Source organism: Marinococcus halophilus, from assembly GCF_002265875.1.
GTDB lineage: Bacteria > Bacillota > Bacilli > Bacillales > Marinococcaceae > Marinococcus > Marinococcus halophilus.
On sequence record NZ_NPFA01000012.1, the window covers coordinates 1 to 57,245 of the forward strand.

A 57,245-nucleotide genomic window follows, 5' to 3' on the forward strand; every position below is an offset into this window, starting at 1 on the left:
GGTACGCCGCTTTCGACGCCTCCACGGCCTCGTTCACTTCGTCCTTCGAGGAAAGCGGGACGCGGGCGATCACCTCACTGGTGGCCGGATTGTACACCTGGTCGGTGGCGGACCGGGAGGTCACCCATTCGCCGCCGATAAAATTTTTCAAGGTCGTTACTGCTTGTTCCTGCATAATAAAATTCCTCCTTTAATATAGTAAACTGTTTAAAAAATTGAATAAGCCATGACAGCCAGGAATAAAACAATACAAGGCACGACAACGCTTACAAAAAAGATTGGTTTATAAGATCTTTTGTGCGTTTCTCCACAAATAACTCTTACTGTCGTGACCACATAACCATTATGCGGAAGGGAGTCGATTCCCCCAGAAGCCAGCGCAGAAATTCTGTGCATGTCTCCCGGGTTCAGGCCCTGAGCCATGTAAATAGGCGCCAGGATAGGAAGTGCAATGCCCAGCCCACCGGATGCTGACCCTGTAATACCACATATTACTGTTACGCCTATAGCTAACCCTAATAATGGCGGCCCCGGCATATTTACCAAGCCATTAACCACGGTATCAAAAGCTGCCACCTGCGCTGCCACACTTCCAAAACCGACCACGGCACATGTATTTGCTAAAGCTACTAAAGCATTTTGCGTACCGGTAGCCAGGTAATCCCAAAAAGCCTGCAGGTGTTTACTCATACTAACACAAGCTAATGCGATTCCTGCGGTTAAAGCAATTAACAATGAAGACGTAGGATCAATAAACTGGGATAGAACATTCAAGATGATAATAACTAACACTAAAGGAGCGAATGCCAAGAAAATGTTCGGCAGTTTGGGTTGATGCTCCGGATCGTGCTCCGGCTCGAGTTCTTCTGCTTCAACTGCCGCAGCGGTTTCTTCTTTAGTTTTATGAGAAGGCCCATACGGAAGAGAAAATTCCTCTCCATTGTCGCTGGCCTTTTTAACCATTCTACCAAGCCACCAGCCGCCGGTTACCATCACCAGCAGGGCGCTTAAAATACCTATGACTCCGCCGGCTGTCGGTGCTGTATCAAAAAATTCTGTTGGTATAATATTTTGGATTTCCGGAGACCCCGGGGCTGTCATCGTAAATGAAATAGAGCCAAACACTAAAGCTGCCGGAATAAACCTATGGGGAAGATTTGCTGCCTGGAACAATGAAACAGCAATAGGATAAACTGCGAAGCCGACCACAAATAAACTTACTCCGCCGTACGTCATAATCGCAGCAGCAGCTACAACCGCAAAAACTGCCCGTTTCGCTCCAAGCTTTTCTTTCGTCCAATGGGCAATACTATCCGCCGCTTTGGTCTCCTGTATAATCTTTCCAAAAATAGCTCCGAGAAGAAATACTAAAAACCAGGAGGCAAAGTAATCAGTAAAACCAGTCATATAGTTATCCAACAGGGCATTCTGAAGGTTTAACCCTCCTGTAACCGCCACAACGATGGAACTAAGCAGCGCTGCTACGATGATATTAATACCTTTCATCGTAAGGTAAATTAACAGGGCAAGAGAAGCAATCAGCCCTAGCATCCCCACAATACTCATTTTTCGCCCTCCCTTTTACCTCACGGTTTCTTCATCGTAATTATAGCTGTAGCAAATCCGGTATAATTCTTTCATTTCTTCCCCGGATGGTACCCTGGGGTTTTTTTCTGGGCTGCCGCTTTCAAATGCATCTTTTACCATTTTATCAACAGCACTTTCAAATTGTGCTTGGTCAATACCCCACTCCTGCAGATTAGGTATCTGTAGATTCCGGCAAAGTTCTTTCACAGAACTGATGGCAATGTCTGCTGCTGCTTCGTTTGAATATTCTTTAGCTTCTGGCTTGAAAATTCTTCCTAAGTCAGCCAAACGATCAATGGCAGCTTCGCGGCTGAATTCCATAACAGCCGGCAGCAGCATTGCGTTTGAAAAACCATGAGGCACATGGAAAAGGGCTCCGATTGGACGAGACATCCCATGCACTAAGCATACGGAAGAATTCGAAAAAGCCCATCCTGCCTGCAGCGCACCTAAAGCCATTTTCGCCTGGGCCTCCACGTCTTCTGGATCGTCATACGTTTTTTGCAGGTTCGGCACAATTAATTCCATTGCCGACAGTGACATCATATCTGACAGAGCGTGTGCCTTCTGAGAAATGTATGCCTCGATGGCATGACTTAAGGCGTCTACCCCCGTAGCAGCCTTCACTTTTGCAGGAGCTGATTTAGAAAGTTCAGGGTCAACAATGGCTGCCTCAGGCAGAAACGCAGGCTGCTTCACCATCATTTTCACTTCATTAGCAGTATTAGTAATGATCGTAACGTCCGTTGCTTCCGAACCAGTCCCGGCAGTGGTCGGAATGGCAATATGAGGGGCGGGGGCGTACGCAGCCTGTTTTTTTCCTCCCATATAATCACCTATATATCCACCATTGGTGCTGAGCACCGCTACCGATTTAGCCGTATCGATGCAGCTCCCTCCGCCTATTGATAAAACTACATCACAATCCTTTTGATGGAATAGTTGCAATGCTTCTTCTACAAACTGGTCCGTGGGTTCTGAGCCTACTCCGGTATACGTAACGCTATCTACCATTTCTTCTTGCAAATGAGTCCGGCACTTTTCAATGTATCCTAATTGATCCATCATTTGATCACTAATAATAAGCGCTTTTTTTCCCTTTTGGGCAGTTTCTTTTCCTACTTCCTGGAATGACCCTTTGCCGTAGTGAATAACTGACGGCGATTGAAAAGCTGTAGGTATATTCATTAAATTTCTCCTCCTTTATATCATTCTTATTGCAAAAAGCATGCCAACATTTAAACCCCTTTATAATAACGCTTACAAAAATAAGACTGTAGATTGTTTGTACAATCTACAGTCGATATGTCATTATAGTATACATTTATTTTAAATTATATTTTTTTAACTTTTGATAGAGAGTAGTGCGATGAATCCCCAGTTCTTTTGCTGTTTTCAATTTATTTCCGCTATTTTTTTCAAGCGAGTTATGAATAATCTGTTTTTCTTTTTCTTCATCATTTGCTTTCAACGTGGGGATTTTTCCTTCCACACTCCTATTTTCTCTCTCCTTTAATAAATAAGCAGGTAAATGTTTCTTTTCAATCACTTCTTCTTCTAATAAGACCACAAGATTTTCTATTACATTTCTCAGCTCGCGGATGTTTCCTTCCCATTTGTACTGAATAAACATTTGCAACGCTTCGGACGTGATAGTTTTCACCGCTGCCTGATGCTTGCTGCATATTGAAGTTAAATAGAAAGAAACAAGGGAAGGGATGTCTTCTTTTCTTTCCCGAAGAGGAGCGACGGGGATTTCTACGATGTTAATTCTATAGTACAAATCCTCCCGGAAGCTTCCTTTTTTTACTTCCTCATATAAGTTTCGGTTCGATGCGGCTATAATACGGGCGTCAGTTTGAATCGACTCCAGGCCGCCCACCCGTTCGAATTCTCTCTCCTGCAGCACCCGGAGCAGTTTCGTCTGCATATATAAAGGCATTTCGCCAATTTCATCCAAAAATATTGTTCCTTTTTGAGCCAATTCAAATTTCCCCGGTTTTCCTCCCTTTTTTGCTCCTGTAAAAGCTCCTTCCTCATAGCCAAAAAGCTCGGATTCAATTAAATGCTCCGGCACTGCTCCGCAATTGACGGTGACAAACCGCCCAGTTGAAAAAGGGCTCAATTCATGAATGCTTTGAGCAAACATTTCTTTTCCCGTACCGCTCTCCCCAGTTATAAGCACAGTTATTTGCTTTTTAGCTACTTTCCGCGCCAAAGATTTTGAAAGCATTGTACTTTCACTTTGCCCAATAATTTCATCGAGCGTGAACCGGGCACTGCGTTCTGCACTTATATTCACAGCTTCGTTTGTTAACTGCTCATTTCTATAGCTTTTCTGCATATTCTCATAAATTTTATACAGCTCGTTTAACCCTTCAAAGATAAGCATGCCAACTGCTCCCACCACTTTGCCGTTTTTCCATAGCGGAAGCCGGTGAACGACCATAGCCTGGCCATTAATATACTGAATGGCACCTCGCTCCGGAAGGCCGGTCCGGATCGTTTGATGTAATTTTGTATTCTCTATGATTTCTTCCACTTGCCTGCCTATCGCATAATGTTTATCAATCCCAATAAAACGGCTGTACGCATCATTAAATTGGATAATAATTCCGTTATGATCTACTACCGCCACTCCTTCGTATGCTCTTTCGAGAACAATATCCAAAATTTCAGCTGTATGCTCGAGCCTGTCCGCCTTCTGTAATAAATCCGACAGGCCATCCGTTATATTATTCCGATTCAGCAAACCCAGTAATTTGTTATTTCCGTCCCTGACGATAAACCATGCCGAATTACTTCTATAAACATTCAGCAATGGCTCGTTTTGCTGAATGATAATAAAATCCTCCTTACCTAAAAAATCAGCAACCGGATTGCTTCCTGCGTCCGATAACAGATATGGAAGCAAAAGCCGCGGCGTAACGAGTCCAATTGGTTTATTATCACTGCTTACAATGACTGCGCTTTCTTTCTGTGAGGCTGCCATCAATTCTGCCAGCTCCTGCACACTACTATCTGCCCCGGCGGTCAAAGGGGCAGAGTCCATCCAGTCCTGTACTAAAAAGTTATCTTCCAATTCTCTTATTCTTCTCTGTGGTTCAAAGCTATTATTCAAAACAAGCCTCCTTGTTAAATTTTATTCTAATAATGAAGATCCCATGCCGTCATCGTAAATATAATCGTTTGCTTTTTTGTTATTTTACTTTAAATAACTATGGCAGTGATAACATTCGATACTTTTAATTATCTCCAATAACTACAAAGTGAAAACGCAGGCTTGCTTGAATCGCAGCTGGAATGCTTGGGGAAATGAACCCAGAAATGATACGTTATCTTCACAATTAGTTTTTTATTTCTACTGCAGCTTCATCTAGTCTATAAGCGTTTGCTCTCAACTACACAACCGCTTCGAAAGGAATGAGCACTTTTGCTCCCACTCCCGCGTTGGTTTAAGGTTATTTTTATTTTATTAGCATTCGGCGCCGCGTTCTACATTACTCACTTTTATTTCGAGGTCAGCCCCACCGACATCCGTAAGTTCGTATTATCATTTGGATGGTGGGCTCCAGTGATTTTCTTCGTTGTTTATATGATTGGCCCTTTCGTATTTTTCCCTACTTCTGTCCTTTCGCTCGGGGCAGGGCTTGCCTTTGGTGTCTGGCCCGGTGTTCTTTACATCATTTTCGGGGCTACTGGAGCAGCAGTTACAGGCTATGTCACGGCCAGGCTGCTCGGCCGTTCAGTTTTGAGGTTAGAAAATTTCTCCTGGTCGGAAAAACTGTTCAGCCAGATGGAAAAACGCGGGTTTATATATATTTTCGTATTACGGCTGATTCCAATTGTAAGCTTTGATTTACTCAGCTACGCAGGCGGGATTGCAAAAGTCCGTTTTAATTCCTTTATTCTTGCTACCGTACTGGGAATGATACCGGGCACGTTTGCCTATAGCTTTCTCGGGGCCAGCATTGCGTCAGGCAATATTTTTATATTTATTACCGCTGCCGCTTTATTTTTATTGTTAGTTGGCATTACTTATTACTTCCGGGAGCCTGTCAAAAGATGGCTCGGCCTTGCCTCCTGACAAATCTTGAAAAAGCTGTATTAATGGCCGGCCTATGCTTTCTTATCCGCATAATTTATAGCGGAAAACAAATAAATTCATTTTAAAGATTATAATGAGGAAAGAAGACAGCGTTGGCTGCAGATTTGTGGAAGTATTGTCCCGGGGCATATAAACTCATAGATTAAATGTAGAAAAGCAGGGGTATCCGTACAGGGGATCCCTGCTTGTTTGTTTTACTGTTTAATTAATTACAAATTTTAATATAAATACCGAAAGGACCGATAGAATGTCTATGAATTTATTTTCTCTTTCTAACCAAGTGGCTGTTGTCACCGGCGGCGGGAGCGGCATTGGAAAAGTGATGGCAGAAACACTAGCCGGCGCCGAAGCCCACGTGGTTATTCTCGGACGTACCCAAAGCAAAATTGAGGAAGCTGCTGGCGAAATCCGTGACGAGACAAAGGCAGAAGTGACCCCTCTCGTCTGCGATGTCACGGATAAAGACCAGATTTCACAAACAGTCTCCCTTATAATGGATGACTATGGGCGGATCGACGTGCTTGTTAATAATGCAGGTACTGCTGCTTATGGCAAAGTGGAAGACATAAGTGAAGAGGACTGGGAGCATGTGTTCAATACGAATTTAAAATCCGCGTTTCTGATGACGCAGGCCGTCGTTCCCCATATGAAAAAAGCTAATTACGGCCGCATTGTGAATACTGCTTCGGTTGCCGGTGGCGTAAGCCTTTTCTTCAGCTCTGTCTATGGCCCCAGCAAGGCTGGCCTTATCCACTTTACTAAACAATTGTCGGGTGAGCTTGCCCCTTACGGCATTACGGTGAACGCGATCAGCCCATGGTTCTTTAAAACAGATTTTAATGCCGGCTCACTCGAGGATAACGAGTTTCGTCACTCCGTCGAACAGCGCACCCCAGTCCAGCGCACAGGCCGCCTTGACGAGCTTAAAACTTCCGTATTGTACCTGGCAGCCCCCGGATCCAGCTACGTGAACGGCCAAAACATTTACATCGACGGCGGAATGACTTCGTTTGGTCTATAATACGGTATTCGTTTTTGGGGGGTATTTTTATTCCTGAAGCAGCAACAAAGAAAGGAGCTTTTTGATGTCTGCAAATTCTATCTTTGCCTTCGACGTATACGGCACTTTGTTTAATATCAAATCGGTTGATACCACCTGCGAGAAATATTTCCCCGGCCGCGGAGAAAGCATCGGCCAGCTTTGGAGACAAAAACAAATCCAGTACTCCTTCCTTCGCCAGGCGATGGGAAAATACGTCCCCTTTTCCTCTGTCACAAGAGATGCTCTGCGATTTTCGCTAGCCGCCTACCATCTGGAATGGACGGCAGATACGGAGCAAACACTAATGGAAGCTTATAACCACCTCTCTCTCTATGAGGAAAGCCTGTACGTTCTGCAGAAGCTTAAAGATCAATCTGCCACCCTGATCGTATTCAGCAACGGCTCGAGAGACATGCTCGAGCCCCTGCTTGAACAGGCGGGATTAAATGACTATCTGGACCATGTGATCAGCGTGGACGACATCAAGCAATTCAAGCCTTCCCCGGCATCGTACCAGCTCATTTTAGAAGCTGTCGGGGCCCCGCGGCATGAAGTTACTTTTCTATCAAGCAACGGTTGGGATATCAGCGGCGCTAAAGCATTCGGCTTTACCACAGCCTGGATTAACCGCAGCGAACAGCCCATCGAAGAATTGCAGCTTCCACCTGATTACCAATACACCACGCTCACCCCGTTAACTCAAGAATGATTAACATCATTAAAGACGCCCTGCCATAGCCGCAGGACGTCTTTGTTTTCCTCTATAGAACTCCGATTGTATTCAGCAGAATAACGATAATGACAGAAATGATCGGAATCAATACTGCGACAACGAAGATATCCTTGTAGCTGTCTTTATGGCTCATGCCTGTAATCGTCAGCAAGGTCAGCACTGCACCGTTATGCGGAAGGGCGTCCAGCCCTCCTGAGGAAAGGGACGCAATCCGGTGAAAGGCTTCGGGGTTAATCCCTGTATTCATCGCGATCTGGTAGTACTCTTCGCCTAGTGCCTCGAGCGCAATGCCCATCCCTCCGGAAGCTGAACCTGTCGATCCGGCCAGAATGTTAACGGCAACGGCTTCGGAAATTAATGGATTGCCGCGGACTCCCATTAATAATGAAGTCAGCTGGTCAAATCCCGGAACCTCCCTTACTACGCTCCCAAAACCAACCGCAGCGCTCGTATTAATGATGGCAAGCACGGAGCCGCTCGCTCCTCCATTAACGGCCGGCACAAACTTTTTAAATTTAGTCAGGTTCAGCAGCATAATAAGTACTATTCCTGTGAGGAGTGCTACGACGATATCCCAGCCGAAAAGGTTCAGCGTTAAAAGCACTGTAATCAATGGCAGAACCGACAGCATAAATGGCGGGGCCTGTTCTTCTTTTTCCATCATGCTCTTATCCTTCGGTTCCGTGAAATGCTCTCCCTTTGCTGTCATCTGCTTCTCGCGCCACCGCAAATAAAAGTATCCCCCTACGGCCATCACCAGGGCTGCAACAATACCCATTAACGGGGCGGCCGTAGCGCTTGTACGGAAATATTCGATCGGAATCAAGTTTTGAATCTGAGGTGTTCCGGGCAAAGCCGTCATTGTAAACGTAAATGCCCCTAAAGCTACCGTCGGGGGCAGCAGCCGGCGGCTGATATCCGCTTCTCTGAATAGCGAAATGGCAAGCGGGTAGACTGCAAAGATGACAACGAACAAGCTTACGCCCCCGTAAGTAAGCACCGCCGAAGCCGCCAACACCCCTAGAATTGCCCGTTTGGTACCAATCAGCTTCGTTAAAGCTACAGCCACGGATCTCGCCATACCCGTGTCCTCCATCAGTTTTCCAAAGATGGCCCCGAGCATAAATACTGGAAACCAGCTTTGCGCGAAATCAACGAAGCCGCTCATATAGGTGCCCGTATACGCATCAAGCAGATCCAGTCCGCCGGTCAGCGCTACAATACCGGCTGCGACCGGTGCCACCCAAATGATGGACCAGCCTAAGTAAGCGAGGACCATTAATGTGATTAAGCCCAGTAAAATTCCAAGCATGATTTTTCCTCCTTTTTTCTCTTAAGCAAGTCCCTGCTTATTGCGCGGTGTACCCGCCGTCAATTAATACACTTTGTCCGGTTACGCTTTTCGCCTGATCCCCGGCCAAAAAAAGTGCATAATCTGCTACCTCCTGCGGGGCAAGCAGCCGCTTCTGAGGTACAAGTGGATAGATAACCTCCTCCAGCGCTTTCTCTAAAGTCACGCCCCGGTCTGCCGCCAGGTCTTCCAGCTGATTACGGACAAGCGGCGTATCTACATATCCGGGACAGAGAGCGTTCACTGTAATACCGTGCTCCGCCCCCTCCAGAGCCGCTACTTTTGTGAGACCTATTAATCCATGCTTGGCGCTGTTATATCCTGCTTTTCCGGCAAAGCCTATCACCCCATTGATCGAAGACATATTAATGATGCGGCCATGCTTTTGTTTTTTCATAATTGGAATGGCTTTTTTCATCATGGAAAACGGCGCTGTCAGCATGATCCTGGTCATTTTTTCAAAGGTTTCTGTGGGAAAGTCTTCGAGCTTTGCCAAATACTGCATCCCGGCGTTATTAATGAGAATGTCCACCCGGCCGAACACTCGCAGCGTTTCCGCAAAAGCTTCGTCTACCGCCTCTTCATTGGTAACATCGCAGGCCAGGCCGATACAGGTGAAGCCTTCATCGGCGATTTCAGCAGCGGCCTTCTGTACTTTGTCTTTATCAATATCTGTCAGCACCACCTTTGCCCGCTGCCGGGCAAAGGCTTTTCCAATGGCAAGCCCTATACCGCTGGCTGCCCCCGTGATGAAGACGACTCTTCCTTCAACCATATACGTATCACTCCTAATAATTTTTAAGTAATCGCTTTCAAAAATGACCCTATGTTGAAAGCATTCTCTGTTTATATAATTGCAAGAACCATGCCAAAAGTTATTTTTTCCTATTTCAGCCTTGAACCCCGCCGTTACTGCTTCTTTTCGAAAAATTAAATTTTAAAAAAGGAAACCCGTTCCAAAACTTTGGAATGGTTTCCTTTAATGTGGAATATTCATCTGTTAGTCCAGGCCGTATTTCATGATTTTATTGTAGAGGCTGGATTTTCCTATCCCGAGCAGCGCGCAGGCTTCCCGTTTCTCCCCGTTCGCTTCTTTTAACGCCTGCACAATCGCTTGCTTCTCTGCTTCTGCCAGCACCTGCTTTAACGGTTTCGTTTCCCACTCCCCGCCTGCAGCTCTCTTATCCGCCATACGTTCAGGAAGATCACTCAGCTGGATTGTTTCACCTTCGGCGAGATGTACCGATGCTTCGATCGTGTTCTCAAGCTCCCGAACGTTGCCCGGCCAGGAGTAATTCAGAAAGCGGTCAAGCACCTGCTGATCGAACGCCGTAATCCGTTTGCCCAATCTTTTCGTAACTTTTTGAAGCATGAACTTGCTAAGCAGTGGGATATCCTCCGGGCGGTTCCGCAGCGCAGGAATCGTAAAGGAAATAACGTTAATCCGGTAGTATAAATCCTCCCGGAACTGCTGCGTTTCCATCAGCTGTTCGAGCGGCTGATTGGTGGCTGCCACCACCCGGACGTCCAACTGCCGGGGCCCTTGTGCACCAAGCGGCTCAATTTCGCCCTCCTGGAGCACACGCAGAATTTTCACCTGGGTATTCAGTGGCATGTCACCTATCTCATCCAGAAAAATGGTTCCCTGGTCAGCCAGCTGGAATTTCCCCGGCTTTCCTCCCTTTTTCGCACCGGTAAACGCTCCTTCCTCGTAGCCAAACAGCTCGGACTCAAGCAGATCACCCGGTATCGCAGCACAGTTCACTTTCACGAAAGGCTTCATGCTTCTCTCACTCAGCTTATGCAACCCCTGGGCAAATAATTCCTTCCCGGTGCCCGTTTCTCCGCGCAGAAGTACGGATACGTCACTTGAAGCTACTTTACGCACGTTTCGTTTTACTTCTTCCATTTCCGGAGACACACTGAGCGCATCATGGAGGGAATAAGACGTTCCGTTCAGCTGCTCCACCTTCTTTTGGTACGATTCAAGCTCGAGCATTAAAGTTTTAATGTGCTGGTTCATTTCCGCCCATTCTTTTCTGTCCCGGAACATGACCAGTCCAAGCGCCCCAATAATGTACCCATTATTGTACAAAGGAACGCGGTCGGCGATCATATAATTGCCTCTGATATACTGCATGTTTGCTTTTTCTGCTTCTCCTGAAGCTACTACAAGATGCATGCGCGTGTTTTCTATTACCTCTGTCACATGACGCCCGACCGCTCTGGAGGCGCTTGTGCCGAGAAATTCATAATAGCGTTCATTCATAAACGTGATGATTCCCTGTTCATCGACAATAACCACACAATGATGCAGACTGCCGAACAATATGTTGCAAATATGCTCCATGCCTTCTAAATGTTTCATGACTCCCACCCCATTATTGCGGCTGACGTTACTGATTAAATGTTAACGCTCCTAAAAATTTTTTCAATAGGACCGGAAATTTCATCTAACAAAAAACATCTCCGGCAGCCAATCAGCTTGCGACGGCCCGGAGATGTTTTTTAATTGCTTGTGCTCAACCTTGATTAGACTCTTTCCACGACGGTGGCGACGCCCTGGCCGCCTCCGATGCATAATGCCGCCAGTCCTTTATCTGCCTGCTGGCGTTTCATCTGGTGAAGCAGGGTCACGAAAATTCTAGTGCCGCTTGCTCCGATCGGATGCCCTAAAGCGATTGCTCCCCCGTTTACGTTCAGCTTTTTCGAGTCAATATTCAGGTCTCTCTGCACGGCGAGCGACTGGGCAGCAAATGCTTCGTTTGCTTCAATCAGATCAATTTCTTCCATCGAAATGGACGCTTTGTCTAAAGCCTTTCGGATGGCCGGCACCGGCCCCAGCCCCATCACACTCGGATCCACGGCGGCACTGGCATTGCCGGTGATGCGGGCCATGCCTGTAATGCCCAGTTCCTTCGCTTTCTTCTCACTCATAACAATAACGGCTGCGGCCCCGTCATTAATGCCGGAAGCGTTGCCTGCGGTCACGCTTCCGTCTTTTTGGAACGCCGGCTTTAATTTTTTGAGCTTTTCCACCGTGGTACCGCTTCGAATGTGTTCGTCCTGCGACACCTCGAGGGGATCTCCTTTTCGCTGAGGCACGTGCACAGCCACGATTTCTTCATTAAATATTCCCTTATCTCTTGCTGCGCTTGCCTTTTGCTGGCTGGCGGCGGCAAACTCATCCTGTTCTTCGCGTGTGAATCCATATTCATGGTTGATATTTTCAGCCGTTACACCCATATGATAGTTTTCCACGGCGCACATAAGCCCGTCACGGAGCATGCTGTCGACCAGCTTCTGGTCCCCCATCCCGAAGCCGCTTCGGGCGTTCATCTGCAGATAAGGGGCCTGGCTCATGTTTTCCATTCCTCCGGCAACGACGATGTCCGCATCGCCGGTCAGTACGGCCTGAGCCGCCAGGTGGACGGCCTTCAAGCCGGAGCCGCATACTTTATTGATAGTCATCGCAGGCACATTTTCAGAAAGACCGGCCTTTAAAGAAGCCAGACGGGCAGGGTTCTGTCCGAGTCCCGCCTGCAGCACATTTCCCATAATGACTTCATCTATTTCTTCCTTCGGGACACCGGCGCGTGCAAGCGCTTCTTCGATGACAAGCGCCCCCAGATCCACAGCTGGCACGTCCTTTAAGCTTCCCATAAATCCGCCGACCGGCGTACGCACCGCTCCGTCGAGCAGAACATGTTCTGTTTTCATTATTTTGCCTCCCGGTCTACCAGAGCTTCATCTATTGTAAAAGGAGCTTCTGTATACTGCTCCACTGTTTTTACATCTGCTCCGTTCAGTACTTCTCTCAGCACCATGCCCGACGGTGTAAAATCAAAGACGGCCATATCTGTAATCAACCGGTCCACTACTTTTTCACCTGTCAACGGCAAAGCGCACGCTTTACGGATTTTTGATTCTCCATTTTTATTCGTGTGCGTCATGATGATAACTACTTTTTGCGCTCCCTGCACGATATCCATGGCACCTCCCATGCCTTTAACCATTTTTCCGGGAATCATCCAGTTTGCCAGATCTCCCTGGCTGGACACTTCCATTCCTCCGAGAATCGCCAGGTCGATATGGCCGCCGCGGATCATAGCAAAGGATTCTGCGTTATCAAAAAAGGAGCCTCCCTGCTTCACGGTCACTGTCTCTTTACCGGCGTTGATCAGGTCTGCATCCACATCTTCTTCCCCAGGATAAGGGCCGATGCCGAGCAGGCCGTTTTCGGAATGCAGAAAAATATTTTTTTCTGCCGGAATGTAGTTGGCAATCATTGTCGGCATGCCAATACCCAGATTCACAATCGTCCCGTTTTCAACTTCCTGTACTGCGCGCTGGATAATATTTTCTCTTTGACTGCTCATAGTTCTCCTCCTTTTATGCCTGCTGGACTGTTTTGCGCTCGATTCGTTTTTCGTATGATGTGCCGACAAGAAGATGCTGAACATACAGGCTCGGTGTATGAATAAAGTCCGGATCCAGTTCTCCAACACCCACCAGCTCTTCTACCTCTGCGATCGTAAACTTCCCTGCCGCTGCTGCCAGCGGGTTAAAGTTACGGGCTGTTTTCTGGTAGATGAGATTCCCGTAGGCGTCGCCCTTCCACGCTTTTACAAGAGCTGCATCTCCCTGGATAGCCTCCTCAAGAATGCACTGTCTGCCGCCAATAACTTTGTGCTCTTTGCCTTCGGCAATCGGAGTACCTACGCCTGTCGGGGTGTAAAAGCCGGGGATGCCGGCCCCTCCTGCCCGTATGCGCTCCGCGAGTGTCCCTTGAGGCACGAGCTCCACTTCAAGTTCCCCGCTCAGGTACTGCTCTTCAAAAATTTTATTTTCCCCTACGTAAGAAGCCACCATTTTTTTGATCTGCTTGTTTTCAAGCAGCAGCCCAAGGCCCCAATCGTTGACGCCGCAGTTGTTACTGACCACTGTTAGGTTTTTCGTTCCTTTTTCAGCCAGCGCCTGAATAGCTTTTTCCGGAATGCCGCAAAGACCAAATCCTCCAACAATCAGGGTATCGCCGTCCTGGATGCGGGCTACGCTCTCTTCAAAAGACGTTTGTACCTTCGTCATGATATGAACTCCTTTCGGTTGTTTAATTAGTACTTCCACTTTACTAATAGCGCTTTCATAAGTAAAATAGATAAATAAAATAAATTTATTACTAAATGGAATAAGAGGTGCCGCATGGATATCAAACAGCTTCGTTTTTTCCTGGAGGTCTGCAAGGAACTAAGCTTTTCCCGGGCCAGCGAGAAGCTTCACATTTCACAGCCGGCTTTAAGCAAAACGATTCATCAGCTTGAGGATGAAATCGGCCTCCGTCTGCTCGACCGTTCTACCCGTCATCTTTTTGTGACCAGGGAAGGGGAAATCATCCGACAGCACGCCCAGAAAGTGCTTCGAAGCGCGGAGGATTTGTGGCAGGAAGCAGAGGAAATTAAACTGCATAAAAAAGGCAGCTTTACATTTGGCCTTCCACCCGTCATCGGCTCCAGCTTTTTCCCCCAAATTATTGCCGACTTCCGCAGAGTTTACCCCGAAGCGGGCATGCGTATCATCGAAGAAGGTGCCAAAATCATGGAGCAGTCCCTGCTTGAAGGAAATATTGATGTAGGTGTAGCTATACTCCCGGTCGATAACGAACAGTTTGAGATACGCCAGATTATTGACCGGAAAATTCTCGCTGTTACCGCGGTGGATCACCCGTTTGCCGGACGAGAGAAAATTCAAATGAAGAATTTGAAATACGAGTCCTTTTTAATGTTTCAACAGGGATTTTCTTTGTATGACCGGGTTTTCGAATCATGCATTCAGGCCGGCTTTGAACCTGACATTCTTTACGAAAGCTCCCAGTGGGATTTTTTATTTGAAAGCGCCATGGCCGGCCTCGGTGTTGCTCTGCTTCCTGAAACAGTTGTCCATAAAGCGGACACCAGAAATGTTTCTGTACTCGCGGTAGATGATGAGCTGCTGCACTGGCGGCTTGCGCTTATTTGGCGGAAGCACAGCTACCAGACTCAGGCCGCCCAGGCGTGGATTTCTTTTGTGGAAGAAGCTTTTGCTTAAGAATTTTTCCCTTCCGCTCGGAAGCATGCAGCTAGAGACTGAAAACATCAATAAAGTATTCGTCTTTTCTTTTTGATATAATTCTTAAGCAGTTTTTATCTGCCCACGTTATGTTTATTTCACGTTGAAAGGACGATTGCTCATGAAACATACAATTTCTTTCTGGCTGGAAGCCGCACGGGCAAGCTTTTTGTCTGTCATGCTGATGCCAGTGCTTCTGGGTGCACTCGGGGCTTTCGCCTGGAACGGAGTCTTCGAGCCGCTTTGGTTTATCATTACACTGATCGGTGCGTTCAGCGCCCATCTGTTTTCCAATATGGTGAACGACTTATGGGACTACCGCAACGGCGTTGATACTAAGGCTCAGGATACCGCAAACGACGTTTCCACTAACTCCGGCATGCTGACGGAGGGGCGGGTGTCTGAAAAAACATTCGCGCTTGTTACCTGGATGTTTTTAGCCCTGGCTTTATTATGCGGTATCATATTAAGTATCACTAAAGGATGGCCCCTTTTGATGCTTGCAGCTGCTGGCGGGATGCTTGCTTACTTTTATGTAGCCCCTCCGTTCAAGTTCGGCTACCGGGGCAAAGGTTACGGTGAGGTCGCCATTCTGCTTTCATTCGGGGTTCTTCCCGTGATGGGAAGCTACTACGTGCAGACAGGCTTTTTTGACCCCCGGGCATTTTTTCTCTCCCTTCCGATTGGGATCCTCACCACTATGGTGCTCTACAATCACCATTTCCTTCACTGGAGGGCCGATCGTGATTCCGGAAAAAATACGCTTGTAGTAGTCCTCGGGGAAAAGAAAGGACTGCTTCTCTCAAAAGCCTTCACTCTGCTCGCTATGCTCACGATCCCTTTAGGTATTCTTGTCGGGGCGCTCCCCTGGTATGCCCTTATTGCTGTTATTTCTGCCTGGCCGCTCATAAAAGCATATACCGCCCTGGGGGATACCAACCCCTCTGAATCCTACGGACCGCTCATGGGGGCGTCAATTAAAAGTACAGTACTGTGCGGGTTTTTCCTGGCACTGTCTTTACTGCTTCAGGGGATTTTTAAACTACTATTAAATTAGGAGGCTTTTTGATGAAAACTATCCAATGGGGAATCCTGGGCACCGCCGATATCGCCAAAAAACAAATGCTGCCTGCCCTGCAGCGTACAGAAAATGCACAAGCTCATGCTATTGCGAGTGGCAGCGGCAAAGCAGAGACACTCGCAGAAGCTTTCCATATTCCGAAGGTCTACCACAGCTACGACGAACTTCTTGACGATCCGGACATCGATGCGGTCTACATTCCCCTCCCTAATCATCTGCACAAAGAATGGAGCATCAAAGCTGCCAGAAAACAAAAGCACGTACTGTGTGAAAAGCCAGCTGCGCTGAAACAGGCGGAAGCTGTGGAAATCAAAAACGTCTGCGAAGAAAATAAGGTCCAGTTTATGGAAGCCTTCATGTACCGGTTTCACCCCCAGCATCAGCTTGTCCAAAAGATGCTTGCAGGCAATGCAATTGGAGACGTTGTGACGATGCGTTCTTCGTTTACATTTCCGCTGCAGCATACCGAAGGCAATATCCGCCTTCATTCTCAGGCTGACGGCGGCGGGAGCCTCTATGATGTCGGCTGCTACTGCATTCACGCCATCCGGCAGGTTATGGGGGAACCAGACCATGCAAGCGCCTTTTATTCTTTTCATGAAAACAAACGGAGCGACTGGGCAGCTGCGGGAGTCCTTACCTTTCCCGACGGCCGGCTTGCCCACTTTGACTCCGGCATGAATGCAGCCACCCGCAACGAGTATGAAGTAATCGGAACAAAGGGAGTCCTGCGCGCCCACCAGGCATTTATCCCGACAGAGCGGCCGTGCAGGGTCTCCATCGAACTGGAAAGCGGAGAATCCTACAGCGAAACTATTTCAGATAACTATTATGTCACCGGCATGCAGTCGCTTTCTCTTGGTTTGCTGGAGGGAAGAGACTGGCCCTCGGACGGATTTAAAGAAAATGCGTCCGTGCTTGAACAGCTTATTAAATCATGAAAAGCCCGCAGCCTTCTGTTTCAGAAGCTGCGGGCCCTGTTTTGTTATTCTATATATTTTCGTTCGATGGACTCCTGCGCATTCATGATCGAAACTCGTGCTGTTAAAGCGTCTCCCTCGCTGATGGCCTTCCCGGTTACATCAATCAGCGAAAACTGCGAGCTTGGCTTCCCGACCACGTCCACCGGCTCCTCTCCCCAGAATATTTTTGCCGGCGGCCGGACGTAGGAACGTACACTCCGAAGAATATTAACAGCCAGCTTTTTCGACGTGCTGGACTGGTTCTCCCGGGCAAAGTTAAAGCCGTGTGCTTCTCCAAGTGGAATAAGCCCTACAGTCATGTTTTCGTTCAATGGTTTTGTATCCCCATAGCCCACCGTGCTTCCTTTTTTGATTTCCCGGGTTTCCAGAAGCGGGGTTTTCAGCTCGAACGTTTCTTCAAATCGCAGGCCGTTTCTGCTCGCTGCCTGGCCGAACATGGCGTTGCCGATACGGATCATATTAAAGCCAAGCTCCGGATATTTGACAGCTATCGCGCTGTTGGCCATGTGTACATATGCAGGATGAATGCCATAAATTTTCGTTATGATTTCTACGCACTGCTTTAAGCGGTCACTCTGAAAAGTAATTTTTTCCGCGTGCCTATTGGCAGCAAAATGAGAATAAACGCCTTCCATCTTCACCGAATGCAGCGTTTGGTACGTTTCCAGAAATGGATTTAAATCTTTTTCATCCAGTCCAAAACGGTTCAACGCAATGTTGATTTTCAAATGAAATGGATACTGGCCTGCGTTTTTCTTTTCCGCTGCCTCATTTAATTTTTTTAGCTTTTCAATTGTGTCAACGGTAGGCGTCAAATGGTAATCGATTACATGTTCCTCATTAAAATACGGCCCTAAAACTAAAATCGGGGCCTTTACTCCGCTTTTCCGCAATTCAATGCCTTCCTCTTCGACCCCCACTGCTAAGTAATCCACTTCGTTTTCAATATACTTTGCCATCGGAACCAGCCCATGCCCATAGGCATTACTTTTTACAATACCGGCAAAAAACTTATCCGGCATCCGCTGCTTAATCTGGTTAATATTATTGCGTACAGCCTTTACGTTAATTTCGATCCATGAAGAGTTCATCCATTACACGCCCTTTTCTGCTGAATATCATTCTATGTTTGAGAACAATTTCATGCGCCTTCTGTTCTATACCTTTCCAAAAGCCGTGAAAAACCACCTTTCTATTTCTTTTTATACAAATAATTTTCCCTTTTGGCTTCTACGCCTCTAACCAACCGCACCGGATTAAAAAACCAGCAGTGCGGGTATGATTAACAAAGTGTATAAACTTTGTTTCTACTGAAGGAGGATCATATATGAGAAATTCAAACATTACCGCAGACCAGGCCGGCACATTCCGGATCGGCGGCGATATAGAAGTGAACCGTTTAGGCTACGGCGCAATGCAACTGACCGGCGAGGGCGTATGGAAAGAGCCTTCCAATCCTGAGGAAGCTGTCCGCGTGCTCCGCCGGGCATCAGAACTCGGGGTCAATTTTATTGATACAGCAGACGCCTATGGCCCGTTTACAGCCAACCGCCTTATTAAAGAAGCGCTCCATCCGTATAACGACGATATGACGATCGCGACAAAGGTCGGCCTTACCCGAGCAGGCCCTAATGACTGGCGCCCGGTGGGACGCCCCGAATATCTGCGCCAGCAGGTTGAGCTGAACCTGATGGATTTAGGTCTTGAACGCATTGATCTTATGCAGCTGCACCGGGTGGACCCTGAAGTTCCGGTTGCAGACCAGGTCGGTGAACTGAAAAAAATGCAGGAAGAAGGCAAAATCCGTCATATCGGGCTCAGTGAAGTGAATACCGAACAGTTTAAAGAAGCACAAAAGGTAACTTCTATTGCCTCTGTTCAAAACCGCTATAACTTGGCCAATCGTGAATCAGAAGAAATGCTTGATTATTGTAACGATAACAATATTGCTTTTATTCCATGGTTCCCTCTTGCCACCGGTGAACTCGCCCAGGAAGGCGGCCCGCTGGACCAGCTGGCCGAAGACCATAACGCAAAACCAGCTCAGCTCGCACTGGCATGGCTCCTGAAGCGTTCCGACGTTATTCTTCCAATTCCAGGCACTTCTACAGTAAGCCACCTGGAAGATAATATCGCTGCAGCCGGCATTAAACTGAGCGATGAGGAATTTAATACGCTTACTAATGCTGTGAAAAGCAGCAGTTAAATAATGTTTTATATAAAAGCTTTCAGCCAGCATCCGCTTCTGCACAGGCTGAAGGCTTTTTTCCCAGAGGAGAGAAAGTTCTCCCCTGATTCCCCTGAATGAAAGGAGCAGCAGCATGCTACAAACGTCCAGTCCTTATCTGCTGACGAAAGAAGATATGGAAACGTCCGACCGGCTCCCCTCCTGGCTGCAGGAGGAATACCAGACCTTCAAGCACGTAGTAACGAACCCCGAGTTCCCCTGCTTTTTCGGCATGAAAGCACAGCGAAAAGGAGAACTGCGCTATTCTTATATCACTCATGACCATTGGGATCACCTTGGTGGTGTGCTCGAAAGCTTTCTCCATTTAATGGCGGAACCGCCTTTTACCAGGCACGGCCTGTTTCTTTTCGTCGAACCCGAAGCACGTGAGCAGTCCGTCGACTATTACCGCTCCTATTTCTGGGAGGTACTGCAGCACCTGCATGAACAGGACAGGTACAGCTGGCCGGGAGACAAACCAAAAGATCCCGATCATTTTCTTTGGGACTACCATTTTGCCGGCGAACCCGTTTTTGTTTTCGGTAATGCCCCTGCCTATAAGCAACGGAAAACGAGAGACCTCGGGAACAGTTTGATTCTCGGCTTTCAGCCCCGTGCTATTTTCGAAGGGCTTGAAGGCACAGAAAAAGGAGGCATCATGTCGAGAGAAAAAGTCCGGGCCCGCGTAGAGAAATGGGATAACCTCCCTACTCACCCGGATATCAGCCACTTTGGTGATCCAACACACAACGAGTGGAAGCAGTTTTTCATTGGAGACGACATTAAGCCAATAGAAGGCAAATGCCCATTTCATCATAAAGACGTATAGGTATCTCATTTACGAGGAAATTAATGGCCGCAAGCGCTTTCTGTGTAACGCAGGAAGCGTTTTTAAATGCCTACACTCTGCATCTTTAAATTTGAAGAACTGGGAGGAAGGCTTGTATAATGAAAGATGTATCATAATATAAATAATGATTTTTCGATATACGCTGCTTAGCTTCAAAAATATATTTTAAAGGAGTATTTATGGCTGAAAAAAACACAGCAAAAAAAGCGGGCTGGCAGCTTGAACACAGCTATGCCGCCCTCCCGCAAACCTTTTTTTCCAAACTCACTCCAGCTCCTGTCCAGGAACCGGAGCTTGTTATATTGAACGAACAGCTTGCTTCTTCTCTCGGGCTTGATAGTGAAGCACTGCGGGAAGACGAAAACTTACAGGTACTCGCAGGCAGCCAGACGCCGGAGAACGGACTGCCGCTTGCCCAGGCTTACGCCGGGCACCAGTTTGGCCATTTTACGATGCTCGGGGACGGACGCGCCCTCCTTCACGGGGAACAAATAACCCCTGAAGGCCGCAGAGTTGATATTCAGCTGAAAGGGTCCGGCCGGACCCCGTATTCCCGGGGCGGTGACGGGCGTGCTGCGCTTGGGCCAATGCTACGGGAATATATTATCAGCGAGGCAATGCATGCGCTTGGCATACCAACCACCCGGAGTCTTGCTGTTGTTAAAACCGGTGAACCCGTTTTCCGGGAAAGCGTGCTGACCGGGGCAGTATTGACACGTACTTCTTCCAGCCACCTGCGTGTCGGCACATTCGAATATGCTTTAAACCACGGCTCAATGAACGATCTACAGGCTCTCGCTGACTATACAATTGATCGTCACTATCCAGAAGTCCGGGAAACGGAAAATCCTTACCTGGAGCTGCTCCGCAAAGTCGTTACACGCCAGGCTTCGTTAATTTCCAAGTGGCAGCTTGCCGGCTTTATCCATGGAGTAATGAACAGCGACAATATGGCTCTCAGCGGAGAAACTATTGATTACGGCCCATGCGCTTTTATGAACAGCTATGATCCAAAGACTGTATTTAGTTCGATTGATGCGCGCGGCCGCTACGCTTACGGCAGGCAGCCGATTATGGCAGAATGGAATCTTTCCCGGTTTGCTGAAGCCCTTGTGCCGCTTATTGATGAAAACCAGGAGAAATCCGTGGAGCTTGCTCAGGCAGAAATCTCTCAGTTCCCTGAGCGATTTAATGAATACTGGCTCCAGGGGATGCGTGCCAAACTCGGACTTTTCACGGAAGAACAGGAAGACGAAGCGCTTATCACCAGCCTGCTCAGCCTTATGCAGACGCATGAAGCCGATTACACGAATACCTTCCGTGCTCTGACCTTTAACCAGTTCGATGACTCCGGGCTCTTTACGGACAGTGACTTTGCTTCCTGGCAGGAACAGTGGCTTGAGCGCCTCGAAAGGCAGGAGGAATCCAAAGACCTCTCCGGACAGCTGATGCGTGACCATAACCCTGCGGTCATTCCACGGAACCATCATGTGGAAGAGGCGATTGAAGCCGCTGAAAAAAACAGGGATTACAGCGTGATGAACCAGCTCCTGAATGTACTTTCAGAGCCTTACGCCCATACTAAAGAGCAGGAAAAATATACAGCACCTCCCGCTCCTTCACTTGTGCCCTACCGTACGTACTGCGGCACGTAAAAAACGATGATTAATTACTGGAAGCCTCCGCTCACTGCTGAACGGAGGCTTCTTATTTTTATCACTGTTGCTTTTTTAATTCTCAGCGCTGCAGCTTTTTCTGCCTCACCCGAACCACACCCGGGATAAAAAGATAACTATGGAAACGGTAATGCCGCCAAATATTGTCGAAATAAGCACGCTCTGAGCAGCATATTCGGGATAATTATCATATTCGAGCGCGAACAGGGCGCTGTTTTTGGACATAGGAAATGAGCTGGCGATAAATAAAGCCTGCGCCACTGTGCCTTCGAGCTGAAGCAGAGCAATAATTCCTAAAGCAACTCTTCTTTGTCTCCTGTGGCAGAATCTTGTCTGAGTTATGTCAAAAATAAGACAATTTTCCCTTTCCTTTTACTGCACTGACCTCTCCTATTGCATGCTTTAATGAAAGCGCTTAAGGTGGAAATAAGACATATGATGACTGAACTTTTAAAAATGATTTTGTTTCCTACTCCCCCTGTAAAGGAGATGCCTCTATGCTGATGCTGGTCGCTCTAAGTGCTGTAATTTTTCCTTTTATTTTTCTTGTTCTGCTTCGCATGCCTGCTATTAAAGGAATGACACTAAGTTCTATTATAGTTATCCTGCTTGCTGTTACGGTCTGGGGAATGGGAGGACATATCATTCTTTCTTCTATTCTTCAGGGGGCTCATAAAACATTAACGATTCTGCTTATTTTATTTGGAGCACTTGTGCTGCTGAATACCCTGCGGAAAAATGGTGCTGTAGATCGAATTAATCAGGGGTTCAAAAGCATTTCAGAGGACATGCGGGTACAGCTGATCATCGTAGCTTTTCTGTTTGGCTCCCTGCTTGAAGGAGCTGCCGGCTTCGGGACACCGGCCATGATTACAGCTCCATTGATGCTTGCCTTAGGATTTAAGCCGCTCGCTGCCGTAGCCACCGCCCTTATAGCCGACAGCTCAGCTGTAGCTTTCGGAGCAGTTGGTACACCAGTGATTGTCGGCCTTAGTACATTAGAGCCGGCTGGGCCGGCTTTCTTCCAGGAAATTGGTGTTACGGTTACTTTAATTGATTTATTTGGCGGCACCTTTATCCCCTTTATACTGGTTGCCGTACTCACCCTCTTCTTCGGAAAAGGAAAAGGACTGCGGGATGCATGGCCAATGCTCCCGTGGACATTGATGATCGGGGCTGTGTATACGTCATCTGCTCTATTATACGCATTTCTATTCGGTCCGGAATTCGTCGCTATTTTGGGAGCTCTCACTGGTCTTGCTGTGGCTGCATTTACTGCGAAAAAAGGCCTTCTTCTTCCGAAATCATCCTGGACAGACGCTTTGCAGGATAATTTTAAGATTAACAATGAAAAATCCGATATGAGCCTTCTGACAGCGTGGTCACCGTACCTGATTGTAGTGGTTCTGCTGCTTTTCACAAGAATCGTTCCGTGGCTCCGGGAATTCACTACCAACGTGCTTGATCTTTCATGGACAAATATTCTTGGTATTGAAGGGGTGACTTCCAACTGGGAACTGCTGTATTCTCCAGGCACCATACTCACCGTTACTGCCCTGCTTGCAGTAATCATTCAACGACGTTCGTTTAAAAACTTTACTGCCTCTGCCATGGATGCTCTTTCCACCATTAAAATCACCGGCATTACTTTATTTGCCACCCTTGCGATGGTTCATGTTTTCAGCAATTCGGGTATCAATGCTAACGACATCACCAGTATGCCTGAGTATATCGCAGCCGGCATGGCAGCCGCCTTCGGTCCCATGTGGATCCTTGTCGCCCCCTTTCTTGGAGAGCTTGGCTCTTTTATTACCGGAAGTGCCACCGTTTCCACTCTCACATTTTCCCCGGTGCAGTACAGCATCGCTAACGCTACCAGCGTGGATCCCACAGTCGTACTCGGAGCCCAGCTCGTTGGGGCCGGAGCCGGAAATATGATCTGTATCCATAATGTAGTCGCTGCATGTGCGGTGGTTGGCATGGAAGGAAAAGAAGGAAGCGTAATACGTAAGACGCTCGGCCCGGCTATTCTTTACGGCGTTTTGGCAGGAGCAGGAGGCTTCATTATAATGAATCTATTTTAAGATAAAAAAACAGGAGCGGCCTCCTCAAAGAGTCCCTCCTGTTTTTAATATTCGTTTTAAAGCTGGCCGGCACCCATGTAACGTGGACCCCAGTAGGAGCTGTCAAGGCTCGAAGTAGTTACGCCTGTAGAAGAGCCGGAATGAACAAATTCATTGTTGCCTATATAAATACCCGCGTGAGAAGCTCCGCCTCTCGTGTTAAAGAATACAACATCTCCTGGAGAAGGATTCGAAACCTTCGAGCTCGCACTGTACATGCCGGAGACAGTCCGAGGGATGTTTTCACCGTGCTTCTCATAAACATAATTAATAAATCCACTGCAGTCAAAGCCGCTCGGGGACGTGCCGCCCCAAACATAAGGTGACCCGATGTATTGCTTAGCCGTGCTTGTAATCCCGGAGCTGCTGCTTGTGGAAACGCCCGCTACCTGTTCACCCGATCCCATTAAAGAATCCTGGGTCGCTGGACCGGCTACACCGTAATAATCTCCGGCTGGGGAAGAAATGCCGTGATCGGATTGATATTCTTTAACCGCACTTAACGTCCGTGGGCCAAAACGCGAGCCGGTGTAGCCGTGGAAATAACCTTCATCCTTTAATGTTTCCTGCAGGTCGTTTACCGAGGAATTCGTATCGCCGTAGGACAAAGAACCATGATCGTCGATAGACGCGTCTGCTGCCTGCGGAGCACCAAGTAGGACTCCTGCTGTAATTGCTGTTCCAAAAAGATATTTTTTCATTATAATGTTCACTAGTCGTAGCATCCATCACCGAAACTTGATTGAATAAGTATTGTTAAGTTTTCTTATATGTTTACTTGCCTTTTATGTCACACGACTGGAGTAACAACGGCTGGACACGACAGAGTGAAACTGCACCTCCATTAAGTAGTTTAAAAATTTTATATGTGTTAAATCAGCGACTCAACATGACCGAGTATATCCGACCCTGCTTTCTTAAACAACGGAATTAGGTCATTTGTAATCTCATTTTAATAAAAGTAATATTTTATACATTAATTAGGTAAATAAAATATAATATCTTTTTAAATACATAAATATTGACGACATGCTGGCAAAGCAATGATTAAAGTATTCTATCTCCATGAAATCCCGTTTGAATTCTTCTTTATTTTAATGCATAGACGTATCTCCAAGCTTACAAAAAACTGCTCCAGATTTATACCGGAAGCAGCCTGCTTTTTTCATTTTAAAATGCTTAAGCTGTATTCGAAGATGCAGCGGCATCTTTGCGTTCCATGCTGTGAAGGATGACCGTTAGCAAAATACCGATGAGAGAGAGCGCCGCTCCGCAGAGTGTGAGCACAAAAAACGTGGCTCCCGCATTCAGTACGATAGTTCCAAGAGTAGCTCCGAGCGCATTGGCCAGGTTAAAAGCAGCTGCTGCTATCGTTCCGGCAAGAGAAGGCGCATGCTGACCGCTGATCAGCAGCTTGGCATTCAACAGCGGCACCGTGCCAAATGCAAACATTCCAAGTAAAAAGCTTGCGACAAATAAAGTACCGATAACGCTGATCATTGGGATAAAGAAAACTAAAATAAGTGTCAAAAGCAGAAAAGCAATACGCAGCCTGCTCGTTAAATGGTGAAGCGGGATACGGCTGGAAAGGAAATTTCCGGCCACAGCCCCAGTACCGAAGGCAAATAACGCAAACGTTACCCCCACTACGTCCACTCCGCCTATTTCGCGTAAAATTGGTTCCTTAAAGACGTAGGTGGTAAAAACACCGGAATAACCGAGAATCACGATCATAAGCGTTATAAGAAATGTTTTCTCCTTGAAAACGCCCAGTTCATTTTTCACTTGCGGTATTTCAGAAGGTTTTTCGTTTGGCAGGGTCAGCACAAGTCCAATTAGCGTAACAAGCCCAAGCCCAGCAATCATCCAAAATACGACTCTCCATTCAAGCACACCGCCCAGATATGAACCAAACGGCACCCCAAGCATAATAGATATCGTTAAACCTCCCTGCACGGCAGCAATTGCCTGTCCTCTTTTCGACGGAGCCACAATATGGTGGGCCATGGCCAGGCTGAGGCCAAAAAAAGGAGCGTGGATCGCTGCTGAAATCAGGCGTGCGATCACAAGTACAGTAAAAGACGTAGCCATTGCTGCTAAAACGTTACTTAACACAAAAACCGCCATACAGGAAACCAGTACCGGCTTGACTGGAAATTTCATCGTCGTTATACGAAATATCGGTCCAATCACTGCCACACTGATAGCGTACACACTAAGCAAAAGTCCTGTTAGTGAAACGGGTACATCCAAATCATTTGATAATTGAGTGACAAGACCAGTAATTACGTATTCCGTCATCCCGATGGAAAAAGTTCCTATCATAAAAGCGATAATAATGGCCCGGTTCGTACGAAAAATACTCATCTCTGCCACCTCTTTTTAATAAACTATGAGAGACCATAGTAAAGCGTTTAACCTCGCTTGTCCAGTCCCCCTAAAAAATGCTGCCGTCGAAACGGCAGCACTTCTATTTATTATCAATTTTCTATTCCTTCCACGGAGAATGCAGAACGCATTCACAAAAGTCCGGGCTTTTATAATCCGGCATAAATCGCTCACAGACGTCTGCTTTAATATTTCCGAATGTGGTTTCGGGCTTGTGCTTGAACCCTTCATAAAAAGCGGGAAGGATTTTTTCTTTAAAATTATTCCGGGGGTATGCGCTCACCACCTCTTCCCGTAACTTTTCCGGGAACTGGTGATAGCCATCTCCCATGACGTCGAGCCCTACTCCTGAATAAAGAAGCGAAACCTCCGACTCTTTATATTCGGCAACGCCAATCGTGGTATGAAGGGCAATAGCATCCCACACAAGACGGATAGATTCATCCTCCATATTATGCTGCTGAAGGAAACTGCGGGCTGCATTCGCCCCGTCCACCTCAAAACGTTTATCCGGGCTGCTGTATTGACTGGTCAACCCGAGATCATGAAATAATGCACTCACATATAACAGCTCCGAATCATACTTCAACCCGGCTTCCCTTCCCTGAATTTCTCCAAAAAGGTACGCCCGGTTCGAGTGATTCCAAAGCAGTTCAGAGCCATACTCCCGCAATAGATCTGCTGCTTCTTTTGCTATTTTACTGTCAGGTATTTTTACACCTGCTACACTGTTTGCCATTTACAATTCTCCTCCTTTTTCTATATGTTTGCCTCCTGCTATTAGAAGATTTCCCCTCAACGCCTTTATGTATGCGTGTTTTTAACAAGCAGGCTCCTGCGCTTATTATTGTCGTTTGCCTACGGCTTCCGTGTTAAGCTTAAAATAGTTTAAATACACAGCCACGCCTTTTGTATACTGCCAGGTTTCTGCCGTCAAAGGAGGGAAAATATGCGCTCACGCTTGAATGTTGTCAAAGGCTGCCTGTTTGTAGCTGCTTTAATCGGATTGTATTATCTCTTCAACGTTAGACTAAGCATCCACCCAAAAGAAATTCAGGAATTTATCACTTCGTTTGGCTGGATTTCACCGGTCATTTTTCTGGTTGCTTACACACTCGCTCCCTTTATTTATTTTCCTTCCTCCCTGCTGTCTATTACTGCAAGTATTACTTATGGCATTTGGCCTGGAATTCTCTATATATGGACGGGTGCTCTTGGCGGCGCAACCAGCGGATATTTTATTGGGCGTTTTATGGGGAGAACCATATTCAGCAAGCGCCAAATTCCATGGAATGTCCGTATGAGGTACCTGATGGAAAACCGCGGGTTCCTGGTTGTACTGGTGCTGCGGCTTATCCCGCTGATGGGGTTCAGCATGCTCAGCTATTTGTCTGGTTTTTCGAAAATCAAATACTCACATTTCATCTCAGCGACCATGATTGGTATTATCCCCGGAATGCTGATGTACGGAACGTTCGGGCAAAGCATCGTCTCCGGCAGCCGCCTTCTGCTCTGGATCGCAATCGCATTTCTTTTTATTTTAAGCGCGGCCGGTTTTTTTCTTCGAAAGAAAATCAAAAAATGGCTCGGCCTGCAGCCATAAAAAAGCTGGAGGCCTCTTCGGCACTCCAGCACTTTCGATATTCATTTCTTGTTACCCGGCAAGTCCAATAGGAGAGAACAGCAGGTACGTCGCTACCACCGTAATAATAATGACTGCACTCACCCATTTTCTGTGCTTCCACGGAGTCATATCCACTTTGTTGATATTTTCCTGGAATTCAAACGGTTTATCGATCGGTTTCAATCGGCTTACCAGCCATAAAACGAGGATGTCGACAAAGAACAACACGCTGAAGGCATACAGATAATGATAATCCATAAACAGCCAGAAAATACCATAGAGTACCACGTGAGTGATAAATGTCACTTTTGCGGCAAAGGCAGTACCATATTTGAAATAAAACCCGAGGATGATAATGACAAGCAACGGCATACTGTATAATCCATTAAACGACTGGACAACGTTGTACAGTCCCGACGGCGCAAACGAAATCAGCGGGGCGATTAAAATAGCTATCAAAGCTACTATCACTGTTATCAACTTACCAGCACGTGCCACCTGTCTGTCGCTTGCATCCTTTTTAATTAATGGCTTGTAAAAATCCAGGGTAAATAACGTGGCTGTGGCATTCAGAGCGCCCACAAAGGAACTTAAAATAGCTCCAAAAATAATGGCTGCAAAAATCCCTTCCACCGACGGAGGAAGCACTTCTGTAACTAAGCGCGGATACGCGTTGTCTGCAGTTCTAAGCTCTCCGCCAAATAAATTGAACGCAATAATACCTGGAAATACGAGGAACAGCGCACCAAATATTTTAAAGAAACCTACATATAAAGCACCCTTCTGGCTTTCCTTCAAGTTTCTTCCTGCCAGTGCCTTCTGCACGATCATCTGATTTGTGCACCAGAAAAACAGGTTATTAAAAAACATTCCTAAAAAGAGCGTCGGCCACGGCACGTAAGCCGAATCAATAGCGCCGATCGAGTTTAATTTTTCAGGAGTATTGGCCTGAATCGTTTCCATCCCGCGGAAAAAGTTACCGTCGCCTAAAGCCATCAGTCCAAGCACAGGAATCGTTAACCCGCCGACCAAAAGAGCAATGCCATAAACGGTATCGCTGAAAGCGCTTAACCTTAAGCCGCCCATCAAAAGATATAAAAGACCGATAAGCCCGGTCAATCCAGCGATAAAGGCAACGGCAGTTAAAGGCTCTACGCCGAGTAATTGATCTACGGCAAAAATTTGATTAAATACGAGTGAGCCGGAGTACAACACGACGGGTAAGAAAGAAGTCATATAAGTAAAAATAAAAAGAAAAGAAGCAATTCGTTTCGTCGTTTTGTCGTAACGGCTCTCGATGAAATCGGTAACAGTATCTACGCCGTATTTTAAGTATTTCGGAAGAAACACAAGTGCCAGTAATACAATTGCTATAGCAGAGGTTACTTCCCACGCCATTACTTCCATCCCGGAAGCATAACTTTGGCCATTCTGTCCCACAATCTGCTCTGTGGACAAGTTCGTCATAATAATTGTTCCGGCAATTGTAATACCTGTTAAACTTCTGCCGGCAAGAAAATATCCTTCAGCGCTGTCCGTTTTAACTGACCGGCTGCGGGTATAAGCAAAAAGCCAGATTGCCCCGACGATCATGATAAATGTGATAAGAGATAAAATAACAAGCCCCCCTTTAGTTGTATGTCTATGACATATTTCAAAAATTGAAACAAAACAATTGTTATTATTTTGTTTCAACTTCTCCCCCTTCGGCGGGGTTGTTTTTATTCTAACCGAAATTATCAATAAGGTAAACGCTTTCCTAAAAATATTTTTAATTTTTGGTCAACTGTACATAAGTTACGAAACCTGTTTCGTAACAACTTAAGACTGCCCTGCAGCATATGCCGCAGGGCAGTCGAATCAGGCTGCTTATACTATTGATTTTTGTTCGCTTTTGCAAGCTCCTGTTCGCGGAGTTCAATACGGCGGATTTTCGCAGAGCTTGTTTTTGGCAATGATTCTACAAACTCAATCCGGCGTGGATACTTATATGGGGCGGTCATTTCTTTAACATGGTTTTGCAGTTCTTTCGTTAGAGCCTCTTCATTTTCCACCTGGCCGTTAGGTACAATAAATGCCTTCACGACGTTGCCGCGGATATCGTCGGGACTTGCAACTGCGGCGCATTCCTTGACGGAAGGATGTTTTGTAAGTGCATCCTCTACTTCAAAGGGCCCGATGGTATAGCCTGAACTGATAATGATATCATCACTGCGTCCCTGGAACCAGTAGTAATTATCCTCGTCCTTCATCGCCCTGTCACCGGTTAAAAAGTAATCGCCCTGGTAGGAATCATTCGTACGTTCGGGCTCTCTGTAATAGCCCTGAAACAGCGATGGAAGATCACGATGCACAGCGATATTGCCAATTTCATTGGCCTTCGCCGGCTTGCCGTCTTCATCCACTATTTCAATAAACTGTTCGATCATTGGTTTGCCCATGGAACCTATTTTTTCAGGCACGCCCTTCAGTGTTCCGATAAGCAGCGTACTTTCTGTCTGCCCGTATCCATCGCGAACCGGAAGGTTAAATTTATCGCGGAACACTTGAATGACCTCTTCATTTAAAGGCTCTCCTGCTGAAACAGCACTGTGCATCGCTGAAAGATCATATCTTTCGAGACCGTCAATTTTCGCCATTAGCCGGTACTCTGTCGGCGTGCAGCAAAGCACATTGACCTGTTCGTCCTGAAGCAGCTGCAGATAAGTTTCCGGATCAAAACGGCCGTTATAGGCGAACCCGGTGGCACCCTGGCCCAGAACAGATAAAAACGGGCTCCAGACCCATTTCTGCCAGCCTGGTCCGGCGGTAGCCCAGACAACATCGTTTTCATGAATGTCGAGCCACTCGTCTGCCGCTACCCTAAGATGGGCGTATGCCCAGCCATGGCTGTGCACGACAGCTTTTGGTTTCCCAGTCGTTCCCGAAGTATAAGGAAGAAAGGCAGTGTCATCACGGTGAGTCTGTACAATGTTAAAGCTTTGGGACTCTTCTGCTGCCATTGATTCAAGCTCTTTCCATCCCTCTTTACTGCCACCGATCATCAGCTTATGCTCGAGGGTTTCCGGCATAGGATCCATCCGGTCGATTTCCTCTGCGTACGGAGCATACGAAATGATCGCGTGGGAGCCGGAATGGTCCGCCCGGTACTTGATATCATCCGCCCGGAGCATTTCTGAAGAAGGAATAATCACAAGTCCTGCTTTCAGGCAAGCGTAATACGCAACATAGGCTTCCACAAGCCGGGGAACCATGACAAGCACCTTATCTCCTTTGGAAAGTCCAAGGCCGGTAAGGACGTTGGCATACTGATTGGCCTGCTGAATCAGTTCATGATATGTAACCTCGCGGCGGCTTCCTTTATCGTCCTGCCATTTCAATGCCAGGCGATCAGAATCATAGCGTTCCATTTCTTCGATTAAATTATAGGTTTCATTTGGTGTCAGCTGACTTGCATTAATCATAATTACATATCTCCCTTACCACTATTTTATCTTTTTCCATCATATGCGCCGCAGCAGTGTATGTCCACTTATACGCCTAAAGAATCTGATTATTCCCATTATGATTTTATCTTTTTTTCATGTTTGTGGGAAGAAGGAAACGGTTATAGCAGGAGAGGAACGTTTTTGTACGGTAACTACTATTGATTTGGAAGCAGAAAGGATGAATGTCACGATGAATATTATTATCAGTAAACCTAATGAGGAAATTGAAGTCCGCGAAGTAGAGGGACAAAATGATATCTACAGTATCATGGGCAATGACGCTATCATGCTCGAAATGATTCCGGAGCTTGATATTTACGCGCTTGCAAACGAAAATCAGTATGAAGAAGCGGATTATAAAGTAGAATCCAAGCAGTTCGGGGATCTTACGAATAAATACTCCCTGACCGGAACGTCCGTTATATTAACGTTAGACGCTGCCGGCAACTATGCTGAATTGAACGACGAGCAGATTGAAGCTGTCCGTCAGCTACAGGAAGTCCGCGGCGGCAATTTAAACAGCTAATCATTTCCCAGCTAAATATTAATAAAAAAAGAGAGGCTTACGAGCCTCTCTTTAATTCTACATATACATAGCTGTCTTTTACATAAGCGGAAAACTCTTTTAGTTTACCTTTTACCGGCGCAAGCGGTTTGCCGCTTTCCCGGAGATTATACTCTCTTCCATGCCACGGGCACCGGACGATATCTCCTTCATGTTCAAAGGAATACTCGCCGGGTGCGGTGCTCATAGGCGCCCCGTCAATTTTGCCCTTCGACATGCAGGCGCCCTGGTGGGGACACCGGTCGATAAATGCCCGGATTTCCCCCTCGGACGTCCGGCAGACAAAAACTGGGATATTATCGACGCTCCCCGGAATCATCTCCTGCTTTTCCAATTCCTCTTCCCTGCAGATAACGGCTGCCATCAGATATCCCTCCGTGCCGGAAGCTTCGGATAGAACCTTCTCGCATTCTCCCCGTATATCCGCTCAAGCACGTCGTCTCCCAGACCCTTTGGCATTGCTTCGTCCGGAGAATCATAATCCCAGTGCGGATAATCCGTACTAAAGCAGATAATTTCGTCGGTTCCCATCTGCTCTACTAAAAGATTCCATTCTTTTCTGCTCATTTCTTCAAGTGGCTGGGTCGTAAACGCCATCCGATTTTTGATGGTATCACTCGGCATCGTCGTTACCCACGGCACTTCGTGACGAAGATCCTTAAACTGCTGATCGAGTTTTTTCATTAAAAATGGCACATATGTGAACCCTCCCTCAATCATCATCAGCTTCAGATTTGGATATTTTTCAAATACCCCGTTGAAAATCATGCTCGTAATCTGTGCCATATGAGACGTGGCAATCAAGGCATGCCATTCAATAAAGTATCTCGGCCATTTCCCGAGCGGAGCCGGCGGTTCGTTATGGTGCATGCCGATCATCAGGTCATGGCGCTCAGCAGCTTCAAATATTGGGTGGTAGTATGGGTCGCCCCACGCGATATCATCAATGGGCAAAAGCACCTGAATCATTTTTGGGTGAGAGCCGACGCGTTCAATTTCTTTTACCGAGTTCGTTACTTCCTGGGCTGCAATATGAACGGATCCGTACAGTCGGCTGTCTTTATCCAACCATTCATTAATCTGCCAATCATTGTAGGCACTGGCAAGTGCTGTGGCCATCTCGTACCATCCGTGCATAGAAGACGGAGATGGATCAAGCGCTCCAGTTAAAATACCGAATTCATGATTGTTAGCGTCAAGCAGCTGCTCCTGCATAAATGGAAGGCTTGTGCCTGCCGGCTTTCCGTCCGGCGTTTGTGCGTCAGCCCGGTCCACTCCGGCCACCGCGGGCTGGGTGAATGGCATATGTTTTTCCTGCTGCCAGTGGCAGTCTTCAATATATCTTCTCCACGGCTGCTCTAAGTATGGAAATAAGTCCTCATACATTACCCGTTCATGAATGTCAGTATCGATCAGGCTGTATTTCTTCATCTGGTTAGTTTTAGCTTCATTGTTTAAAGTCTGCATAAATCAGCATCCTTCCTTTCGTCTACTTCCTAACCGTACCAGACCGTTCCTGAACTTAACAAAGCACACAAGCAGGCGTCCAGCTCTGTAAGCTGTGCCAGTGAATGCCAGTGAGCGTCAGTGAGTACCAGTAGCAGTTTTTCAGTATCTAACCATTTACTTACTAACCTATTACCTATCACTGACAGGGAGGCTGCTGATATTTATTGCAGACATTATTTTATTTAGCAGATGCTAATTTTCTTCGATATACACCAGTGTCACATACACACTCAAATTAGAGGAACTATTATTTTCAAAGCCTATTTTTTCTGCAGGGCCGCATTGAATAAGGTCTCCTTCTTTGATGGGAAAGTTTTCATCCTCTGTATAGCAGAGTCCTTCGCCGCTTGCGACTAATGCAAACGTTTGAGTGAATGGATGGTCATGCAGAGGGAGGCTCTGGCCGGGCGAGAAATTAAACACCACAGCTTTGCAGTTATTCTTTTTAAACACAATTTCTTTTGCCATTCGATCCCCGCTGAAAGGAGCTAATTGTGTAAGACTCTGGATTTTCATTTTTTTCATCCTTTCATTAATTGAACTTAAAACAGCTGCGGCAGAATCCAAATAGATATGCCGCAGCTGAATCAGTTTTATCTCTGAGGTATTAATTATTCAATCGTGCTTTCCGGACCGAAAACTTCATAATGACGGCGCTCAGCCGGCACTCCTCTGTCCTTTAAAATTTCATTAACTACCTTCATAAAAGGTATTGGGCCGCAGAAATAAAAATCTGCCTGTTCTTCAGGAAGGACAGTTTCCAGCCAATCTGCGTCTATAAATCCTTCTTTATCAAACATTCTATGCGTGCGGTCGTTCTCCGTTGGTGCGGAGTAACAGGTGTAGGCTTCAATATTTGAATACGTATCTGCGAGCTGCTCCACACGTGCTTTCATGGCATGCACCTTGCTGCTGTCAGCAGCGTGAATAAACGTCACGTTTCGTTTCGTATCTTCCTGTACAAGTGTATTCAGCATACTCATCATCGGAGTAATACCAACGCCCCCGCTGATTAACACAATTGGCATTTCCTCTGTTTCTATCACGAATTCTCCTGCCGGCGCTGCGAACAGCAGTACATCTCCCTCGTTTACATCCCGGTGCAGATAATTCGACACAATGCCGGCCGGATTTCCATTCTCAGGATCCTCCCGCTTCACGCTGATCCGGTAATAGTTTTCATTTGGAGCATCCGACAGACTGTAGTGGCGCATATGTGTATAGGGCTCACCCTCAATATCTGCCTGCAGCGTTAAATACTGTCCTGGCTGCTGCGGTATAATAGCCTCCCCGTCCTGCGGCTTTAAGTAAAACGAAGTAATGACATCGCTCTCCGGCACTTTTTCCGCTACATAAAACGGACGGTAGCCCGTCCACCCGCCCCGGGCGGCTTCCACTTCTTCGTACTTTACTGCTTCTTTTTGAATAAAAATATCAGCAAGCGCATGATACGCTTCTCCCCACGCGTCCAGAATTTCCGGGGTGGCTGCGTCTCCAAGCACTTCCTCCACCGCTTCGAGCAGTGTTTCCCCTACTAATCCATAATGTTCCGGCCTGACATCCAGGGCCCGGTGTTTTTCCGCTATGCGTTCAATAGTAGGACGAAGCTCTTTCAGACGGTCAATATTCGCTCCGGCCTGGTAGACAGAATAAGCAAGAGCTTCCGGCTGGACACCTGTTTCCTGGTTCGTCTGGTTAAACATGTTTCGCAGCTCAGGTGCTTTTTCAAAGAGCATTTCATAAAAACGGTTGCCAATAGCTGCGGCGTTAGCCTGAATAGCTGGGGCTGTTGCTTTTACTGTTTCAATCGTTTGTGGTGCAAGCATCGAATTCCTCCAGTGAAAACGTTTTTAACTTCTATAAAAAGTGTATTATAAATACATATTTTAATCTATACTTTTAGAAATACTTCATTAAACGTTCACAATCAGCTTTTATATACAAAATAACTCCGTACCCACCTGGACACGGAGTATTGAACATTTATTCAGCGCATTCAAAGCAGTATAGCCGGCCATTCTCATGAACCCCTTCTAAAAACCCGTCCCTGCAGTAAATTTCTTTGCCGCAATCACTGCATTGGCCCAGATACTCCTCCATCGTTTTCACCTCTTCTTCTTTAAGAGTCCTTCGGCTGACGATCAAGTATTTCTTTTAAGACACGGGCATGATTATATGTTTCTTCCTTTGCAGCAAATACGAGCGTCACCTGTTTGTTCTGTTCACGTACGGTCTGCTTTAACTGATCGAGAGCTTCAGCCTGTTCGGTATTTTGCTCGAGCTCCTGCTTATACTTCTCTTTAAATTCGTCAAACTTCTCCGGGTCGTGGGAAAACCATTGCCGCAGCTGCTTGGAAGGAGCAACGTCCCTGGCCCATTCATCCACTTTGGCTTTATCCTTTGCTATTCCCCGCGGCCATACGCCGTCGACTAATACCCGGCGCCCTTCTTTTTCCTCTGTTTCTTCATAAATTCTTTTCAGTTGAATCACCATTACCGCCCTCCCTATGCTTTACTTTCTTCAAACATAAAGTCTACAATCCTGTCTACGTGAACCTGCATCGTATCTAAAAAAGGAATCGAAAAATCTTTTTCAGAAAGAATCATCGGCAGTTCCGTGCAGCCAAGGATCACGGTATCGAGTTTATGTTGTTCAATCATCTCCCTGGTGATCCGTTCAAATTCCTTTTTCGTTTCAGGGTTTACGATGCCATTTTCAAGCTCGCTGACGATTTTTTCGTGTAAATACTGCTGCGTGCTTTCATCTGGCACATAGATGTTTTTCCCTTTTTCTATGAACGGTTTCTTGAAAAAATTCTGCTCCATCGTAAATTTTGTACCAAGCAGCCCAATATTTTCGGCGCCTTGATTTTCTGCTGCTTCCACTGCGGCATCCACAATGCTTAGCATCGGCACCTCGACCTGCTTTTGCACCTCTTCAAATACAAGGTGCGGCGTGTTTGCTGCAATAATGATGCCGTCGACATCCAGCAGTTCAAGCTTCCGGGCTGCATTGCCCAAATACTCAATCAGATCATCCATTCGTTCTTCCGAAATATACTTAAAAATGTTGTACATATTAATACTGTTGATGTACAATTCCGGAAGCACCTGAAGACTGTTCTCCTTTTTCTGATATTTTTTAATAATGGATTGATAATATTCTACCGTTGATTCCGGCCCAAGGCCGCCGATAATACCTATTTGTTTCACTTTTTCTCCCCCTTCACAAAAACACTAATATATATTTTCGATATATATTTTAACATATTTTGCGTACGTTTACCGGGGTGATTGCACAAGCCGGCAGCAGCATATATAATAAGTATACTAAATATGTATTTTAAGCACGAACCTATATAAGAAAGGAATGGACATATGCGAATACTTTTGTTCTATTCCACAATGACTGGAAACACTGAAGATATGGCGATCGACACAGAAGAAGAACTTATCAGCCGCGGGCACGAAGTAGAGCTGATGGACATGATCGCCGATGGGCTTCCAAACGAAGATCCCCTTCCGCATGATCTGCTCATTATGGGCACATATACGTGGGGCGAAGGCGATATTCCTGAAGAAACAGAAGACTTTCTGGAAGACCTTTTCGCCTATGATATTTCCGGCCTTTCGATTTCCATCTTTGGCTCCGGGGATCATGCGTATGAAAACTTCGCCGGAGCTGTGGATGAAATGATCGGGCAATTCCGTGAACGCGGACATAAAGGTGATATTCCCACCATGAAAGTCGATGTGGATGAAATGGATAACATTGCTGAAGATATTAAAAGCTATGTGGACCGCATCGAAGAAAAGTTTTTAGTAAAATAACCGGCAACCCGACTAACCCCGGAGGCCCACGGCCCCTGGGGTTATTTTAATCAATTCCGCTGCCCTGCTACGACAGGGGCAGCAGAAAAACGACAGTAATAAACAGTATAAAGCCGGCAGTAAACCAGACGTCCGTTTTTTTATAATTCATTTGCACATACCTCGTTCTTTTTCTCGAGCCGTCAAACCCTTTGGATTCCATCGCCAGGGCTGTTCTTTCTGCTTTTCGTACAGCCCCTGCCATCAATGGCACCCCTGCCTCTTTCCACTCCCGCATTCTGGGCTTTGAACCCATTCCTCTAATCTGCCGGGCTCTGCGGATTATCACCAGTTCTTTTCGAAGCTGGGGAAGAAAACGGTAGGCTGCCATCATTCCATATCCAATACTCGGAGGCATATGCCATTTTTGTATCAAACTCATCACTAAACTCACTGGAGAGGTGGTGAGGACAAAAAGAAGCGACCAGGAAGCAAACACCATCGCTCTTAAGCCTAGCGAGACACCTGTTTGGATATTTTCAAGAGCCACCGGCATGTGAAATACATAAAAAAGAACCGTAGCACCCCTTTCTTCAGGAAAAACCACCTGAAGCCATACAAAGCTGAAACCAAAAAGTGCAAACGGGAGCAGGAGTATGAGCAGCAGCTTTAACGGCACTTTTCCCAGAAAGAAGATGGCAGCAATAGTTAGCACCAGCACAGCAAGTGGATGCCATATATCATAAATGAAAATCATAAAGAAAAATACAGTGAAAAGGCTGAGCAGCTTCAGCGTTGGATGTACCCGCTGTAAAAAAGCGTCCCGGGTCTGGAGCTCTTCAAGCATGGCTGCCCCCTCCTAGGCGCATAAGCTGTACCGAAGGCAGCCGGACACCGATTTTTCCTAAGTCTATGCTGCCATCAAAAAATGCTTCTACACTCCCGTCGTAGACAAGCGTTCGTTCTGCCAGCGCAAGGACCCGTGCCGCTTTTGTATAAACCAGATCCATATCATGCGTCAGCCAGAGAACCGCTTTTCCGCGTTGCCGGCACTGCTCCAGCACTTCAAACAAAGCATCAGCATTTCGCTTATCAAGCCCAAACGTCGGCTCATCCAAAATTAAAATGGACTGGTTGTTTGTCACCATTACTGCCACTGAGAGACGCCGTTTTTCCCCCTGACTGAGCCGAAACGGATGGTTTTTCCGAATATGGCCGAGCTGAAACTGAATCAACAGTTCATTTGTCTGCTGAACAATATCTTCCTCGCACCATCCTGCTATCTCCATTCCGTAGCGTATTTCTTCTTCTACGGTCGGCGTTAGAAACTGGTGCTCGGGCTGTTGAAAAACAATCCCGAAGGTTTTGGCAATTTCGTACGGCTTCAGACCGGCTATATCTTGTCCGTTAACATACACGGTACCGCTTTTAATAGGCTCCCATCCGGTAAGAACTCGTGCGAGTGTGCTTTTCCCAGCTCCATTTGCCCCTACGACGGCAGTCATTTCTCCAGGGTAAAGGGAAAAAGACACGTTTTCGAAAACCGTCTGCATACTATAGGCAGAGGCCGCCCGTTCCACCTTCAGGACAGGCGGCTTCTGAGAAGGCTCACCCCCCTGTTTCGACTGCGGCAGAGATGCATGAACCTCGGCAACAGGGTAATCCGCTGCAAACACCTCCCATTCCCGCAAAGTGACGGGAAGAGCAGCTTTGGTTGTCTCCGTCTTTCTGAGCAACTTTTTTCCCGCTTCTGCAGGTGCAGGCAGCCACACTCCTTCTGCTTCGAGTACAGCAGCGTGGGAGTAAAATATACGGCCGGGGCTTCCATCCGCTGTCACCTGACCATTGCGGTTCAATACGACCGCCCTGCTCACCCACTCCATCACTTCATTTAGCTGATGCTCAATCAAAATTAATGTTTTATCAGGGGCTTCTGCAATACGGCCAAGAAGTGCGGCCACTGCTTCACGGCTTACCGGATCGAGCTGGGAGAGCGGTTCATCCAAAATCCAGATCTCCGGATTCACAGCAGCTATGCAGGACACAGCTATTTTTTGCTTCATCCCTCCGGAAAGCATGTCAATACGGGCGTCAATACAAGAAAGCATGCCTGTGAACTGCAAGGCTTCAAGCATCCGGCCTTCGATATCCTCCGCAGGTACGCGCAGGTTCTCAAGCGTAAATACAAGCTCTTCCCGCACTGTCGGCATGCAGAATTGGGTATCGGGATCCTGGAACAACAGAGCCGCCTCTCTGGCAGCCTCTGTAATGCATTTCACCGCTGGATTTTCTCCGAATACGTTCAATTCACCAGACACTTCTGCCTCTACTGAGCGCGGAAGAATTCCCTGAAGGGCCAGTGCCAACGTACTTTTACCCGAGCCGCTCGGGCCGAGCAGCAGCACGTTTTCCCCAGTACGTATTTCAGCCGAAAAACCCTCTACCGAAGGCTCAGCGTAAGGATATGCAATGGTTACATTCTCTGCATAAATCATACAGCGTTCCTCTGCTGCCCTTCCCGACGCTGGCGGCCAAGAGCAAAGCGGTCGAGAACGCCTGTTTTTACCAGGGCGTCTGTAAAGCTTTTCCCTGCCCACCCGGCTAAAAGAGCACCGCTTATAAGCATGGTTACCAGCATAAATACAACAACAGAACCTGCGTACTGACTGAATCCATAAAGAATATACTGGGTTAAAAATGCAGCAGACGTCCCTGCCATTCCGGCAAGCATTAATACCGGCAGACGAAAGATTCGGTAGAAAAACATGGCAAAAATAATTTCTGCGGCAATCCCCTGCGTGAAGCCGAGAACGAGCACTGCTCCCGCGCTCACAGACCCGGCCATAACTTCAGTGCCAGCCGCAATAAGCTCTGCCAGCAGCGCCGCTCCTGGTTTTTGAATGATATAGGCGCATATTACCGGAGCGAGGATCCAGAAGCCTGCCATCAGTCCGCCCCCAACTGGCCCGAGGACGCCCGTAACAATTTGTCCGAGCAGTACCCAAAGAAGATAAAGGACACCAAGAACAGCTGAAATAAATGAGATAACGACGATATCCCTGAGGTTTAAGCGTTTGTTTATCATTAAGCTTTTTTTCCGTCTGTTAATGTTCTGGCAAAGGGCCAGTCTTTTGCATGATACGCGTCCTCAAAAAACATATACTCGAGCTGGCACCCTTCCATAAATAACGTCCGCCAACGCTGCTTTTCTTCTTCTGTAGCTGTTTCTGCCAGTTCATCAAGGCGGTCAATATATTTGTACATTTCCCGCTCTTCACGGTCTCCGTAGAAACGAATCCAGTCGTTAAACGGATGGTCCTCGTTCGGATTCACTTCTTTCATCAGCCTTTCACCCACATACAAATACACCCACGGGCAGGCGAGCGTTACCGCAATCACATCGCCAAGTGTGCCCTTTTCAGCATGGTGCAGCATATGAAGCACATAATGCTGGGAAGCCGGGGCAAGCGCGTAGCCCTGCAATTCTTCATAAGCCACTCCCGCCTGCGCACATAAATTATGGTGCGGGTGCGTTTCACTGTTTAACACAAAATCAATGGTATCTTTAAACATGATCATGTCTTCTCTGGACGTGCATTTTGTTATCCCAATTGCTTTTGTCTTGATCATGGCATTTAAGTATTCAAAATCCTGCTTCACGTAATGGATAAGAGCTTCTTTTGGGACATCACCTTTCCCGATGCCCTGCACAAATGGATTTTCCCAGCAGGCTTCAAAAATGTGCTCTGTGTCCTGCCATAAAAGCTCTGAAAATTTCATTGTTACTTCCTCCTTTAAATTAGGAGGGAACCACTACGGGCAGTAAAGACCAATGGAGCAAAAAAAGCCACTCCATTGGTGGAGTGGCTTCGAATAAACGTCCGCTATTATAAAGCTGCTGCTTCTGATATAGACGTATTCTACCGTCTCCACTTTCCTACGCTGGCCTTAACCAGATCAGGTTCAAAGGGATTAAGGATAGTCCTTATCTCAGCCGTTACCGGCACCCCTAGCGGATTCCCTATTAAGTTGTCTACACTGTATCACATTATTTCAGAAAGTCAAAGCCCCATTTTGCCTTTACAAAATATGACGTTAACGTTAAGGTTATATCATGAAACTTAACAGGAGGGTGATGCATGCTGTACAAAATTGAAGAAGCCGCTCAAACCACAGGCTTAACGAAACGTGCAATACGTTATTATGAACAAATTGGTCTTATATCAGCACCAGAGCGTACAGAAAAAGGAACCAGAGTGTACGATGACCAGGATATTGAACGTCTGCAGAATGTAGTAACCGCAAAGGAGGTTCTTGGGTTTTCTCTTCAGGAGCTGCAGCAGTATCTCGATTTGAAAGAGCAGGTAAAAACAGTCTATAGCCACTACCAGTCGGTACAGGAAACGACGATGCAGCACGAGGATTTGAAACAAATTTCTGATAGCCTTCAGGCCCAGATTGATATGCTCGACCAAAAAATCAACCAGATGACAACGTTTAAAACGGAAATGGAAAATCTGAAAAACCAAGCTGACAACGTATTATCTTCATTCAATAAGGAGAAGTGACTGCTTTATGAATATTCAAACCAGGGCACGGTGGATTACGATCTTCGCCACATTTTTAGCTTTTATGGGTATCGGCGTCGTGGACCCCGTCCTTCCTTCCATCGCGGCTTCTATCGGTGCTTCTCACTGGCAGGTGGAGCTGCTTTTTACGTCCTATATTTTAGTGATGGCCTGCATGATGATTCCTGCCGGGATCCTTTCGAGCCGGTTTGGTGATAAACGGCTGATGAGCGCCGGGCTTTTGATCGTTACAGCCTTCGCCCTGCTTTGCAGTGTGGCGGGAGGCATTACTGAACTGGCCCTTTTTCGCGGCGGCTGGGGGCTTGGCAACGCTATGTTTTTCGCCACTGCTATGACCCTGTTAATCGCTCTCTCGAGGAGCGTGGAAACAGCGGTAGGTATGTATGAGGCGGCAATTGGCCTGGGCCTCGCCGGCGGTCCGCTTGTAGGCGGCCTTCTCGGGGATCTATCCTGGCGTGCTCCTTTTTTTGGTACAAGTCTTTTAATGCTTATCGCTTTTATTTTAGTTATCTTTTTCGTCCATCCGCCCGCTCCTAAAAAAGCTAAAGCTACGGCTGGATGGCAGGAGCTTCGTCATCTTTTTACACACGGGCCGTTCATTAAGGGTGCGCTTGCCGGCATGTTTTATTATTATGGTTTTTTTGTCGTGCTTGCTTACTCCCCTTTAATTTTATCTTTAACTTCTATTCAAATCGGTCTCGTCTTTTTTGGATGGGGATTATGCCTGGCCTTCGGCTCGGCTGTTTTATCGAGAAGGCTTGAGAGGCGGTTTACTCCTGTGAAATTACTGCCGTTCACCCTCTCTGCTTTTATTTTAACGCTTTTAGGATTGTTTTTTGCGTCCTCCTCAGTATTAATGATTATGTTCATCGTACTTTCAGGATTATTTTCCGGCCTGAATAATTCTTTATTTACCAGCCATGTAATGGAGCATTCGCCTTACGAGCGCAGTATTTCTTCTGGAGCATATAATTTCCTTCGCTGGCTTGGCGCTGCTTTTGCACCGGTCATGTCGGGATTAATCGGTAATTCATTATCAGCCCATCTTCCATACCTGGTCGCCGGTGTTCTTGGCGCAGCAGCTTTATTGTTTATTGGATGGAGCAGAACAGATCTGCAAACCGAACAGACCGAAGCTCCAAAAGCGTAAAAAAATCCCTGCAGATATTTCTGCAGGGATTTTTTTATGCCCGGTTGGCTACAGTCGTTGTTTCCTGATAAAAGCGTTCAAATTCGGCTACGACATTATCGAGAAAATCAATTGTGCCCTGGTCCGTTAAGTTTCCGTTTTCGTCCATTTTTTCATGCACAGCTCCAATAAGCACTTCATTTCCGGGAAGTACTTTTGCACTCATGCCCGGAGCGCTCAAAATCTGGCGCAGATGCATCTGCGCTTTCACGGTGCCCAGGCCGCCAAGAGAAGCTCCCACCAGCATGGTTGGTTTGCCGGCAAAGTCGTAATCGACCCGGGAATTCCAATCCAGAGCATTTTTAAGCACGCCGGAAATTGAACCATTGTATTCCGGAGTTGCAATAAGTACGGCGTCCGCTTCACGTACAGAACGCTTGTACTCCTGCACATAGTCCGGAGCATTGCTTTCCTCGTCCTGATCATAGTGCGGAAGATCGCGGATATCTAAAATATCAATATCCATGATGTCGCCGTAACGGTCCTGCATGTACTCCACTAATTTTCCGTTAAAGGATTCCTGACGGATACTTCCTACAATAGCTGCTACTTTCATTTGATCTTTCATCCTTTCGTGTTGAACTTCATTTATATATCATACACACACGTTACCGGCTGTTTCAAGTTATCTGCTTACTTTTTGTAAGTGCCTGATGCAGAGCTGTATCCTTTTCCTGTACACGCGTGTGCCAGTATTCTCTGTCCCAGTCGGCAAGCTGTTCATCTTCGACAGCCCGCTCCATATAAAAGGAAAATGATTCCACTTCTTTTAACACAGACGAATCTCCCGTTTTCACGAGCATCGTCAGTGCTTCCATGCAGGCTGCCATCACCGAGATATCTTCCCGGCCGTACAGTCTGATCTGGTAAAAGCTTTTGTATAAATACTCTCTAAAGGGCTTTACAGGCATAAACAACCTCAGTTCATCCTGCTTGTCGACAAAGTACTGATCATTTCTGTGTTCATGACTGAGTTCGGAGAGCAGTGCCCCAATACGGTTTATACAATTGGCTGCTGTATGTGGATCATTAATCGCCGGAGAAATGGCCCGCAGCGCTATCTCTACAATTTTCTGCATGGAGAATTCAATATCCTGAACATTGCTTCTCTCTTCTCCTACTAATACAAAACCTCTTAATATTTTTGGGGATAAACTTTGCTTTGACCAGTAGCGAAATAATGGCTCGCCCTGATGAACATAAGCTCCTACCTGAAACAAGCATTCGACGACGGCTTCCTCCTGCCTGGCCCAGGCAATCAGTTCAGGCATCTTCACCATATTGGTGTATCCCGACCGTTCAGCATGAACGATTGTTTCTTCATCGTTCCGGAAATTGCCGTTCCATTCGCTGAAGCTGTTTACTCCAGAATATGTATATGCATCCTGGATCACCCTCGAGGCATCGGACCGTATGTGGCTGATCAGATGATTGACCTGCAGCCACTGGGTGGAGTGATAAATAAAGATTATAAAAAAGGCCAGACAGCCAAGCGCCACAAAAACTGTCAGCATAGGCATCAAAATTTGGTTATTACCTTCGCTTGAAAAAAGCAGCATGTTTACCAGGGTGAACAATACCCCAAATGTAAACACCCCGAGCGTATGCTGTGTCGTCGGGCTTTTCATAAAATCCTGCAGGGCTCTTGGCGTGAACTGTGTAGCGTACGTTGTCAAAACAACCATAATCGAAGAAAAACTGATAGTGGTCAGCGTCAATAATGCAGTAACCAACGCGCTGTACAGGGAAGTAGCGGTGTTATTTTCTACGAGCAGCATAGAAGGCACATTGTTGTACACAGGCCGCAGCAGCTGCTGGTCCATAATAGAAGTACCTATTACTATAATTAAACTAAGAATGCCGTAGCAGCCTGGAACGAACCAAAACTTGTCCCTGACCTTTACATACCATTTCTGCTGCTTCATGATTTTCCTCCATTTCTATCGTGCAATTCCGCAATTATAAAGGAAATCACCAAACAATGCATTTCTTGTATGAATGTTTTACAATGGTATTTGATACTGAATAAAAGGAGACAGACGATGGTAACGTTGAAGACAGAACGAGAAATTGAGCTTATGCACGAAGCTGGGAAGATTCTTGCCGCCTGCCATAAAGAAATCGCCAAAATGGTCAAACCAGGCGTCACCACAAAACAAATTGACGATTTTGTCGAAAAATTTCTGGCAGAGCGCGGTGCCACTCCTGAACAAAAAGGCTTTCAAGGATACAAATACGCAACCTGTGCCTCCATAAATGATGAAATCTGTCACGGCTTTCCAAGAGCCCGTCCTCTTGAAAATGGTGATCTCGTTACAATTGATATGGTAGTGAATTTAAACGGGGCTCTGGCGGATTCTGCCTGGACCTATGCCGTTGGTGACGTAAGCAGTGAACTCGAACGGCTGATGGAGGTTACAGAATCATCTTTATATAAAGGTATTGAACAGGCCAAAGCGGGCAACCGCATCGGTGACATTGGCCACGCCATTCAAACATACGTGGAAAACGAAGGTTTTTCGGTGGTACGCGACTTCACCGGACACGGCATTGGGCCTACCCTTCACGAGGATCCACAGATTCCTCATTTCGGTGCTCCAGGCAAAGGCGGACGCTTAAAGCCCGGCCACGTTATTACGATCGAGCCGATGGTCAACACCGGAGACTGGCAAAGCAAAATGACATCCAATGGATGGACCGCCACCACCCGGGACGGAGGTCATTCTGCCCAGTACGAGCACACAATTGCGATCACAAAAGAAGGCCCGGTTATTTTAACGAGCCAGGAGAGCCTGTAAGCGTCAAAAAGCGCGGCCCCATTGGGGCCGCGCTTTTCACTACCTATAAATTTTCAATCTTATTGTCTTCGTAGTCCTTCTGGCGTGCTGCTTCGACCTGCATGATGTTTTCAATCGTGCGAACCGATTCTTCTACGCTCATGCTGTGGGCTTGCTGCATCCCTTTGTCGATCATTTCATTTGTGTTCAGTTGACTGTTTGTCAAAACAATAATGCCTCCTTTGAGTATGTTTACATAATAATACATTCTTCGATATATTTCAACCGAAAATTTTATTTTTTCTGATAAATGAAAATAATAAATAAACAAAAGAAGCCGGCTGGACTATTCCAACCGGCTCTCTCTTGTTATCAATCCGGAATACCTAAAGCGATTTTGGCGTAACGGGACATTTTATCTTTACTCCAAGGTGGATTCCAAACAATGTCCACGTCTACTTCGCTGATTTCTCCGTATTCCTTTAAATCATTCAAGGCGAAATTAATATCATTAACAATCGTTCCTGCAAGCGGGCAACCCATTGCGGTTAAAGTCATTTCAATATTCGCCTGTCTGTTATCATCAATTGTTACTGTATACACAAGCCCCAAATTTACGATATCAACACCGAGCTCTGGATCAATAACATTTTCCAGTTCAGCCCAAACTCGTTCTTCCAGTTCTTTTTTTTCTTCTGTCTCTGCCATGGAAGCTTCACCTCCTACTTTCTGTATTCACCTTATCAAAAATTAACGTCCCCCGAAACCAATATGCTTGAATTTCATGAGAAGAATTAATAGCATGAAGTGGTTATACATAATTCCTGAAGGGGTAAGTATAAAAAGCGCAAGCAAAGTTCTTGAATCTGCCTGCCGAAAAATATACAATATGAATCGCTATAAGAAAGGAATGAGGAGGGCGTTGATGCTTTTTTGGCTTAGTATTACCATAGTTGTTATTGTTCTCGTTATGATACCGGCATTTAAACGCTGGATGCCTGTTTTCCGCGTTCCTTGTTCATCCCTTCCTCAAAGTCAGGACACCGGGGCCCATATTTTGGATGTACGCGAATACCAGGAATCAGACCGCAATCCGGTGAACGGGGCGTTCGCTCTTCCGTATCCGCATTTAAAAAGGCATTTGCAGACCGTTCCGAAAAAAGAAGTGTTTCTCATTGCTCCAGATAAAGTTTCACGCAATCTAAGCACCCGGCTGCTGTTAAAAAATGGTTTCACCGTTACCGGCTACGCCGTAGTGCGCAGAGGCGAGCAGGGCTATCCCCCTGTAAAACTTCCATGCAGTGGTTCGTAATATTTACATAAAGCAGGCAGCCGTTCATCCGGCTGCCTGCTTTATTTTTTTGAAGCCTTTTCTCTCCTTGCATTAAAAACAACGGCCCGGGCTTAATTGCCCGGGCCGTTGTTTTTTCTTTAATTGTTATATTTTCTTAGGAAAAACCGTTTAATGGGCCTGTTCCAACAAGCGTTACTACATCTTCATTGGCCACTCCGGCATTATCCAGAGCTTCCACTGATACAAGGCCGTACATACTGCCTTTATCGGTTTCAAACGTTAAATGCTTTTTTTCATTATTTTTTAAAGCATCTGTAAAGAAACGCTGATTATCTACTCCGTACAGCTTCACTTCCCAGTCCTCTCCATTATCATCACGGACTTCCAACTCACCGTCTGTATAACGGAGCTGTTCCTTATCTTCTGTAAAAACTTCATCTACTTTTATTGTTTTCATTGCCTAGTCCTCCTTCATCCGATTACGTCTACCTATACGAATGCCCGAATCTTTTCTCCATAAAACCTCTTATTTCAAATTTCTTGGGTAAATTATTTTTCCTCTTTTTCTGAAATTTTCACAATTTTTACAAAACATGTACCAAATTTATTATTTTTATAGTAAACTTTTCTCACAAACTGTTCACATCTTTATAACATCTTATGTACAGTTGCACTATGGAAGGGAGTTGTTACATATGTCAGGATTTATGAACAGCGTTGAGGAATTACTTACCACTATCAGTGGCATTGTGTGGGGGCCTCCATTTTTAATTCTTATTTTGGGAACAGGTATCTTTTTAACGATTCGTTTAGGGTTTTTGCAATTTTCTACTCTTCCTTACGCATTAAAGCTCGCCTTTTCAAAACAGGACAAAAAATCAGATGGGGATATTTCCCACTTTCAGTCGCTGATGACCGCACTAGCCGCTACGGTCGGAACGGGTAATATTGCCGGGGTCGCTACAGCCGTAGTAATTGGCGGCCCCGGGGCGGTTTTCTGGATGTGGATCAGTGCCCTATTCGGAATGGCCACAAAATACGGTGAAGCCATTCTCGCTGTTAAATACCGTGTCCAGGATGAACGGGGGCGCATGGCCGGCGGGCCCATGTACTACATAGAAAAAGGACTTGGATGGAAATGGCTGGCGGTTTTGTTTGCCGTGTTTGCTGCGATTGCCGCCTTTGGGATCGGAAATACTGTCCAGTCCAACTCTGTGGCAGACGTTCTGGACTCCAACTGGAACGTGCCTACCTGGATTACCGGTATTATACTCAGTATTTTAACCGGAGTGGTTATTCTTGGCGGCATTAAGTCCATCGGCCGGGTCGTTTCATTTATTGTGCCGGTTATGGCTGTCTTTTATGTTGTCGGCGGGCTGATTGTCATTTTAGGTAACATAGATCTCGTCCCTGCCGCAGTCGGCTCCATTGTTTCCGACGCATTCACCGGACAGGCTGCTGCCGGCGGGGCTGTCGGGGTTGTTATCCAGTACGGAGTGGCCCGCGGGGTTTTCTCCAATGAGGCAGGCCTTGGGTCCGCACCAATTGCAGCAGCTGCAGCCCGTACTGACTATCCCGGGCGGCAGGCGCTTGTCTCTATGACTCAGGTTTTCATTGATACAATTATTATCTGTTCCATTACCGGTATTTCTCTTGTGATAGGCCAGAACTTTGTAAGCAGTGAGTTAGACGGCGCTCCACTGACTGCCGCCACGTTCGAGTACTTTTTAGGACCGGCCGGCAGCATTATCGTTTCTGTAGGACTCATTTTCTTCGCCTATTCTACTATTCTGGGCTGGTCCTATTACGGAGAACGGTGTATTTATTACCTTTTCAAAACGTACAAGGCTGTGTTTGCCTATCGTGTCATTTTTGTTATCGCTGTGTTTTTTGGCGCTGTGGTCCAGTTCGGAATTGTCTGGTCGCTTGCAGACACAATGAACGGCCTGATGGCCGCGCCAAACCTGATCGCCCTCTTAGGGCTCTCTGGCGTTATCACCGCGGAAACGGTTCGCTTCCGTAAACGAATGAAGGAAGAAAAGAACGGTACAGCTACCTGGAACAAGTAATAGCAAAACGAAAGCACCTCACTGAGCCTGTAATGGGCCCGTGAGGTGCTTTTTCACGTTTCGGGCACTTCATGGGTGAGCGGCTCCCCTTTGAGTCCCTGCAAAATATGGTCTGCGGTTATATCTGCCATTTGCCGGCGCGTTTTTTCGCTGGCACTGCCGATATGCGGGAGCACCACAACATTGGAAAGGCTGACAAGTGGATGGTCTGCCCCAATAGGCTCGTTCTCAAATACGTCCAGGCCGGCGCCAAAAATTTCTCCTTCCCGGAGCGCATCTATCAGTGCCGGCTCATCCACCGTTGCTCCTCTCGAGGAATTGATAAAAACCGCCGTTTTTTTCATTTTGCGAAAGGCCTCCGCATCTATCAGTTTTTCTGTCTCTGGCGTCGCCGGAGCAAGCACGCAGACAAAATCGGCCTGCCCAAGGAGCTCGTCAAGCTCTGTATAAACTGCACCAACCCGTTCTTCTGCCTCACGCTTTCTCGAACGGTTATGATAAAGAATATTCATATCAAACCCAGCAGCCCGTTTCGCCACCGCTTCTCCGATACGACCCATGCCGATAATTCCAAGCGTTGCCCCGTAAATATCCTGTCCTGTAAATGCAAAGGGTGCCCAGGAACCCCATTCGTTATTCCGGATCGTATCCATTGCTTCCGGCAGCCTGCGTGCTGCGGCCATCAGTAAAGCAAAGGTTAAATCCGCTGTCGTTTCTGTCAGCACGCCGGGAGTATGGCCCACTTTAATTTTATTCTCTCTTGCAGCCTCAAGATCAATGTTATTATATCCCACTGCCATCGTTGCTATTACTTTTAACCGCGGCGCCTGTTCAATTACATTTCTCGTAACTGCTTCCGAGACGGTACAAAACAACCCGTCTGCTTCTTCTGTCCTCCGGATTAATTCTTCTTCTGGCACTGCTTCGTTTTTATTCCATACATCTACCGTGGCTTCCTGTTCCAGCTTTTCAATTAGCCAGTGCGGCATCGGTCTTGCAATAAAGATATGTGGTTTGTCCACTGTTATCCTCTCCTTTGAAACATTATAGTATGCCACTCATTTGTCTGCTTACGCCATTCAATTTCATAATTTTTATTCTGGAAGGCTTTTTCGACCCGTTCAACGGACCAGTCAACCAATCCTGATACGACAATCGTTAAAGGAAGGTCTTGTATAGATTCAGCTCGTTCGAGCCAGTGTACTGTAGTGTCAGCCCCGATATTAATGACGGCTAAGTCATACGCCTCGTACGGAAAGACTGTGCCAACTACATCCTGTTCATACACTGCAATTCGGTTTTCTACATCGTTTAATGCTGCCTGCTGTTCAATCTCCCGCGTTACCGGTTCCGTGTCATAAGCTGCTACCTGCACCCCTTTTTTTGCCAGGGCAACTGACAATATTCCGCTTCCAGCACCGATATCTGCCGCTCTTCTTCCCTCTGCCTGAGTGACAATCCATTCGAGAGCATCTCTCGTGGTTTCGTGAATTCCTGTACCGAATGCTCCCTGGGGATCAAGCCGAAGCTCCTTTTTCAGCTGTGTTTCCTGGAACGGAGGGTACACAACCTCCCATCCTTCCGCGAGTGCAATGTTTTCATAGGAGGCCTCTTTCCATTCCGGCGGCTGCCACACATGTATATCACATGCGTTGACTCCAAGCATCCGGCCCAGCTCTTCTTTCGGGACATTTTCCGTGTAAACATACAACCTGCTTTTTTCCCCGCTGCTGAATTCGTATGTATACCCGTCTTCATCCTTCATTGTCTGTATTGCTTCATCAATATAAAATGTATAAATATCATACTCATAGAGCCGTAGGCTCCATGCTTCATTATCCCCAGCCGGGACTTTGATTGAGTACCACATGCCAGCTGCCTCCTTTTCGTAAAATTTATAGCAAAACGATCGTCCATGCAACATTCATTTTTTCGTGATCAGGTTCTCTTTGCCGGCATAGACGAGGAAATTAGTATTTCTCCTTTGAAAAGCCTTTCTTTTTTTAAAAATGTTCTTTAATCTAGAGGAAGAGTGCTTACTCTATTTACCTTATTGATACTAGTAGGAGGTCGACCTATCGATGGACTATCGCGTAGAAAAAGATACACTTGGAGACATGCATGTACCGAAGGACAAGCATTGGGGCGCCCAGACCCAGCGCAGCCTTGAAAACTTTAAAATCGGCCAGGAAACTATGCCGATCGATGTAGTATACGCATTCGCTATTTTAAAGCGCTCCGCGGCTCTCGCAAACAAACGCCTGGATAAGCTTGAAGCAGAAAAGGCCGACGCGATCGTTGAAGCCTGCGACGAAGTACTTTCCGGAAAACTCGACGACCACTTCCCACTCGTTGTCTGGCAAACCGGAAGTGGCACTCAATCTAATATGAATATGAACGAAGTGGTGGCCCGCCGCGCTTCCCAGCTGCTCGAAGAAAAAGGATCTTCTGAGAGCGTGCATCCAAACGACGATGTCAACCGTTCCCAGAGCTCAAATGACACTTTTCCAACAGCGATGCACGTAGCCGCTGTGCAAAAAGTGGAGGATCAGCTTCTTCCTGCCGTGGAAACGCTTCGTGCGACCCTTGAGAACAAAATGAACGCGTTTGAGGATGTCATTAAAATCGGCCGCACGCATCTCCAGGATGCCACTCCGCTTACTCTCGGCCAGGAGGTCAGTGGCTGGCACCGGATGCTTGAGCGTTCTGCTGAAATGATTACAGAAAGCATTGATCACGTAAAGGACCTGGCAATCGGCGGCACTGCTGTCGGTACAGGGATCAACGCCCATCCGAGATTCGGGGAATACGTAGCTGAAGAAATCAGTTCCTATACCGGGAAGGAGTTCCGTTCCGCCCCAAACAAATTTCACGCCCTCACCAGCCATGACGAAATTTCTTACGCACACGGGGCATTAAAAGCGCTGGCTGCTGATGCCATGAAGATTGCAAACGATGTGCGCTGGCTTGCAAGCGGCCCCCGCTGCGGAATCGGAGAAATTTCCATCCCCGCAAACGAGCCAGGAAGCTCTATCATGCCAGGGAAGGTAAATCCAACCCAGAGCGAAGCATTGACTATGGTTGCAGCACAGGTAATGGGCAACGATGCTACAATCGGCTTTGCAGCCAGTCAGGGCAATTTTGAACTAAACGTGTTTAAACCGGTTATTGTTTACAATTTCCTGCAGTCCAGCTACCTGCTCGCTGATGCGCTCGTTTCCTTTAACGACAAATGTGCGGTCGGAATTGAAGAAAACCAGGAACGTATCGATGCGCATCTGCGAAATTCCCTGATGCTTGTCACAGCGCTGAATCCGCACATCGGGTACGAAAACGCAGCTAAAATTGCTAAATCAGCCCACGCTAATGGGCAAACACTGAAGGAAGCCGTGCTTGAAAGCGGTATGCTAAATGAGGAAGAGTTTGAATTAATTGTAGATCCGGCCAAAATGGTTTCCCCGAGTGAATAAACAATGATAAAACAATAACCTCCCAGGCTTTGATTGGCCTGGGAGGTTATTCTTATTCATCCGTACGTTTTCCTTCTTCGTAATGATACAACGGCAGCCGGTGACTAAAATAATAGGCAGTGTAAACACCAAGCACGGCCATAACAAGCCATATCCACGCATGCAGACTGAACGAGGCAATACCGCTGAAATATGCCCCAATGTTGGCGCCAAATGAAATACTGGCGCCATATCCCATCAGTGCCCCGCCAACCAGAGCAATCAAAGCCACACGCGGAGCAATTCTGGAGAAACGAATCTGGCGGTTCATTGCCAGGGTTACTACGGTACCGAGGACCACACCAAAATTAATGATGCTCATGGAATCCATCATTACTGGCTGATGAAGAGCGACAAACTGATCCTGTTCAAACCAGTATTTCCAGTCGCTAACATCCATTCCAAGAACCGTCGCTATCTTTGAGCCCCATAGAGGAAAGGAGGCTGTCAGCTTCCACGGTTCCCCCTGAACGAGAAAGATGAGCGCGTTTAATACTGCCAGAATAACAGCACCCACCCACAGCGGCCAGGATCCAAAGATTATCCGGCTCCAGCTTGCAGCTGAAGGAAGTGGTGGAAGAGCCGGGGGTCTCGTTCGTTTTTTATGCACATATGAGCCAAAAGCAATTAAGCTGAGAAAAACAATCTGAATCACCCAGGCCCAAATGTAACCAATTCCCGTATCCACTGCCAGAGAGACTGGTTCAAATGAAGGTAGTGACGTGTTCCAAAAGCCAAAATGGGAGGCCCCTGCCACTGTCCCCACTGTAAAACCGGCCAATGTGCAAATTAAGGCGGTTCTGCCGCCCTCTGCTTCGTAAAATGAGGAGGGGGCAAGACCACTGCCTATTTCCATACCAAAACCGAAAATGAAAGCTCCAACTACCAACCCCACGCTCACAGCGGAAAGAGCCGGTATTGGCACGGTGCCGAAGAAAGCCGGGCTGAGAATAAAAATGGCAGCTGAAAAACTGGAAACCAGGATAAGCATCAGCATATGGGCCCGGAGCATCTCCGTATTGCCTTTTTCAATAATCTGCCGGTAAACGGCCGAAAAGCCGAAGCGGGCGTGGAAAAGGGAAAATCCGAGAAAAAAACCAATCCAGAGCAGCATTACATACGACCAGCCTGATATGTGATAAGACACGAATGAAAGCGCAAGGATGACTAATAAGCATACTAGCGAAACAATATTTTGTGGATTGTTTAAAACAGATATTTCTAGCTCGGAACTTGCTTTTTTCATTTATTAATTCTCCTGACTGTAGCTGTTCTAGAGCTTTGTTCTTCTTTTCCCTCCCAGATATCATTCACACATTGACTATTAAAATAACTCCCCAGCACCAGCCGGAGAGTTATTCATTTACGTTCTATGGCATTTAATACAACTCACTTAATGCATCTTTAGTAAAAGGCACGAGGTCTTCCGTTCTGCCTTCCTGCATCTTTTTCGCCCACGCCGGATCCGTTAACAGCGGACGGCCGACAGCGACCAGGTCAAATTCACCGTTTTCCAGCCGCTCGACTAATTGTTGGATGTCGTCGTTTTCTGCTTTTTCAAAGCTTGTAAAAACGCCGTTCAGCCCTACAGAGCCTACTGTCACGGACGGCTTGCCGGTTAAGTACTTTGTCCAGCCGGCAAGGTTAAGGGAAGAACCATCAAATTCCGGTTCCCAGAAGCGTCGGGTAGAGCAGTGAAAGACATCCACGCCTGCTTCAGACAACGGCTGCAGGAATTGGGAAAGTTCATCAGCCGTAGCAGCAAGCTTGGCTTCAAAATCAGACATCTTCCATTGCGAAAACCGGAAGAAAATAGGGAAATCCTCTCCTACCGCACGGCGGCACGCTTCGATTACCTCCACGGCAAACCGGGTCCGTTCCACGAAATCGCCTCCGTATTGATCCGTGCGTTTATTAGTTTTTTCCCAGAAAAACTGATCAATTAAATAACCATGAGCCCCGTGGATTTCAATGCCGTCAAAGCCAATACGCTTCGCTGCTGCTGCCGCATCCGCATAGGCCTGTATTAGCTCTTGAATTTCTGTTTCCGTTAATGGCTTTGACACTGCTTCCCCGCTTAACGCTAAACCGGAAGGCCCAATAGGCATCGCCTCAGGGTTCGGTTCTGCTCCGACCGGCCGGGTCATACCTACATGCCAGAGCTGGGGGATGATTTTGCCCCCCGCTTCATGCACTGCGTCTACAACCTTTTCCCATCCTGCCAATGCACTTTCTCCGTAAAAAGCCGGAACTCCAGGGTCTTCTACGCTCGCCGGGTGATTGATGCCGGTGCCCTCTGTTACGATCAGTCCCACGTTGTTTTCAGCACGCCGCCGATAATAGGCTATCACATCTTCATTTGGTACGCCCCCCGGAGAGAATCCTCTTGTCATCGGAGCCATTACCGTTCTGTTTTCAAGATGCAGATCTTTTATCTGAAAGGGTTCAAATAACGGAGCCGCTGCCTGCTGATTAGATGCTTCCTTTGTCATTATTACAACTTCCTTTCTGCTGTCACCATATATTAAGTAGTATGCAAAAATCAGTATGCACGCATCGTTTTTCCAAATGCAACTTATCCGCTCAACCTCTGTATTTTTTTGATGCTAATTTACCGGAACCCGTTTGCATTCTACTGAAAAGTGGTATTACTTACTAGACTACTTACATAGGTACAAATACCTTAAGGAGGACATAATATGTCAGATAAAGCGACAAAAATCATTCAGGAATCGCTCGATGCCCTGATGCAGGATGATACTTTTCTTCCCGACTATGAGGGTCAGGAGCGTGAAACGGCTTTTTCCTCTCTCATCTCCATCCTTTCCACTCCCAACCACGTACACAAATCATTTCTCCGTGTGCCCCTTCAAAACGGTGAAGTAGTACGGGTTCCTGCCTACCGGGTGCAGCATAACGACACGATGGGGCCTTATAAAGGCGGTGTGCGTTTCCATGAAAGCGTGAATGAAGATGAGGTCTCCTCTCTTGCTTCTCTGATGACCATTAAAAACGCCCTGCACGACGTGCCGTTCGGCGGCGGTAAAGGCGGTATCAGCATCAATCCGAAGGATTTTTCTAAAAAAGAATTAAACCTTATATGTAAAAAGTACGTACAGTACTTTAACGACGTGATCGGGCCGGATAAGGACATTCCCGCTCCGGACGCCGGCACAAGCGCCAGGGAAATGGACTGGATGATGGCAGAATATAAAAACATTAATCCCGGAATTCCGTACCGGGGCAGCTTCACCGGTAAAAGCGTAAAAAACAGCGGCTCCCTCGGTAGAAGAGAAGCCACAGGCAAAGGTGTTTATTTCAGTCTTCGCTACCTGCTGCATGATTTTTTAAAGAATCGGCGCGATGAATTTCAAACATCGGAAAACAAGTTTTTTAAAACAGCTCTTGAATTTTACGACCGTCCATTATCTATAGCCGTCCAAGGGTTTGGCAATGTTGGCTCAGTAACCGCGATGCAGGCATACAATTGCGATTACCTCGACACGAAGGTCATTTCCGTCAGCGACCACAATGTGACTCTTTATAATGAAGACGGACTCGACATCCCGGCTCTTCTCGACTTTGCCAATGACCATCATGGAGACCTTCCTACTACGGAGGAAGAAATTCATGACCTTGGCATTAGTGCAGAGCTCCGTGACCGTGACGATATTCTTTCTCTTGAAGTAGATGCTCTGTTTTTCGCCGCTCTTGGCGGAGTTATTAATAAAGATAATGTTCAGGACGTTAGAGCTTCCATTCTTATTGAGGGCGCCAACTCCCCTATCACTACTGAAGCAGACGCTATTTTAGCCGAACAGGGGGTTGTAATTATTCCTGATATCCTCGCCAACGCCGGCGGTGTGATCGTCTCTTACTCCGAATGGCTGCAGGGCCGGGAAACGTTGTATTATTCCGAGGAGCAGGTGACGAAAATTTTGTTTGATAAAATGAAAGAAACGATGGACCGCGTGCTCCCTGAATTTTTTGGAGACCCTTATGCCCTCCGTCAAAACTGTTACATTCATTCCATTATGTCGCTTTGTACAATGCTCCATATTCGCGGAAAATTATATTAATTTAACAAATGAAGACCGTGCAGATGCGCACGGTCTTTTCTGTAAAAAATGCCCCGGACTTTCCAAGCTGGTTGGAAAGTCCGGGGCTCACTGTTTTAAGACAGCTTTAGCTGCCCAGTTTTTGAACAAACTCTTTTGCCACTGCTTCTGTCGACTGCGGGTTTTGTCCAGTGATCAAAAAGCCGTCGGATTCCACGTGCTCAGTCCAATTCGGTGCTGTGACGAATTCAGCTCCAAGCTCACGAAGACGACTCTCAAGTAGAAAAGGCATGTGTGCCGTAAGTCCGGTATCTTCTTCCTCGGCATCTGTAAAGGCGTTCACCCGTTTACCCGAAACAAGTGGTTCCCCGTTAGAGAGTGTAACGTTAACCAATGCTGCCGGGCCGTGGCATACGGAAGCCACATATTTATCCGCTTCATAAAAATCCCGGACAAGTTCCTGGACTTTTTGGCTTTCCGGCAGGTCAAACATCGCTCCGTGGCCTCCAG

General features: G+C 46.8%; 57 protein-coding genes and 1 riboswitch (1 of these 58 running past the window's edge). Of the genes, 20 read left to right on the plus strand and 37 right to left on the minus strand.

Annotation, left to right across the window (positions count from 1 at the left end):
* The 4 genes from CHL76_RS12185 to CHL76_RS12200 all read right to left on the minus strand — a co-directional run.
* Positions 1-175 (minus strand): aldehyde dehydrogenase family protein (locus tag CHL76_RS12185; RefSeq protein WP_143747445.1); only part of this gene is annotated, 175 nt, incomplete at its 3' end.
* A gap of 32 nt (positions 176-207) precedes the next feature.
* Entirely contained in the window at positions 208-1,566 is a 1,359-nt protein-coding gene (locus tag CHL76_RS12190; RefSeq protein ID WP_186807346.1) for a GntP family permease, read from the minus strand.
* Between the two features lie 15 nt (positions 1,567-1,581).
* The gene (locus CHL76_RS12195; protein ID WP_094908727.1) at positions 1,582-2,775 is read right to left on the minus strand and encodes an iron-containing alcohol dehydrogenase; all 1,194 of its coding nucleotides are present in this window, start codon (positions 2,773-2,775) and stop codon (positions 1,582-1,584) included.
* 136 nt (positions 2,776-2,911) lie between these two features.
* Positions 2,912-4,708 carry a sigma 54-interacting transcriptional regulator gene (locus CHL76_RS12200; protein WP_233133402.1) on the minus strand — a complete coding sequence of 599 codons (1,797 nt, stop codon included), beginning with the start codon at positions 4,706-4,708 and terminating at the stop codon, positions 2,912-2,914.
* Positions 4,709-5,020: 312 nt separating this feature from the next.
* Here CHL76_RS12200 and CHL76_RS12205 point away from each other — a divergent pair, with 312 nt between their 5' ends.
* The 3 genes from CHL76_RS12205 (at position 5,021) to CHL76_RS12215 (ending at position 7,446) form a co-directional block, all read left to right on the plus strand.
* Positions 5,021-5,674 (plus strand): TVP38/TMEM64 family protein, encoded by a 654-nt coding sequence (locus tag CHL76_RS12205; protein WP_094908728.1) that lies wholly within the window; start codon positions 5,021-5,023, stop codon positions 5,672-5,674.
* Between the two features lie 268 nt (positions 5,675-5,942).
* Positions 5,943-6,716, plus strand: a complete 774-nt coding sequence (locus tag CHL76_RS12210) for an SDR family NAD(P)-dependent oxidoreductase (RefSeq protein ID WP_233133405.1) — start codon at positions 5,943-5,945, stop codon at positions 6,714-6,716.
* A gap of 64 nt (positions 6,717-6,780) precedes the next feature.
* Positions 6,781-7,446 carry a haloacid dehalogenase type II gene (locus tag CHL76_RS12215; protein WP_094908729.1) on the plus strand — a complete coding sequence of 222 codons (666 nt, stop codon included), beginning with the start codon at positions 6,781-6,783 and terminating at the stop codon, positions 7,444-7,446.
* Between the two features lie 52 nt (positions 7,447-7,498).
* Here the strand turns inward: CHL76_RS12215 and CHL76_RS12220 are convergent, their stop codons facing one another.
* The 6 genes from CHL76_RS12220 to CHL76_RS12245 all read right to left on the minus strand — a co-directional run bounded on the left by CHL76_RS12220 (position 7,499) and on the right by CHL76_RS12245 (position 13,909).
* Positions 7,499-8,782 (minus strand): GntP family permease, encoded by a 1,284-nt coding sequence (locus CHL76_RS12220; protein ID WP_094908730.1) that lies wholly within the window; start codon positions 8,780-8,782, stop codon positions 7,499-7,501.
* 37 nt (positions 8,783-8,819) lie between these two features.
* On the minus strand, positions 8,820-9,596 hold the full coding sequence (locus CHL76_RS12225; protein ID WP_094908731.1) for a 3-hydroxybutyrate dehydrogenase: 777 nt from the start codon (positions 9,594-9,596) through the stop codon (positions 8,820-8,822).
* A gap of 225 nt (positions 9,597-9,821) precedes the next feature.
* Positions 9,822-11,189: a sigma-54 interaction domain-containing protein gene (locus CHL76_RS12230; RefSeq protein WP_233133406.1), complete on the minus strand. Its 1,368-nt coding sequence runs from the start codon at positions 11,187-11,189 to the stop codon at positions 9,822-9,824.
* A gap of 164 nt (positions 11,190-11,353) precedes the next feature.
* Positions 11,354-12,541 carry an acetyl-CoA C-acetyltransferase gene (locus CHL76_RS12235; RefSeq protein WP_094908732.1) on the minus strand — a complete coding sequence of 396 codons (1,188 nt, stop codon included), beginning with the start codon at positions 12,539-12,541 and terminating at the stop codon, positions 11,354-11,356.
* Complete coding sequence (locus CHL76_RS12240; protein WP_094908733.1) at positions 12,541-13,200, minus strand: 3-oxoacid CoA-transferase subunit B; 660 nt, start codon at positions 13,198-13,200, stop codon at positions 12,541-12,543. Before CHL76_RS12240 ends, CHL76_RS12235 begins: the two co-directional genes overlap by 1 nt.
* Before the next feature lie 13 nt (positions 13,201-13,213).
* Positions 13,214-13,909, minus strand: a complete 696-nt coding sequence (locus tag CHL76_RS12245; RefSeq protein ID WP_094908734.1) for a CoA transferase subunit A — start codon at positions 13,907-13,909, stop codon at positions 13,214-13,216.
* Between the two features lie 114 nt (positions 13,910-14,023).
* Here CHL76_RS12245 and CHL76_RS12250 point away from each other — a divergent pair, with 114 nt between their 5' ends.
* The 3 genes from CHL76_RS12250 (at position 14,024) to CHL76_RS12260 (ending at position 16,948) form a co-directional block, all read left to right on the plus strand.
* Positions 14,024-14,905: a LysR family transcriptional regulator gene (locus CHL76_RS12250; protein ID WP_094908735.1), complete on the plus strand. Its 882-nt coding sequence runs from the start codon at positions 14,024-14,026 to the stop codon at positions 14,903-14,905.
* A 142-nt stretch (positions 14,906-15,047) separates the two neighbouring features.
* Positions 15,048-15,983: a prenyltransferase gene (locus CHL76_RS12255; RefSeq protein ID WP_094908736.1), complete on the plus strand. Its 936-nt coding sequence runs from the start codon at positions 15,048-15,050 to the stop codon at positions 15,981-15,983.
* Between the two features lie 11 nt (positions 15,984-15,994).
* Positions 15,995-16,948: a Gfo/Idh/MocA family protein gene (locus CHL76_RS12260; protein ID WP_094908737.1), complete on the plus strand. Its 954-nt coding sequence runs from the start codon at positions 15,995-15,997 to the stop codon at positions 16,946-16,948.
* Positions 16,949-16,992: 44 nt separating this feature from the next.
* Here the strand turns inward: CHL76_RS12260 and alr are convergent, their stop codons facing one another.
* The gene (gene alr / locus CHL76_RS12265; RefSeq protein ID WP_094908738.1) at positions 16,993-18,081 is read right to left on the minus strand and encodes an alanine racemase; all 1,089 of its coding nucleotides are present in this window, start codon (positions 18,079-18,081) and stop codon (positions 16,993-16,995) included.
* Positions 18,082-18,317: 236 nt separating this feature from the next.
* Between alr and CHL76_RS12270 the strand changes: the two genes are divergently transcribed.
* From CHL76_RS12270 to CHL76_RS12280, 3 genes are all read left to right on the plus strand, one after another.
* Positions 18,318-19,196 carry an aldo/keto reductase gene (locus CHL76_RS12270; RefSeq protein ID WP_094908739.1) on the plus strand — a complete coding sequence of 293 codons (879 nt, stop codon included), beginning with the start codon at positions 18,318-18,320 and terminating at the stop codon, positions 19,194-19,196.
* Between the two features lie 115 nt (positions 19,197-19,311).
* Positions 19,312-20,046: a YqcI/YcgG family protein gene (locus CHL76_RS12275; RefSeq protein ID WP_079475950.1), complete on the plus strand. Its 735-nt coding sequence runs from the start codon at positions 19,312-19,314 to the stop codon at positions 20,044-20,046.
* A 200-nt stretch (positions 20,047-20,246) separates the two neighbouring features.
* Positions 20,247-21,722, plus strand: a complete 1,476-nt coding sequence (locus tag CHL76_RS12280) for a protein adenylyltransferase SelO (protein ID WP_094908740.1) — start codon at positions 20,247-20,249, stop codon at positions 21,720-21,722.
* 105 nt (positions 21,723-21,827) lie between these two features.
* On the opposite strand, the gene CHL76_RS17105 is transcribed toward CHL76_RS12280, so the two are convergent.
* Positions 21,828-21,968, minus strand: a complete 141-nt coding sequence (locus CHL76_RS17105) for a hypothetical protein (protein ID WP_158219175.1) — start codon at positions 21,966-21,968, stop codon at positions 21,828-21,830.
* Between the two features lie 272 nt (positions 21,969-22,240).
* Here CHL76_RS17105 and CHL76_RS12285 point away from each other — a divergent pair, with 272 nt between their 5' ends.
* Positions 22,241-23,827, plus strand: a complete 1,587-nt coding sequence (locus CHL76_RS12285; RefSeq protein WP_094908741.1) for an L-lactate permease — start codon at positions 22,241-22,243, stop codon at positions 23,825-23,827.
* A 56-nt stretch (positions 23,828-23,883) separates the two neighbouring features.
* On the opposite strand, the gene CHL76_RS12290 is transcribed toward CHL76_RS12285, so the two are convergent.
* The 3 genes from CHL76_RS12290 to CHL76_RS12300 form a co-directional block, all read right to left on the minus strand.
* Positions 23,884-24,567 carry a C40 family peptidase gene (locus tag CHL76_RS12290; protein WP_158219176.1) on the minus strand — a complete coding sequence of 228 codons (684 nt, stop codon included), beginning with the start codon at positions 24,565-24,567 and terminating at the stop codon, positions 23,884-23,886.
* Positions 24,568-25,045: 478 nt separating this feature from the next.
* Positions 25,046-26,233, minus strand: coding sequence for an MFS transporter (locus CHL76_RS12295; RefSeq protein ID WP_094908742.1), 1,188 nt, complete (start codon positions 26,231-26,233; stop codon positions 25,046-25,048).
* A 121-nt stretch (positions 26,234-26,354) separates the two neighbouring features.
* Positions 26,355-26,993, minus strand: a complete 639-nt coding sequence (locus tag CHL76_RS12300; RefSeq protein WP_079475945.1) for an HD domain-containing protein — start codon at positions 26,991-26,993, stop codon at positions 26,355-26,357.
* Positions 26,994-27,203: 210 nt separating this feature from the next.
* On the opposite strand from CHL76_RS12300, the gene CHL76_RS12305 reads away from it, so the two are divergent.
* The gene (locus CHL76_RS12305; RefSeq protein ID WP_094908743.1) at positions 27,204-27,857 is read left to right on the plus strand and encodes a TVP38/TMEM64 family protein; all 654 of its coding nucleotides are present in this window, start codon (positions 27,204-27,206) and stop codon (positions 27,855-27,857) included.
* Between the two features lie 51 nt (positions 27,858-27,908).
* On the opposite strand, the gene CHL76_RS12310 is transcribed toward CHL76_RS12305, so the two are convergent.
* Entirely contained in the window at positions 27,909-29,495 is a 1,587-nt protein-coding gene (locus tag CHL76_RS12310) for a solute:sodium symporter family transporter (protein ID WP_371862272.1), read from the minus strand.
* A gap of 257 nt (positions 29,496-29,752) precedes the next feature.
* Positions 29,753-31,342: an acyl-CoA synthetase MbcS gene (gene mbcS / locus CHL76_RS12315; RefSeq protein WP_094908744.1), complete on the minus strand. Its 1,590-nt coding sequence runs from the start codon at positions 31,340-31,342 to the stop codon at positions 29,753-29,755.
* A 100-nt stretch (positions 31,343-31,442) separates the two neighbouring features.
* Here mbcS and CHL76_RS12320 point away from each other — a divergent pair, with 100 nt between their 5' ends.
* Positions 31,443-31,892: a hypothetical protein gene (locus tag CHL76_RS12320; protein ID WP_147041513.1), complete on the plus strand. Its 450-nt coding sequence runs from the start codon at positions 31,443-31,445 to the stop codon at positions 31,890-31,892.
* Positions 31,893-31,929: 37 nt separating this feature from the next.
* Here the strand turns inward: CHL76_RS12320 and CHL76_RS12325 are convergent, their stop codons facing one another.
* From CHL76_RS12325 to CHL76_RS12350, 6 genes are all read right to left on the minus strand, one after another.
* Positions 31,930-32,295 carry a Rieske (2Fe-2S) protein gene (locus tag CHL76_RS12325; protein WP_022794023.1) on the minus strand — a complete coding sequence of 122 codons (366 nt, stop codon included), beginning with the start codon at positions 32,293-32,295 and terminating at the stop codon, positions 31,930-31,932.
* Entirely contained in the window at positions 32,295-33,398 is a 1,104-nt protein-coding gene (locus CHL76_RS12330) for an amidohydrolase family protein (protein WP_233133407.1), read from the minus strand. The genes CHL76_RS12325 and CHL76_RS12330 overlap by 1 nt, the downstream gene beginning before the upstream one ends.
* A 234-nt stretch (positions 33,399-33,632) precedes the next feature.
* Positions 33,633-33,956, minus strand: coding sequence for a cupin domain-containing protein (locus tag CHL76_RS12335; protein ID WP_158219177.1), 324 nt, complete (start codon positions 33,954-33,956; stop codon positions 33,633-33,635).
* A 95-nt stretch (positions 33,957-34,051) separates the two neighbouring features.
* Positions 34,052-35,266, minus strand: a complete 1,215-nt coding sequence (gene hmpA / locus CHL76_RS12340) for an NO-inducible flavohemoprotein (protein ID WP_079475938.1) — start codon at positions 35,264-35,266, stop codon at positions 34,052-34,054.
* A 293-nt stretch (positions 35,267-35,559) separates the two neighbouring features.
* Complete coding sequence (locus CHL76_RS12345) at positions 35,560-35,934, minus strand: DUF488 domain-containing protein (RefSeq protein ID WP_022794027.1); 375 nt, start codon at positions 35,932-35,934, stop codon at positions 35,560-35,562.
* A gap of 11 nt (positions 35,935-35,945) precedes the next feature.
* Entirely contained in the window at positions 35,946-36,653 is a 708-nt protein-coding gene (locus CHL76_RS12350; protein ID WP_022794028.1) for an aspartate/glutamate racemase family protein, read from the minus strand.
* Positions 36,654-36,818: 165 nt separating this feature from the next.
* Here CHL76_RS12350 and CHL76_RS12355 point away from each other — a divergent pair, with 165 nt between their 5' ends.
* Positions 36,819-37,271, plus strand: a complete 453-nt coding sequence (locus tag CHL76_RS12355; RefSeq protein ID WP_022794029.1) for a flavodoxin domain-containing protein — start codon at positions 36,819-36,821, stop codon at positions 37,269-37,271.
* Positions 37,272-37,338: 67 nt separating this feature from the next.
* Here CHL76_RS12355 and CHL76_RS12360 read toward each other — a convergent pair whose 3' ends face one another.
* The 4 genes from CHL76_RS12360 to tenA are packed head-to-tail and all read right to left on the minus strand — an operon-like array spanning position 37,339 to position 41,030.
* Positions 37,339-38,097, minus strand: a complete 759-nt coding sequence (locus CHL76_RS12360) for an energy-coupling factor transporter transmembrane component T family protein (RefSeq protein ID WP_094908746.1) — start codon at positions 38,095-38,097, stop codon at positions 37,339-37,341.
* Positions 38,090-39,745 carry an ABC transporter ATP-binding protein gene (locus tag CHL76_RS12365; protein ID WP_079475936.1) on the minus strand — a complete coding sequence of 552 codons (1,656 nt, stop codon included), beginning with the start codon at positions 39,743-39,745 and terminating at the stop codon, positions 38,090-38,092. Before CHL76_RS12365 ends, CHL76_RS12360 begins: the two co-directional genes overlap by 8 nt.
* On the minus strand, positions 39,742-40,335 hold the full coding sequence (locus tag CHL76_RS12370) for an ECF transporter S component (RefSeq protein ID WP_079475935.1): 594 nt from the start codon (positions 40,333-40,335) through the stop codon (positions 39,742-39,744). Before CHL76_RS12370 ends, CHL76_RS12365 begins: the two co-directional genes overlap by 4 nt.
* Positions 40,335-41,030, minus strand: a complete 696-nt coding sequence (gene tenA, locus CHL76_RS12375) for a thiaminase II (RefSeq protein ID WP_079475934.1) — start codon at positions 41,028-41,030, stop codon at positions 40,335-40,337. The genes CHL76_RS12370 and tenA overlap by 1 nt, the downstream gene beginning before the upstream one ends.
* 137 nt (positions 41,031-41,167) lie before the next feature.
* Positions 41,168-41,271: riboswitch (TPP riboswitch) on the minus strand.
* A 118-nt stretch (positions 41,272-41,389) separates the two neighbouring features.
* Here tenA and CHL76_RS12380 point away from each other — a divergent pair.
* Together CHL76_RS12380 and CHL76_RS12385 are read left to right on the plus strand one after the other, a co-directional pair.
* Positions 41,390-41,818, plus strand: coding sequence for a MerR family transcriptional regulator (locus tag CHL76_RS12380; protein WP_079475933.1), 429 nt, complete (start codon positions 41,390-41,392; stop codon positions 41,816-41,818).
* 7 nt (positions 41,819-41,825) lie between these two features.
* Positions 41,826-42,989, plus strand: a complete 1,164-nt coding sequence (locus CHL76_RS12385; RefSeq protein WP_079475932.1) for an MFS transporter — start codon at positions 41,826-41,828, stop codon at positions 42,987-42,989.
* 34 nt (positions 42,990-43,023) lie between these two features.
* On the opposite strand, the gene CHL76_RS12390 is transcribed toward CHL76_RS12385, so the two are convergent.
* Both CHL76_RS12390 and CHL76_RS12395 read right to left on the minus strand, forming a co-directional pair.
* On the minus strand, positions 43,024-43,584 hold the full coding sequence (locus CHL76_RS12390) for an NADPH-dependent FMN reductase (RefSeq protein ID WP_079475931.1): 561 nt from the start codon (positions 43,582-43,584) through the stop codon (positions 43,024-43,026).
* Between the two features lie 64 nt (positions 43,585-43,648).
* Positions 43,649-44,953, minus strand: a complete 1,305-nt coding sequence (locus tag CHL76_RS12395; protein WP_022794035.1) for a DUF2254 domain-containing protein — start codon at positions 44,951-44,953, stop codon at positions 43,649-43,651.
* A 117-nt stretch (positions 44,954-45,070) separates the two neighbouring features.
* On the opposite strand from CHL76_RS12395, the gene map reads away from it, so the two are divergent.
* Complete coding sequence (map, locus tag CHL76_RS12400) at positions 45,071-45,826, plus strand: type I methionyl aminopeptidase (protein ID WP_079475930.1); 756 nt, start codon at positions 45,071-45,073, stop codon at positions 45,824-45,826.
* 43 nt (positions 45,827-45,869) lie between these two features.
* Here map and CHL76_RS17110 read toward each other — a convergent pair whose 3' ends face one another.
* Positions 45,870-46,031, minus strand: coding sequence for a hypothetical protein (locus CHL76_RS17110; RefSeq protein WP_158219179.1), 162 nt, complete (start codon positions 46,029-46,031; stop codon positions 45,870-45,872).
* Positions 46,032-46,177: 146 nt separating this feature from the next.
* Positions 46,178-46,513: a metal-sulfur cluster assembly factor gene (locus CHL76_RS12410; RefSeq protein WP_079475929.1), complete on the minus strand. Its 336-nt coding sequence runs from the start codon at positions 46,511-46,513 to the stop codon at positions 46,178-46,180.
* 217 nt (positions 46,514-46,730) lie between these two features.
* Here CHL76_RS12410 and CHL76_RS12415 point away from each other — a divergent pair, with 217 nt between their 5' ends.
* Positions 46,731-47,117 (plus strand): rhodanese-like domain-containing protein, encoded by a 387-nt coding sequence (locus tag CHL76_RS12415; protein ID WP_079475928.1) that lies wholly within the window; start codon positions 46,731-46,733, stop codon positions 47,115-47,117.
* 136 nt (positions 47,118-47,253) lie between these two features.
* Here the strand turns inward: CHL76_RS12415 and CHL76_RS12420 are convergent, their stop codons facing one another.
* The gene (locus CHL76_RS12420; RefSeq protein WP_079475927.1) at positions 47,254-47,556 is read right to left on the minus strand and encodes a hypothetical protein; all 303 of its coding nucleotides are present in this window, start codon (positions 47,554-47,556) and stop codon (positions 47,254-47,256) included.
* A gap of 250 nt (positions 47,557-47,806) precedes the next feature.
* Here CHL76_RS12420 and CHL76_RS12425 point away from each other — a divergent pair, with 250 nt between their 5' ends.
* Complete coding sequence (locus tag CHL76_RS12425; protein WP_094908763.1) at positions 47,807-49,168, plus strand: alanine/glycine:cation symporter family protein; 1,362 nt, start codon at positions 47,807-47,809, stop codon at positions 49,166-49,168.
* 53 nt (positions 49,169-49,221) lie between these two features.
* Here CHL76_RS12425 and CHL76_RS12430 read toward each other — a convergent pair whose 3' ends face one another.
* Entirely contained in the window at positions 49,222-50,190 is a 969-nt protein-coding gene (locus CHL76_RS12430) for a 2-hydroxyacid dehydrogenase (protein WP_233133409.1), read from the minus strand.
* 2 nt (positions 50,191-50,192) lie between these two features.
* Positions 50,193-51,038: a 50S ribosomal protein L11 methyltransferase gene (locus CHL76_RS12435; protein WP_158219180.1), complete on the minus strand. Its 846-nt coding sequence runs from the start codon at positions 51,036-51,038 to the stop codon at positions 50,193-50,195.
* Positions 51,039-51,249: 211 nt separating this feature from the next.
* Here CHL76_RS12435 and fumC point away from each other — a divergent pair, with 211 nt between their 5' ends.
* Complete coding sequence (fumC, locus tag CHL76_RS12440; protein ID WP_079475925.1) at positions 51,250-52,638, plus strand: class II fumarate hydratase; 1,389 nt, start codon at positions 51,250-51,252, stop codon at positions 52,636-52,638.
* 52 nt (positions 52,639-52,690) lie between these two features.
* On the opposite strand, the gene CHL76_RS12445 is transcribed toward fumC, so the two are convergent.
* Entirely contained in the window at positions 52,691-53,923 is a 1,233-nt protein-coding gene (locus tag CHL76_RS12445) for a YeeE/YedE family protein (protein ID WP_094908748.1), read from the minus strand.
* Between the two features lie 133 nt (positions 53,924-54,056).
* Positions 54,057-55,169 carry an NADH:flavin oxidoreductase gene (locus CHL76_RS12450; RefSeq protein ID WP_079475923.1) on the minus strand — a complete coding sequence of 371 codons (1,113 nt, stop codon included), beginning with the start codon at positions 55,167-55,169 and terminating at the stop codon, positions 54,057-54,059.
* A gap of 207 nt (positions 55,170-55,376) precedes the next feature.
* On the opposite strand from CHL76_RS12450, the gene CHL76_RS12455 reads away from it, so the two are divergent.
* On the plus strand, positions 55,377-56,756 hold the full coding sequence (locus tag CHL76_RS12455; protein WP_079475922.1) for a Glu/Leu/Phe/Val family dehydrogenase: 1,380 nt from the start codon (positions 55,377-55,379) through the stop codon (positions 56,754-56,756).
* 106 nt (positions 56,757-56,862) lie between these two features.
* Here CHL76_RS12455 and CHL76_RS12460 read toward each other — a convergent pair whose 3' ends face one another.
* A protein-coding gene (locus CHL76_RS12460; protein ID WP_079475921.1) for a type 1 glutamine amidotransferase domain-containing protein crosses the window boundary here: on the minus strand, positions 56,863-57,245 show its 3' portion. The gene runs 280 nt beyond the window's last position; the window shows 383 of its 663 coding nt (coding positions 281-663); its start codon lies off the right edge, out of view — the gene reads right to left on this strand; the stop codon is at positions 56,863-56,865.

Bases quoted from the DNA above. Each gene is read 5' to 3' on its own strand.
- CHL76_RS12190 (WP_186807346.1), bottom strand. From the start codon at position 1,566: ATGAGTATTGTGGGGATGCTAGGGCTGATTGCTTCTCTTGCCCTGTTA.
- CHL76_RS12195 (WP_094908727.1), bottom strand. From the start codon at position 2,775: ATGAATATACCTACAGCTTTTCAATCGCCGTCAGTTATTCACTACGGC.
- CHL76_RS12210 (WP_233133405.1), top strand. From the start codon at position 5,943: ATGTCTATGAATTTATTTTCTCTTTCTAACCAAGTGGCTGTTGTCACC.
- CHL76_RS12215 (WP_094908729.1), top strand. From the start codon at position 6,781: ATGTCTGCAAATTCTATCTTTGCCTTCGACGTATACGGCACTTTGTTT.
- CHL76_RS12220 (WP_094908730.1), bottom strand. From the start codon at position 8,782: ATGCTTGGAATTTTACTGGGCTTAATCACATTAATGGTCCTCGCTTAC.
- CHL76_RS12225 (WP_094908731.1), bottom strand. From the start codon at position 9,596: ATGGTTGAAGGAAGAGTCGTCTTCATCACGGGGGCAGCCAGCGGTATA.
- CHL76_RS12230 (WP_233133406.1), bottom strand. From the start codon at position 11,189: ATGAAACATTTAGAAGGCATGGAGCATATTTGCAACATATTGTTCGGC.
- CHL76_RS12235 (WP_094908732.1), bottom strand. From the start codon at position 12,541: ATGAAAACAGAACATGTTCTGCTCGACGGAGCGGTGCGTACGCCGGTC.
- CHL76_RS12240 (WP_094908733.1), bottom strand. From the start codon at position 13,200: ATGAGCAGTCAAAGAGAAAATATTATCCAGCGCGCAGTACAGGAAGTT.
- CHL76_RS12245 (WP_094908734.1), bottom strand. From the start codon at position 13,909: ATGACGAAGGTACAAACGTCTTTTGAAGAGAGCGTAGCCCGCATCCAG.
- CHL76_RS12250 (WP_094908735.1), top strand. From the start codon at position 14,024: ATGGATATCAAACAGCTTCGTTTTTTCCTGGAGGTCTGCAAGGAACTA.
- CHL76_RS12255 (WP_094908736.1), top strand. From the start codon at position 15,048: ATGAAACATACAATTTCTTTCTGGCTGGAAGCCGCACGGGCAAGCTTT.
- CHL76_RS12260 (WP_094908737.1), top strand. From the start codon at position 15,995: ATGAAAACTATCCAATGGGGAATCCTGGGCACCGCCGATATCGCCAAA.
- alr (WP_094908738.1), bottom strand. From the start codon at position 18,081: ATGAACTCTTCATGGATCGAAATTAACGTAAAGGCTGTACGCAATAAT.
- CHL76_RS12270 (WP_094908739.1), top strand. From the start codon at position 18,318: ATGAGAAATTCAAACATTACCGCAGACCAGGCCGGCACATTCCGGATC.
- CHL76_RS12275 (WP_079475950.1), top strand. From the start codon at position 19,312: ATGCTACAAACGTCCAGTCCTTATCTGCTGACGAAAGAAGATATGGAA.
- CHL76_RS12280 (WP_094908740.1), top strand. From the start codon at position 20,247: ATGGCTGAAAAAAACACAGCAAAAAAAGCGGGCTGGCAGCTTGAACAC.
- CHL76_RS17105 (WP_158219175.1), bottom strand. From the start codon at position 21,968: ATGTCCAAAAACAGCGCCCTGTTCGCGCTCGAATATGATAATTATCCC.
- CHL76_RS12285 (WP_094908741.1), top strand. From the start codon at position 22,241: ATGCTGATGCTGGTCGCTCTAAGTGCTGTAATTTTTCCTTTTATTTTT.
- CHL76_RS12290 (WP_158219176.1), bottom strand. From the start codon at position 24,567: ATGAAAAAATATCTTTTTGGAACAGCAATTACAGCAGGAGTCCTACTT.
- CHL76_RS12295 (WP_094908742.1), bottom strand. From the start codon at position 26,233: ATGAGTATTTTTCGTACGAACCGGGCCATTATTATCGCTTTTATGATA.
- CHL76_RS12300 (WP_079475945.1), bottom strand. From the start codon at position 26,993: ATGGCAAACAGTGTAGCAGGTGTAAAAATACCTGACAGTAAAATAGCA.
- CHL76_RS12305 (WP_094908743.1), top strand. From the start codon at position 27,204: ATGCGCTCACGCTTGAATGTTGTCAAAGGCTGCCTGTTTGTAGCTGCT.
- mbcS (WP_094908744.1), bottom strand. From the start codon at position 31,342: ATGATTAATGCAAGTCAGCTGACACCAAATGAAACCTATAATTTAATC.
- CHL76_RS12320 (WP_147041513.1), top strand. From the start codon at position 31,443: ATGATTTTATCTTTTTTTCATGTTTGTGGGAAGAAGGAAACGGTTATA.
- CHL76_RS12325 (WP_022794023.1), bottom strand. From the start codon at position 32,295: ATGGCAGCCGTTATCTGCAGGGAAGAGGAATTGGAAAAGCAGGAGATG.
- CHL76_RS12330 (WP_233133407.1), bottom strand. From the start codon at position 33,398: ATGCAGACTTTAAACAATGAAGCTAAAACTAACCAGATGAAGAAATAC.
- CHL76_RS12335 (WP_158219177.1), bottom strand. From the start codon at position 33,956: ATGAAAATCCAGAGTCTTACACAATTAGCTCCTTTCAGCGGGGATCGA.
- hmpA (WP_079475938.1), bottom strand. From the start codon at position 35,266: ATGCTTGCACCACAAACGATTGAAACAGTAAAAGCAACAGCCCCAGCT.
- CHL76_RS12345 (WP_022794027.1), bottom strand. From the start codon at position 35,934: ATGGTGATTCAACTGAAAAGAATTTATGAAGAAACAGAGGAAAAAGAA.
- CHL76_RS12355 (WP_022794029.1), top strand. From the start codon at position 36,819: ATGCGAATACTTTTGTTCTATTCCACAATGACTGGAAACACTGAAGAT.
- CHL76_RS12360 (WP_094908746.1), bottom strand. From the start codon at position 38,097: ATGCTTGAAGAGCTCCAGACCCGGGACGCTTTTTTACAGCGGGTACAT.
- CHL76_RS12365 (WP_079475936.1), bottom strand. From the start codon at position 39,745: ATGATTTATGCAGAGAATGTAACCATTGCATATCCTTACGCTGAGCCT.
- CHL76_RS12370 (WP_079475935.1), bottom strand. From the start codon at position 40,335: ATGATAAACAAACGCTTAAACCTCAGGGATATCGTCGTTATCTCATTT.
- tenA (WP_079475934.1), bottom strand. From the start codon at position 41,030: ATGAAATTTTCAGAGCTTTTATGGCAGGACACAGAGCACATTTTTGAA.
- CHL76_RS12380 (WP_079475933.1), top strand. From the start codon at position 41,390: ATGCTGTACAAAATTGAAGAAGCCGCTCAAACCACAGGCTTAACGAAA.
- CHL76_RS12385 (WP_079475932.1), top strand. From the start codon at position 41,826: ATGAATATTCAAACCAGGGCACGGTGGATTACGATCTTCGCCACATTT.
- CHL76_RS12390 (WP_079475931.1), bottom strand. From the start codon at position 43,584: ATGAAAGTAGCAGCTATTGTAGGAAGTATCCGTCAGGAATCCTTTAAC.
- CHL76_RS12395 (WP_022794035.1), bottom strand. From the start codon at position 44,953: ATGAAGCAGCAGAAATGGTATGTAAAGGTCAGGGACAAGTTTTGGTTC.
- map (WP_079475930.1), top strand. From the start codon at position 45,071: ATGGTAACGTTGAAGACAGAACGAGAAATTGAGCTTATGCACGAAGCT.
- CHL76_RS12410 (WP_079475929.1), bottom strand. From the start codon at position 46,513: ATGGCAGAGACAGAAGAAAAAAAAGAACTGGAAGAACGAGTTTGGGCT.
- CHL76_RS12415 (WP_079475928.1), top strand. From the start codon at position 46,731: ATGCTTTTTTGGCTTAGTATTACCATAGTTGTTATTGTTCTCGTTATG.
- CHL76_RS12420 (WP_079475927.1), bottom strand. From the start codon at position 47,556: ATGAAAACAATAAAAGTAGATGAAGTTTTTACAGAAGATAAGGAACAG.
- CHL76_RS12425 (WP_094908763.1), top strand. From the start codon at position 47,807: ATGAACAGCGTTGAGGAATTACTTACCACTATCAGTGGCATTGTGTGG.
- CHL76_RS12435 (WP_158219180.1), bottom strand. From the start codon at position 51,038: ATGTGGTACTCAATCAAAGTCCCGGCTGGGGATAATGAAGCATGGAGC.
- fumC (WP_079475925.1), top strand. From the start codon at position 51,250: ATGGACTATCGCGTAGAAAAAGATACACTTGGAGACATGCATGTACCG.
- CHL76_RS12445 (WP_094908748.1), bottom strand. From the start codon at position 53,923: ATGAAAAAAGCAAGTTCCGAGCTAGAAATATCTGTTTTAAACAATCCA.
- CHL76_RS12450 (WP_079475923.1), bottom strand. From the start codon at position 55,169: ATGACAAAGGAAGCATCTAATCAGCAGGCAGCGGCTCCGTTATTTGAA.
- CHL76_RS12455 (WP_079475922.1), top strand. From the start codon at position 55,377: ATGTCAGATAAAGCGACAAAAATCATTCAGGAATCGCTCGATGCCCTG.